Raw genomic sequence first — 57671 nt, forward strand, 5'->3', positions numbered from 1 at the left:
CGATCGACCTCGTGCGCACCCTGAACATCCCCGCCTACATGAACGGCGCCGGCCGCGGCACGCTGCCGCCCGGCGACCCGCACCACTTCCAGCTCTCCCGCCGTTACGCGTTCTCCAACGCCGACGTCATCGTCATCGTCGGCACGCCCTTCGACTTCCGCATGGGCTACGGCAAGCGGCTGTCGCCGGACGCGACCGTCGTGCAGATCGACCTCGACTACCGGACCGTCGGCAAGAACCGCGACATCGACCTGGGCGTCGTCGGCGACGCCGGACTGATCCTGAAGTCGGTGGCCGAGGCGGCCTCCGGCCGCATCAACGGCGGGGCGTCCAAGCGCAAGGAGTGGCTGGACGAACTGCGCGCCGCCGAGCAGACCGCGATCGAGAAGCGGCTGCCCAGCCTGAAGTCCGACGCCTCACCCATCCACCCGTACCGGCTGGTGAGCGAGATCAACGACTTCCTCACCGAGGACTCGATCTACATCGGCGACGGCGGCGACATCGTCACCTTCTCCGGGCAGGTCGTACAGCCCAAGTCGCCGGGCCACTGGATGGACCCGGGACCGCTCGGCACGCTCGGCGTCGGCATCCCCTTCGTGCTCGCGGCCAAGAAGGCCCGGCCCGACAAGGAGGTCGTCGCCCTCTTCGGCGACGGCGCCTTCTCCCTGACCGGCTGGGACTTCGAGACCCTCGTCCGCTACGACCTCCCCTTCGTCGGCATCGTCGGCAACAACTCGTCGATGAACCAGATCCGCTACGGCCAGGCCCAGAAGTACGGCCCGGAGCGCGAACGGATCGGCAACACCCTCGGCGACGTCCACTACGACAAGTTCGCCCAGATGCTGGGCGGTCACGGCGAGGAGGTCCGCGACCCCGCCGAGATCGGCCCCGCCCTGCGGCGCGCCCGCGAGTCGGGCAAGCCGTCGCTGATCAACATCTGGGTCGACCCGGACGCGTACGCCCCCGGAACCATGAACCAGACGATGTACAAGTGAGGTGACCCGGCCATGACCAAGGCTCTCGAAGGCATCCGAGTCCTCGACATGACGCACGTCCAGTCCGGGCCCTCCGCGACCCAGCTGCTGGCCTGGCTGGGCGCGGACGTCGTCAAGCTGGAGGCGCCGAGCGGCGACATCACGCGCAAACAGCTGCGCGACCTCCCGGACGTCGACTCCCTCTACTTCACGATGCTCAACTGCAACAAGCGGAGCATCACCCTGAACACCAAGACCGAGCGCGGCAAGGAGATCCTCACCGAACTGATCCGGCGCTCCGACGTCATGGTCGAGAACTTCGGCCCCGGCGCGGTCGACCGCATGGGCTTCACCTGGGACCGCATCCAGGAGATCAATCCCCGTATCGTCTACGCCTCCATCAAGGGGTTCGGGGACGGTCCGTACACCAACTTCAAGGCGTACGAGGTCGTCGCACAGGCCATGGGCGGGTCGATGTCGACCACCGGTTTCGAGGACGGACCGCCGCTGGCGACGGGGGCCCAGATCGGTGACTCGGGCACGGGCGTCCACGCCGTGGCGGGGATTCTCGCGGCGCTGTTCCAGCGGGAGAACACCGGGCGTGGCCAGCGGGTCAACGTCGCCATGCAGCATGCCGTGCTCAACCTCTGCCGGGTGAAGCTGCGCGATCAGCAGCGCCTGACGCACGGCCCGCTCGCCGAATATCCCAACGAGGACTTCGGCGACGAGGTTCCCCGGTCCGGGAACGCGTCGGGTGGCGGGCAGCCGGGCTGGGCCGTCAAGTGCGCGCCGGGCGGGCCCAACGACTACGTGTACGTCATCGTGCAGCCCGTCGGCTGGAAGCCGATCAGCGAACTCATCGGACGCCCCGAGCTGGCGGACGACCCCGAGTGGGCCACTCCGGAGGCCCGGCTGCCCCAGCTCAACAAGATGTTCCAGCTCATCGAGGAGTGGTCGTCCACCCTCCCCAAGTGGGAGGTGCTGGAGAAACTGAACACCCACAACATCCCCTGCGGTCCGATCCTGTCGACCAGGGAGATCATCGAGGACGAGTCGCTGGTCGCCAACGAGATGGTCGTGACGGTGCCGCACCCGGAGCGCGGCGAGTTCACCACGGTGGGCAGCCCGCTGAAGCTCTCCGACTCCCCCGTGAACGTGACCAGTTCGCCGCTGCTCGGCGAGCACAACGAAGAGGTCTACATCGGCGAGCTCGGCCTCGGCGACGAGGAGCTGCGCCTGCTCAAGTCGAACGGAGTGATCTGATTGATGGCCGAAGACCGGGTGCTGAGGGTGCGCACGCTCCTCGACGCCGTGCGGGCCGAGGGCCGGACCGCGCTCACCGCGCCCGAGGGAAAGGTGATCGCCGACGCGTACGCGATCGCCGTCCCCGGCGAGGAGCTCGCGCCGGACGTCGACGAGGCGGTGGCCTGCGCGGCGCGCTTCGTCGGGCCCGTCGTGATGAAGATCGTCTCCCCCGACATCCTGCACAAGACCGACGCCGGCGGCGTGATCGTCGGCGTGCAGGGCGCGGCGGACGTACGGGCGGCCTTCCACACGATCGTCGAGAACGCGCGGGCCTACGACCCACAGGCCCGTATCGACGGCGTCCAGGTGCAGGAACTGCTCCCGAAGGGCCAGGAGGTCATCGTCGGCGCGGTCACCGACCCGACGTTCGGGAAGGTCGTAGCCTTCGGGCTGGGCGGAGTGCTGGTCGAGGTCCTCAAGGACGTCACCTTCCGACTCGCCCCCGTGGACGCCGACGAGGCGCTGTCGATGCTCGACTCCATCCGCTCGGCGGAGATCCTGCGCGGGGTGCGCGGCGCCCCCGCGGTGGACCGGTGGGCGATAGCGGAGCAGATCCGCCGGGTCTCCGAACTCGTGGCGGACTTCCCGGAGATAGCCGAGGTGGACCTCAACCCGGTGATCGCCACCCCGGAGGGTGCCGTCGCCGCGGACATCCGCGTGATCCTCGCGGACGGGGCCCCCAAGGAGCGCCGCAAGTACGGCCGCGAGGAGATCCTCACCTCGATGCGCCGGCTGATGCAGCCGTCGTCCGTCGCCGTGATCGGCGCCTCCAACGAACAAGGCAAGATCGGCAATTCGGTCATGCGCAACCTCGTCGACGGCGGCTTCTCCGGGGAGATCCATCCGGTGAACCCCAAGGCCGATGACATTCTGGGCCGCAAGGCGTACAAGAGTGTCACGGACGTTCCCGGTGAGGTGGATGTGGCGGTCTTCGCGATCCCCGCCAAGTTCGTGGCCTCGGCCCTGGAGGAGGTGGGACGCAAGGGGATCCCCAATGCCGTACTGATCCCCTCGGGCTTCGCGGAGACCGGCGAGCAGGAGCTCCAGGACGAGATCGTGGCCATCGCCGAACGGCACGGCATCCGGCTCCTCGGCCCCAACATCTACGGCTACTACTCGACGTGGCAGGACCTGTGCGCCACGTTCTGCACCCCGTACGACGTGAAGGGCGGCGTCGCGCTCACCTCGCAGTCCGGCGGCATCGGCATGGCGATCCTCGGCTTCGCCCGCACGACGAAGACCGGCGTCTCCGCGATCGTGGGGCTCGGCAACAAGTCGGACCTGGACGAGGACGACCTGCTCACCTGGTTCGGCGAGGATCCGCACACCGAGTGCATCGCGATGCATCTGGAGGACCTCAAGGACGGACGTGCCTTCGTGGAGGCAGCCCGCGCGACGGTCCCGAAGAAGCCGGTCGTGGTGCTCAAGGCGGGCCGTACCGCGGCCGGGGCGAGGGCGGCGGGCTCGCACACCGGGGCGCTCGCCGGCGACGACGCCGTGTACGACGACATCCTGCGGCAGGCCGGCGTCATCCGGGCGCCCGGCCTGAACGACATGCTGGAGTACGCGCGCGCGTTGCCGGTGCTGCCCGCCCCCAAGGGCGACAACGTCGTGATCATCACCGGCGCGGGCGGCAGCGGTGTGCTGCTCTCGGACGCCGTCACCGACAACGGCCTGTCCCTGATGGAGATCCCGCCGGACCTCGACGCGGCGTTCCGGAAGTTCATCCCGCCGTTCGGCGCCGCGGGCAACCCCGTCGACATCACGGGCGGCGAGCCGCCGTCGACGTACGAGGCGACGATCCGCCTGGGCCTGGAGGACCCGCGCATCCACGCGCTCGTCCTCGGCTACTGGCACACCATCGTGACCCCGCCCATGGTGTTCGCCGAGCTCACCGCGCGCGTGGTGGCCGAATTCCGCGCGCGGGGCATCGAGAAGCCCGTCGTCGCGTCGCTCGCGGGCGACGTCGAGGTGGAGGAGGCCTGCCAGTACCTGTACGAGCGCGGGGTGGTGGCCTACCCGTACACGACCGAGAGGCCGGTGGCCGTGCTCGGCGCGAAGTACCGCTGGGCGCGCTCGGCGGGGCTGTTGGGGGGCGGCTCATGAGGTGACCGAGCGCGGGGGCGGTCGACGGTGCGCGTCGGCCGCCCCCAGGACCCGTGCGCACACGAAAGGCATTTGGACAGGGGGCGCTGGCCAGATCTTTCGACGCAAGGGGTGCTGATCCGACATGACCACCACCGACCTTTCCACGTCCGTCCCCTACAGGGAGGTGACGGATCGCAACGGCCGCCTCTACCGCATCGGTGAGACCGACCGCGACATCATGGGGCGACCACGCTGGACCATGGTGCTCTTCCCCTGGATGGGGATGCTGGGCATCAGTTCCTCGGAGTACGCGTTCACATCCGCCGAGGACACCCTGCACGACGCCCATCTGTGGAGCAGTGGGCACATCTTCTGGCTGATGGGCGTCTGGGTCTTCTTCCAGGCCGCCGTCGCCTTCCCCGCCGGGCAACTGCGCGAGAGCGGGCGGCTGCCCGCGCGGTACGCCATGTTCCTCGGCGCGTTCGGCACGATCCTGGGATATCTCTCGCTCGCGTTCGCACCGCATGTCACCGTCGCCTACCTCGGCTTCGGCATGTTCAGCGGCATCGGCGCCGGCTTCGTCTACGCGACCTGCGTGAACATGGTCGGCAAGTGGTACCCGGAGCGCAAGGGCGGCAAGACCGGCCTGGTCAACGGGGGTTTCGCCTACGGCTCGGTGCCGTTCGTCTTCCTGTTCACCTCCTACATGGACCTCAGCAACTACCAGGGCGTCCTCGTCTCGGTCGGCCTGATCTGCTGCGCCGTGGTCGCCTTCGCGGGCTGGTTCTTCAAGGATCCGCCCAAGGGATGGTGGCCGCCGCACGTGGACCCGCTCAAGGCGTCCGACGACCCGAAGATCCGGCGGGCACTGGAGAAGAACCCGCCGGCCGTCAAGCAGTACACCCCGAGGGAGGCCGCCCGTACCCCCGTTCTGTGGATGATGTGGTTCTGTCTGCTGTGCACCGCGGGGATCAACATCTTCGGCATCGCCTTCCAGGTGCCGTTCGGGAAGGACATGGGTTTCGCCGGAGGGATCGTCGCCACGGCGATGTCCCTGAAGGCCATCGTCAACGGAACCGGCCGCGGCGTGATCGGCTGGATCTCCGACCGCTTCGGGCGCCGCAACACACTGATCATCGTGTGTCTGGTCCTCGGCTCCGCGCAGTTCGGTGTGCTCGTCTCCGGCCAGATGGGCAGCATGCCGTTCTTCCTGTTCTGCTCCATGGTCTCCGGCTTCGGCGGCGGGGCGATCTTCCCGCTGTTCGCGGCCATGACGGCGGACTACTTCGGCGAGAACAACAACGCCTCCAACTACGGCATGGTCTACAGCTCGAAGCTGATCTCGGGCCTCGTCGGCTCGGGCATGGGCGCGGTCGTCGTGGGCGCCTGGGACTACCACGGCGCGTTCGTGCTCGCGGGCTCCATCGGCCTGGCCTCCGCCGTGCTGGCGCTCTTCCTGAAGGCCCCAGGCCGGCCCAGGGCCCGCGGCATCGTCCCCAACCCGCAACCGCTCGGCGAGGAGATGGCGTGACATGACGACGGAACGCATCGCCGCACAGGGCTCACCGGCCGGCGCCGGCGCCTCGAACCGCTCCTACCGCGAGGTCACCGACGCCCGGGGCCGCGTCTACCGGATCGGCGAGACGGACCGGGACATCCTCGGACACTCTCGCAAGTTCATGGTGTATCTCCCGTGGGTCGCCATGATGGCCATCAGCGTCTTCGAGTACGCGTACGGCTCCGCCGAGGACACCCTGTCCCACGCGCACGGCTGGACGCAGAGCAACACCTTCTGGATCCTCAGCGTCTGGGTCTTCTTCCAGGCGGGCGTGGCCTTCCCGGCGGGCTGGATGCGGGAGAAGGGGATCCTCACCGCCCGCAAGGCGATGTACCTCGGCGCGGGCATGTGCGTGATCGGCTTCCTCGCCCTCTCGCACCTGAGCAACGTCCTCCTGGCGATCCTCGGCTTCGGTGTCATCGGTGGCATCGGCTCCGGCCTCGTCTACGCGACCTGCATCAACATGGTCGGCAAGTGGTTCCCGGAGCGCCGGGGCGCCAGGACAGGGTTCGTCAACGGCGGATTCGCCTACGGCTCCCTGCCCTTCATCTTCATCTTCAACTACGCGTTCGACACGGGGAACTACCACCGCGTCCTGGACCTCATCGGGTGCTACGTGATGATCGTCGTGCTGTCCTGCGCGTTCTTCTTCAAGGACCCGCCGAAGAACTGGTGGCCCGCCGACATCGACCCGCTGACCCACGGCGGCGACGCCAAATCGGCCGCCGGCCTGGCCAAGAACCCTCCCGCGGTGAAGCAGTACACACCCAAGGAGGCCATCAGGTCGGGAGTGCTCCCCTTGATGTGGATCACCCTCGTCATGACCGCCGGCGTGTCGATCTTCGGGATCTCCTTCCAGGTCGACTTCGCCAAGGAGGTCGGCTTCGGTCCGCTGGTGGCGGCGTCCTCCATGGGCATCATGGCCGTCATCAACGGCATCGGGCGGGCCGTCGTGGGCTGGTTGTCCGACACCTGGGGCCGCAAGATGACCCTGGTGTTCGTCATCGTGGTCCTGGGGCTCGCGCAGTTCGGAGTGATCTGGGCGGGCGACATCAAGAGCGAGTGGCTGTTCCTGTTCTTCGCCTTCCTCTCCGGTTTCGGCGGCGGCGCCTTCTACCCGATGTTCGCGGCGCTGACTCCGGACTACTTCGGCGAGAACTACAACGCCACCAACTACGGGCTGGTGTACAGCGGCAAGCTGATCAGCGGCCTGTTCGGCGGCGGGCTCGGCTCGATGGTGGTCGCCGCCTGGGGCTACAACGGCGCGTACGCGCTGGCCGGCGGCGTCTCCATGGTGGCGGCGGCGATCGCGCTGCTGCTGAGGCAGCCAGGACGCGACAGCGACGTCCTGACGCCGGCACCGCAGCCGGCGGGCTGACGGACCGTCTCCCGGCCGGCCTCGCCGGCGGGCGGGGGACGAGCACGGCGTTGAGTACCGATCAGGCGGCCCTCCCCACATGGTGCGTAGTGGGGAGGGCCGCCTGATGCACTGCTCCTGGCTCAGTGGCGCCCGTCGCCTGGACGCCGGTGCGTCAGCGGCACTTGCGCAGGGCCGCGATGTTGTCGTATCCGATCTTCGCGTGGTTCAGCGACTGGGCCGGGTCGGTGCCGCTCGGGGCGTTGTCCTGCTCGACCATCGGGTTGTGGTAGTTGCGGGCCCCGACGCGCGAGAAGAACGTGGTGTAGTCGATGACGCCGGTGCCGAAGGGCACCATGTCGTATCCCATGCCGTTCGTGGTGTTGACCGTGCCGTCCTTCGCGTGGAAGAGCGGGTAGCGCTTGTTGTTGCGCACGACGAGTCCCGCCGGGTCGAAGACCTGCTCCCGGGCGGAGCCGTCGTGGGCGGTGTACGTGTGGAACTTGTACTGGGCCACGTGCGCCCAGAAGATGTCCATCTCCAGCCAGACCACCTTCGGGTCGGTGACCTTCAGGAAGTACTCCAGCTTGCGGATGCCGGAACTGCGGGTCGGGCGGCCCTGGGCGTCCAGCGGGCCCCCGTCGAGCAGGAAGCCGTAGGCCGCGTCGTGGTTGTGGGTGTACAGCTTGATGCCGGCGCGACGGGCGATCTCGCCGAGCGCGTTCCACTTGTCCGCGGCCACGTCCCAGTCGGCGCGGTAGGCGCTGCCGGTGGGGTCGCCGCCGGTGCCCATGTGGTCCATGCCGAGGATGTTGGCGATTTCCAGATGCTTCTTGAAGGTGTCCAGGTCGGGCGTGGTGAAGGGCCAGGACGACGGTATGAAGCCGTGGTTGCCCTGGGCCCGCAGCCCGTACTCGTCGAGCCAGGAGCGCAGCAGCTTCGCGCCCTCCACGGATTCGAGGTTGGCTCCGCCGGGGGCGTTGGCGTGCTGGCCGTATCCGGCGAACTCCACCTGCCGGTAGCCGAAGCGTGAGAGCTGCGCGAAGACCTCGCGGAAGCCCGAGGGCAGGTCGGTGGAGAGCGGGTCACGGCCCGTCGCGTCACGGACGGTGTAGAGGATGATGCCCCGCTTGTTCGCGGGCACGAGGACGTCGCCGCCGTGGTCTCCGCCTCTGCTCCGCTCCTGGGCGAGGGCGGGCGAGGCGCCGAGGACGGGGGCGGCGATCGCCGCGGTCGCGGCGGCGGTGCAGGTGCTGAGGAAGCGGCGACGGCTGACGCCGAGGGTGCGGCGCAGGGCCTCGCCGGTTCCGGATTCGTCGTTGAACGCGGTCACGGTGTCTCTCTTTCGGGTCGGTGTTCAGCTGGGTCGGGTGCCGGAGCTCTGCTGCTCGTGCGCGTGAGCGCCGCGTTCCGCGGGCAGGACGTCCCTGACGCACGGCGGTCGTGCGTCAAGGGCTGTGCGGGACACGTTGTCAGTGGCGCGTGGTTCACTTTCCGTAGTTGCTCGTCACGGCTCGTGAGGCCTCGTCAGGTGAGGCCGGCCAGGTCGAGCAGCAGGGATTTCACTTCGGTGGCCGCGACGCGGCCGGTGACTGCGCGGGGGGTGGAGCAGAGGATGAGCGGACCTTCGTCGTCGCTCGGGGGAAGGCGGCCGTGGCTGCCGCGAATAGGTGAGGGGTCCAGCGGCACGACCGCCATGCGGTAGCGCATGCCGAGCTTCTTGCGTGCCAGCGCCGTGGCCGCCTTCACCTTGACGTAGGGGTCGAGTGGATCCATGAAGAGCTCGACCGGGTCGTAACCGGGTTTGCGGTGGATCTCGACGAGCTGCGCGAAGTCGGGCGCGCGGGCGTCGTCGAGCCAGTAGTAGTACGTGAACCAGGCGTCCGGCTCCGCGACGGCGACGAGTTCCCCGGAGCGCGGATGGTCGAGGTGGTGGGCCTTCTTGCCCTCGTCGTCGAGGAGTCGCTCGATGCCCGGCAGACCGTCCAGGGCCGCCTTCGTGGCCTCCAGGTCCTCGGGGCGCCGCACATAGACATGGGCGATCTGGTGGTCGGCGACCGCGAAGGCACGGGAGGCCATCGGGTCGAGGTACTCCATGCCGTCCTGGGTGTGCACTTCGAGGAGCCCTGCCCGGCGCAGGGCGCGGTTGATGTCGACGGGGCGGTCCGCGCGTGTGATCCCGTACTCGGAGAGCGCGACGACGGTGCGGCCCTCGGCCCTCGCGTCGTCGAGCAGGGGTGCCACGGCCGCGTCGAGGTCGGCGGCCGCCTTCAGGGAGCGCGGGTCGTCGGGTCCGAAGCGTTGCAGGTCGTAGTCGAGATGAGGGAGGTAGCACAAGGTCAGGTCCGGCCGCCGGGTGCGGTTGACGTGGCGGGTCGCGTCGATGATCCAGCGACTGGAGACGAGGTCGGCGCCGGGTCCCCAGAAGTGGAAGAGGGGGAACGTGCCCAGTCGTTCGGTGAGTTCGTCGTGCAGGGCGGGCGGCCGGGTGTAGCAGTCGGGTTCCTTGCGGCCGTCGGCGTAGTAGACGGGTCGGGGGGTGATGGTGATGTCGGTGTCGGCGCCCATGGCGTACCACCAGCAGATGTTGGCGACGGTGTAGCCGGGGTGTGCGCGCCGGGCGGCGTCCCACAGCTTGTCCCCGGAGACCAGGCCGTTGTGCTGGCGCCACAGGAGTACGTCGCCGAGTTCGCGGAAGTACCAGCCGTTGCCGACGATGCCGTGCTCGCTGGGATGGGCGCCGGTGAGGAAGGTGGACTGGGCCGCGCAGGTCACGGCGGGCAGCACGGTGCCCAGGTGGGCGCGGGAGCCGGACCGGCCGAGGGCCTTGAGGTGCGGCATGTGGTCGAGAAGTCGGGGGGTGAGGCCCACGACGTCGAGGACGAGCAGGGGGGTGGGACGGGGCTGCTCGGCCACGTGCTCGGGCTGCGGTGTCGGTACCGGCGGCTGGGTCACGGCAGCTCCTTGAGGCCGAGGTCCGTCAACAGGTCCCGGGCGAGGGTGAGTTCGGCGGCGATGCCGTCGGCGAGCTGGGCGCGGGCACGGGGCCGCAGCTCGGGCGGGAGAGCCTGCCAGGTGTAGGTCTCGACCTCCAGGTGGTGGGTGAGCGGGTGCGGGCCGCCGACGAGGCGGGTCAGCGCGGCCCGGAGCACGGGGAGGGTGGAGGTGAGGGGTGCGGCGGGGTCCGCGTGCAGCGGGACGTGGAAGTGGGCGCGCCAGGGGGCGGCGTCGGGCAGGGCCTCGCCCGTCAGGGCTTCTCCGAGGTCGTCGGTGCCGCGCAGGCCGGCCGCGGTCCGGGTGCGGGTCTGGTGCAGGAAGCGGGGTTCGTCGAAGGCGGCGAGGGCCTTGCGGACTTCGGGGAGGTGGGGATGTTCGGCGTGCAGGGCGGCCGAGAGCTGGGACTTGACGACGCGGACGCCGGCTCGGGCGAGCGTGTCCAGAGCGGTGTCCGGGTCTTCGAAGGAGGTGGCGAGGTGGCAGGTGTCGACGCAGATGCCGATGCGGTCGTGGCCGATCGCGCTGAGCGGAGCCACGGCGTCGGCGGTGGTCTCGACGGTGCAGCCCGGCTCGGGCTCCAGGCCGACGCGGATGGACCGGCCGGTGAGTTCGTGCAGCGCGTCGAGGCGTTCGGCGAGCGTGGTGAGCGCGGTGCGGGCGGCCTGCGCGCGGTCGTCGTCGTACACGGTGCGCCAGGCGAGCGGCAGGGTGGAGACGCTGCCCTCGGTGACGTCGTCGGGCAGCAGCTGGGCGAGGACGCGGGCCAGGTCGGTGGTGTGGACGAGGCGTTCGGGGTCGGCCCAGTCCGGCCGGTAGACGCGGTACTTGACCTCTTCGGCGCCGAAGCCCTCGTACGGGAAGCCGTTGAGGGTGACGACCTCGAGGCCTCGGCGGTCGAGTTCGGTGCGCAGGCCGCGCAGTGCGGACGGGTCGGTGACCAGGGTGCGGGCGGCGTCCCTGGCCAGCCACAGGCCGATGCCGAGTCGGTCCCGGCCCAGGCGGCGGCGCACCGGTTCGCAGTGGTCGCGCAGCTGCGTGAGGACGCCGTCGAGGGTTTCGGCGGGGTGGACGTTGGTGCAGTAGGCGAGGTGGACGGTGGAGCCGTCCGGGTGGCGGAAGCGCATCGGTCACTCCCCGCCGCGGAGGATGGAGTTGCCTTCGTGGGTGGCTTCCGCGGCGGTCACGTCGAGGGACAGCCGCCGGCTGAGCCCGTAGAAGGCGACCGGGTTGCGCCACAGCACGCGATCCACGTCGTCGTCGTCGAATCCGGCCCGCAGCAGGGCCTCGCCGACCCGGCGGGTCTTGAGGGGGTCGCTTCTCCCCCAGTCCGCGGCCGAGTTGACGAGCACCTTCTCCGGGCCGTAGGCGCGCAGGACGGCGACCATCCGTTCCTCGTCCATCTTGGTGTCGGGATAGACGGAGAAGCCCAGCCAGCAGCCGCTGTCCTTGGCCTCCTTGACGGTGGTCTCGTTGAGGTGGTCGACGAGGACCCGGTCCACCGGCAGGGCGGACTCGCGGACGGCGTCCAGGGTGCGGCGCAGGCCGGCCAGCTTGTCGCGGTGCGGGGTGTGGACGAGTGCGGGCAGCTCGTGGTCGGCGGCGAGCTGGAGCTGTGCCGCGAGCGCGGTGTCCTCCGCCGGGGTCATCGAGTCGTAGCCGATCTCGCCCACGGCCACGACCTGGTCCTTGACGAGATACCGGGGCAGTTCGTCGAGGACGGGGACGCAGCGGGGGTCGTTCGCCTCTTTGGGGTTGAGGGCGATGGTGCAGTGATGGGCGATGCCGTACTGCGCAGCGCGGAAGGGCTCCCAGCCGAGGAGCGAGTCGAAGTAGTCGAGGAAGGAGGCCGGTGAGGTGCGGGGCTGGCCGAGCCAGAAGGCGGGCTCGACCACGGCGCGGACACCCGCCGCGTGCATCGCCTCGTAGTCGTCGGTGGTCCGTGACGTCATGTGGATATGGGGGTCGAAGATGCGCATCAGGACTCCTTGCCGGACGTGTCGGCCGCACCGGAGGCGCCGGGGCCTCGGGACGTGCCGGTGGGGGTTGCCGTGGGCTCGGTCAGGGCCAGGACGCGGTACAGGTCTTCGGGCACGGGACGGCCCGCGGCGGTGCGTTCGTCGGCGTAGTCGCCGAGCATGCGGGCCAGTTCGGCGTCGGCGCGGGCACGCCGGGGCAGGTCCGCGACCTCGTCGACGGGTACGCCGGTGAACAGGCACTTGAGGACGGCGTGGCGCCAGTGGTGTGCGGGCAGGTGCCGGGCGGCGTACGGACCGACGGCCGCCGCGAGCAGCCGGGTGTCGTTGGTACGCAGGGCGTCCTCGACGAGCGGCAGCGCGTCGGGGCCGTCCACCAGATGGGGCAGCACGTGCAGGACGGCGAGGCGTTCGGCGGCGGTGCCCTGCCGGTAGACGCGCGTGAGGGCGTCCGGGTCGGCGCGGGCCGCGTACAGCAGGAGCACGCGGGCGTCGTCCGAGTGCTCGGGCCCGCACCGGCGTCCGGCCTCCGCTATCCGCAGCTCCCAGGTGGAGATGGGGCCGTGGGTGCCGGGGTGGTCCGCGGCTTCGGCGAGGGCGCGGTCGAACCAGGCGCGGGCGTCCGGGCGCAGGCGGCTGTCGAGGCGGGCGTGCAGGGCCGTCAGAGCGGCGGGGGCACCTCGCCCCGGGCGGGCGTCCTGGGCGTGCGGGCCGGGCCGGCCGTCCTGGTTGCGGTTCGGGTGGTTCACGGGGTTCTCCCTTCGGGGCTCTCGGGGATCGCCCGGGCCGCGCGGTGGAGGAACGGGAGGGACTGTGCGGCGAAGTGCGGGCCCGCGTGGGAGTGGCGGGGCAGTTCGACGACGGTCAGGGCCCGGTAGCCGGTGGCGGCCAGTGCTTCGAGCACGGGCGGGAAGTCGATCTCCCCGTCGCCGAAGGGGAGGTGTTCATGGATGCCGCGGCGCATGTCCTCGATCTGGACGTGGCGCAGCCACGGGGCGGCGGCGCGCACGCAGTCGGCGGGTGGGAGGGGTTCGAGGCACTGGCAGTGGCCGATGTCGAGGGTGAGTCCGAGGGCGGCCGGGTCGCCGAGCGCCTCACGCAGCCGGTGGAAGTCGGCGAGGGAGGAGAGCAGATGGCCGGGTTCGGGTTCGACGGCGAGCGGAACGCCCGCGCGGGTGGCCGTCTCGACGACGGGTGCGAGCGCCTCGGCGAGACGCTTCCAGGCGGTCTCCTCGTCCGTGCCGGACGGGGTGATGCCGCTGAAGCAGTGCACGGCGTGGGCGCCGAGGTCCGCGGCGACGCGCACCGCCCGGAGGAGCAGGTCGACCCGGCGCGCCCGGTCGCCCGGGTCCGGGTCGAGGAGCGAGGGTCCGTGTTTGCGCCGTGGGTCGAGGACGTAGCGCGCGCCGGTCTCCACGGTGACGGACAGACCGCGCGCCGCGAGGGTGCGGGCCACGCGCGCCGTGCGGGCGGCCAGGTCCGGGGCGAGCGGGTCGAGGTGCATGTGGTCGAGGGTCAGGCCCACGCCGTCGTAGCCCAGGTCGGCGAGGAGTGCGAGGGCGTCGTCGAGACGGAGGTCGGCGAGGCCGTTGGTGCCGTAGCCGAAGCGGAGGGCAGGGGCGGCGGGGGTGTCGGCCGGGCCGGGGCTCGATGTCATGTGACGCTCACCTTCCTCGCGAACCTGCGGGCCGCCGGTGCGAGGGCGGCGGTCAGCAGAGCGGTGACGGGCGCGCCCGCGCGGGCGGCGAGGGTGGCCTGAAGCGGGATCATGGCGCGGATGCCCCCGCCGACGGCTCGTTGGACGAGCGGGGGTGAAGGGTTCAGGGCGGCGTGGAAGAGGGGACGGGCCGACGTCGCCGCGTAGGCGAGGGCGAGGGCCGTGCGCAGGGTGTCCGTCGGGGCGGACACAGCTCCTGGGGGCGAAGGCGTCGACCCCGCCGGATCCTGGCCACTGCCTGCCCGTCCCGCACCGGGAGCCGGGCGGCTCGTCAGGCTCCAGGCCAGCGCGCCCGTCGTGGCCAGCGCGGCCAGCGGTGCCACCGGCGAGCCGCCTTGTGTCTCCCCGCGGGACACCGTCGTCACGGCGAGCGTGTGCGTGGCCAGGGCGAGGGCGGAGGGGACGGCGCGCCGGGCCGCGGTGGCGTGGCGGTCGCCGGCGCCGTGCGTGACGCGGGCCGTCCGGCCGGGCGGGGGGCCTCCACGGCCCCCGCGGTCGGCTGGGCCGACGGGACCGGACGGTCCGGTTCGTCCGGCTGGCCCGGCTGATCCGGCTGACCCGGCTGACCCGGCTGACCCGGCTAGCCCGGCTGATCCGGCCAGTTGCCTCAGTCCAGCCAGCACGGTCAGTCCGGTTCGTCCAGCGGGCCCGGTCAGTCCGGTTCGTCCAGCGGGCCCGGTCAGTCCGGTTCGTCCAGCGGGGCCGGTCAGTCCGGCGGGTCCGGTCGGTCCGGCGGTGGCCGACGCCCCGAGGAGGACGTCCAGTCCGCGGGCGGCGGCCATCGCGGCAGGCCCGGCGGGGGTGTGTTTGAGGAAGAGGTCGTAGGCCCAGACGGTGGCCGCGAGCGGAGCGGCGACCGCGAGGGAGGGACGGCCCGCGCGGGACGCCAGGGCGAGGCCCGCGGCCGTCAGGGCTCCCGCCGCCGCGAGTGCCGCGGCCGGGCGTACGCGGCCGGAGGGCAGCGGGCGGTGCGGGCGTTCCACGGCGTCCTCGGCACGGTCGGCCCAGTCGTTGAGGGCCATGCCCGCCTCGTACAGGCAGACCGAGGAGCCGATGGCGAGCAGGGTGCGGGAGTTCGGGCGGGCGCCGATGGCAGCGGCGCCCGCGAGGGCGTCACCGGGGACCGTGAACAGGGCGGGCAGGCGCAGCAGTTCGGCCCAGGCACGCACTCGCGCGCGCCTGCTCGGCCGCACCTTGGCGGGCCCTCTCGACCGGGTTCCGCCGGGCCACGTGCCCGCACCTGCCTCTCGGCCGACTCCTGCGCCTCGGCCGTCTCCTGCCCGTCGGCCGACTCCTGCCCCTCGGTCGTCCCCAGCCGAGCGGCTGCGCCCGGCCGACCGGGACCCGCCCGCCGACCGGGACGCCTCTCCCGACCGGGACCCGCCAGCCGACCGGGACGCCTCTCCCGTCCCGGACTCACCTGCCGACGGCGACTCGCCTGCCGACCGGGACCCCTGTTCCGGTGGGCCGTCGCCTGCCGCCCGGCTGTACTCGGCCGGCCGGGCTCCTTCGCCCCGCTGAGCCTCCTCGCCCGACCGAGGACCCTCGCTCCCGGCCGACGGATGGCGTCGGGGCGAGCGTCGTGTTCCGAGTGCGCGGAGGTTCACCGGGTCTCCTCGGAGAGCGGACGGAGGCGGGTTGCGAGGCCGGCAAGGGCCGCGTACTGCTCGCCCAGGGACGAAGGGCCGTCACCGACCGGGTCCTTGAAGTAGAAGCCGAGTTCGCTCAGCGGACCGGAGAGGCCGGCCTCGTGCGCGCGGGCCGTGATACGGGCCAGGTCGAGGACCAGGGGCGCCGCGAGCGCCGAGTCGCAGCCCTGCCAGGTGGTCTGGAGGACCATCCGGGTGCCGAGGAAGCCGTCGAAAGCGATGTGGTCCCAGGCTGTCTTCCAGTCACCGAGGACGGGGACGTCGTCGATGTGGGTCTCGCCGGCGGGGGCCGCGCCGAGGGTGTCCGCGAGCACCCGCTCCTTGCCGGCGTTCTTCGCGGCGGCGGCGGCCGGGTCGGCGAGGGCCGCTCCGTCGCCTCCGCCCAGGAGGTTCGTGCCGGACCAGGCGCGGACCGACAGCGCGCGCTGGGCGAACATCGGGCCGAGCACCGAGCGCAGCAGCGTCTGGCCGGTCTTGCCGTCACGGCCCGCGTACGGCAGTCCGCTGGACTCGGCCGGCGCCGTCAGCGCCGGGTGGTGCAGGCCGGTGGAGGGGGTGAAGTTCACATACGGGCAGCCGGCCCGCAGGGCTGCCGCCGCGTACAGCGAGCTCGGCGGCATGGCACCCGGCCGGGCGGGCTCCGTGGAGGCCACGTTCACCACGACCGCCCGGTCCAGGCCGCGGCGGCGGACGAAGTCCCGCATGTCCGTGGCGAAGGCGTCGATGAGCTCGTCCGGTGCGCGGGTGTCACCGGGGGTGGGGCCGCCCGGGCGGATCTCCCGGTCGGCGGCCTCCAGTTCGGCGGCGATCGCCGCGGGCAGGCCGTGCGGGAGCACACCTCCGGCGGCGAGGACCTCCGCCCGCTTCGGGAGCGGACAGTCCACCGTGTCGTGGCCGCCGAAGACCAGGGACGACAGGGCGGCCAGGCCGCTGCCGGTGAAGACGTCGGTCTCGGTGACCATGCCCGTGGGGGCGTGCAGGCCGGCGGTCACGGCGGCGCAGCCCGCGATGACGGTGGTGGCGACGGAGCCGCGAGCTCCGACCAGCCACACCCCCACCCGTGGGGCGGAAAGGGACACGGACATGGGCAGCCTCCTTGTCGTACGTCAGCCGGAAGAAGCCGGAGATCCCGGGGACGGACAGGGCCGGGAGGACCGGTAGGTGCGGATGGGGGACGGCGGGCGGGAGTACGGCGTCTCCCGCCCGCCGCCGCTCAGTCGCCCGGTGAAGCCCCTTGTGCGGGGGACTTCGTGGGCAGTTCCTTGATCCGTACGTCACGGAAGGACACCTGGTCGTCGGCTCCGTGGTTCTGGATGCCGACGTGTCCGTCTCGCAGGCTCCGTACGGGATCGGTGTTGGTGAAATCGTTGATCTTGACGCCGTTGAGCCAGACCCGGAGCCGTTCGCCCTCGACGCGGATCTCGTACGTGTTCCACTCCCCCGGCGGGTTCAGCGCACGGTCGCGCTTGCCGAGATCGGCGGACTGGAAGCTGTACACAGCCCCGGTGGTGCGGTCGGGAGCGTCGGTCGCGTCGATCTGGACCTCGTAGCCGTTGTCGACGGCAGACCACGGGTCGTCGGAGGCGGGGAAGCCCACGAAGACACCGGAGTTGTCGTCCCCGGCCACCTTCCAGTCCAGCTTCAGCGAGTAGGACCGGAACGCGGACCCGGCGTACCAGAGCATCCCCAGCCCACCGGACGACGTGAGCGTGCCGTCGTCCGAGAGGGAGAAGGAGCCCGGTCCCGCCTGTCTCCACGACGACAGGGAGTCGGCCGTGCCGTCGAAGAGCGGCCGGTAGCCGTTCTCCGGACGGCAGTCGGCCTGCGCGGCGCCGATGGCGTAGCGGATTCCGCCCAGCAGGTGGTGGCGGAAGGCGGGTTCGGCGTACGACTCCTTGGTGTGACCGCCGCCGGTGTAGAAGGCGCGGCCGCCCTGGTACTCCTGGCACCAGGCGATCGGATGGTCGCCGTTCATCGTGCCGCCGGTGTACGACGACTCGTCGAGCGAGGCCAGGACGTGCGCCCGATCGCGCGGATCCGAGCGGTAGTTGTACCACTCGTCGGTGCGGTCCCAGGCCCGCGGCAGCTCCGAGGTGGCCGGGTGTGCCCGGTCCTCGACGTTCACCGTCGCCGGCTGGATCGCCGGGTGCGACTGGAAGTAGGCGCCGGCGAGGCCGCCGTAGAAGGCCCAGTCGTACTCGGTGTCGGCGGCCGCGTGGATGCCCACGTAGCCGCCACCCTTCTTGATGTACTTCTCGAAGGCGCTCTGCTGGGGGCCGTCGAGGACGTCACCCGTGGTGGACAGGAACACCACGGCGTCGTACCGGGCGAGGTTGCGGGTAGTGAAGGCTCCCGCGTCCTCGGTGGCGTCGACGGCGAAGCCGCCCTCCGTGCCCAGTTCGCGTACGGCCGCGATCCCCTCGGGGATCGAGTCGTGCCGGAAGCCCGCCGTCTTGGAGAAGACGAGGACTCGTTTCCCGTCCGCGCCCTTGGACGCGGCGGGTCCCGACACACAGCCGATCAGCAGGGCTGCGGCGGCGCCCGCGGTCAGCATCCGTGCGGATGCGCGCATGAACGTCACCCCTTCCGTCAGCTCGTCGTGAAGGTGAAGTCGTCCACGTCGTAGAGCGCGCCGGTGCCGCTCCCCTTGAAGACGAGGTACAGCGTGGTCGTGCCGCGCGGTGCGCCCGCGAGGTTCGCGGTGACGTCCTGGAAGGTGTCCCAGCTGCCGGTCACGGGCACGGTCGCGCTGCCCAGGAGCCGGCCGGTCGGGGAGCCCGCGCGGACCTGCAGGGTGCCGCCGGATCCGGCGGACGAGACACGTGCCGTGATCTTGGCGGCGTTGTCGAGGACGTACGGGGTGAAGGAGATCCAGTCGCCGTTGTTTATGTCGCCGACCGTGCGGCCGCCGTGGGCGCTGGTCTTCGACTGGAGGGTGACACCGGAGAAGTCGTTGTAGTGCTCGGCCTGACGGTGCCTGGGCTGGAGCACGTTGCGGTCGTGGGTGGTCAGCGGGGCCTGGCCGCCGCCTCCGCCGTCGGTGTACTCGGCGTCGAGGACTCCGAAGATGTTGGCGTCGTCGTCATGGCCGCCGTCGGCGCTGGTCTGGAGGGTGCCGGAGCAGCCGTTCGCCGAGGTGAGCGGGTGGCCGTGGCTGTCGTGGCCGAGGATGAAGGTGACCTTCACCTTCGAGCAGTCGATCGTGGTGCCGTCCTCGGGGTCGGTGACCTTCACCTTGAACGGCACGGGGTCGCCGAAGCTGAACAGCTGGCCGTCGCGGGGCAGTTCCACCGTCACCTTGGGCGCGGTGTTGCCGACGACGATCTGCACGCTCGCGCTTCCGGTACGTCCGCCCGGGTCCTTGGCGGTCACGGTCGCCGTGTAGGTGCCGTTCTTCGTGTACTTGTGCGTCGGGTTCGCGGCGGTGGACTTGCCGCCGTCGCCGAAGTCCCAGCTGTAGGTCAGGGCGTCGCCGTCGGCGTCGGTCGAACCGGCCGAGGAGAAGCTCACCTTGAGCTTGGCCTGGCCGGAGGTGCGGTCGGCCGCGGCCTGCGCCACGGGTGAGTGTCCGTCGGTGGCGTTCTCTATTCGGTAGAGGCCCGAGTTCTCGTCGCCGCCGAACCAGGCGGTGCCGTAGTCCAGGACGTACAGGGCGCCGTCGGGTCCGAACGCCATGTCCATCACCTGGGTGCCGGTCCACGGGACGGAGTTGATGGACTGCACGGTGCCGCTGCCGTCCTCGACGATCCGCTTGATCCAGCGGCGGCCGAACTCTCCGGCGAAGAAGTTGCCGTCGTAGGCCTCGGGGAACTTCACGGGCGAGTCGAGCGAGGCGTCGTAGTGGTAGACCGGGCCGCCCATCGGGGACTCCGAGCCGCTGCCGAACTCCGGGACGGACGCGCCGTCGTACGGGATCCAGGCGGGCTGCGCCGGGGGCAGGTCGGTGAGGCCGGTGTTGTGGGGCGAGTTGTTCTTCGGTGCGGCGCAGTCGAACGTCGCGCCGGAGGCCTTGGTCCCGAAGTCGTAGTCGACGTAGGCGTCGTTCTTGCCGGTGCAGTAGGGCCAGCCGAAGTTGCCGGCCTCGGTGACCCTCGCGAACTCGACCTGTCCGCCGGGGCCGCGCGCCGGGTCGGCCGCGCCGGCGTCCGGGCCGTAGTCGCCGACGTAGACGATGCCCGTCTTCTTGTCGACGCTGAAGCGGAACGGGTTGCGGAAGCCCATCGCGTAGATCTCGGGGCGCGTCCTGTCCGTGCCCGGGGCGAAGAGATTGCCCTCGGGGATGGAGTAGGAGCCGTCGGCGTTCACCTTGATGCGCAGGATCTTGCCGCGCAGGTCATTGGTGTTGCCGGCCGAGCGCTGGGCGTCGAACGCCGGGTTGCGGTCGGCACGCTCGTCGATGGGCGTGAAGCCGTCCGACTGGAAGGGGTTGGAATCGTCGCCGGTCGACAGATAGAGGTTGCCGGCCGCGTCGAAGTCGATGTCGCCGCCGACGTGACAGCAGATGCCGCGGGAGGTCTGGACGTCGAGGATCTTCTTCTCGCTGGCCGCGTCGAGGGTTCCGTCGGTCTTGAGGACGAAGCGCGAGAGGCGGTTGACGCCGTCGAAGGGGGCGAAGTCCGCGGCCGTGCCGTTCTCCGGGGCGTCGCCCGCGGGAGTGTCCAGCGGCGGGGCGTAGTAGAGGTAGATGAAGCGGTTGTCGCTGAAGCCGGGGTCGATACCGACGCCCTGGAGGCCTTCCTCGTCGTGGGTGTACACGTCGAGCTTGCCCGCGATCTTCGTGTTGCCCGCCGCGTCGGTGAGGCGGAGTTCGCCGTCGCGCGAGGTGTGCAGGACGGAGCGGTCCGGGAGGACGGCGAGGGACATCGGTTCGCCGACCTCGGGCTCGCCCTTGGCGAGGGTGACTTGCTGGAAGTCCTCGGCGGCGGTCCCCGCGTCGGCGACGGCTGCGCCGGCCGGGGGTGTCGTGAGTGTGAGGGAGGCGGCGGCGAGGAGCGCGCCGCTCAGCAGGGCGAGCGTCCCGCGCAGTCTGGGACGCCTTGAGTGGCTCTCGTTCGCTCTGGTGCGTGTGTTCTTCCTGTTTCGGACGTTCGGGTGCACGAAATGCCTCCATGAAGGGGCCGGTCGTACGGGTGTGTGCGGGACGCCGGGGTGCGCCGTCACCCCGGAACTCTCTGGGCGGCCCCGTGCGGGGCCGGTCGGCCGGTCGCCGGTCCGTCGGGGTCCGGGTCGGGCCTGGCGTTCCGGTCCCTCGCGGGGCCAGAACGGTCTGCTCTTCTCCGGTCCGCGCGGGGCCGGTGCGGCCGTTCGCTCCGGCCCGTTCGGGCCGGAAGTCCTGGTCGTCCCCGGCCGGTCCGGCCCCGGGGACGAGCCTGCTCTTCCCGGTCCGCGCGGGCCGGTGCGATCGGCCGGGCCTGCCCGTGGTGGGCCGGTGCGGCCTGGTCACACCTCCCACCGTGGGCCGGTGCGGCCTGGTCACACCTTCCGTCGTGGGCCGGTGCGGCCTGGTCGCTCACAGCGGTCCGCCGCGGGCCGGTGCGAACCGGTCACGTCTGCCCGTGGCGGGCGGACGCGGCCTGGTCGTAGCGGCCCCGCGCGGGCCGGCGCGGCTAGTCGTTGCCGCCGAACGCCGCGTCGAACGAGGCCGACGGCGGCTCGAAGTCGTACGCCTTGAGGCGGGCCAGGGCTTCGGGTGCGCCCTGGAGCCGGTCCATTCCGGCGTCCTCCCACTCGACCGAGACGGGGCCGGTGTAGTCGATGGAGCGCAGCATCCGGAAGACGTCCTCCCAGGGGACGTCCCCGTGCCCGGCGGAGACGAAGTCCCAGCCGCGCCTCGGGTCTCCCCACGGCAGGTGCGAGCCGAGCCGGCCGTTGCGTCCGTCGAGCCGTTTGCGGGCCTCCTTGCAGTCGACGTGGTAGATCCGGTCGCGGAAGTCGTAGAGGAAGCCGACCGGGTCGAGGTCCTGCCACACGAAGTGGGACGGGTCGAAGTTCAGGCCGAAGGCCGGCCGGTTGCCGACGGCGGCCAGGGCCTTGTGGGTGGTCCAGTAGTCGTAGGCGATCTCGCTGGGGTGGACCTCGTGCGCGAAGCGCACGCCCTGTGCGTCGAACACGTCGAGGATGGGGTTCCAGCGGGCCGCGAAGTCCTCGTAGCCGCGCTCGATCATCGACTCGGGTGCGGGCGGGAACATGGCGACGAGGTGCCAGATCGCGGAGCCGGTGAAGCCGATCACGGTGTCGACGCCGAAGGCGGAGGCCGCCCGGGCGGTGTCGGCCATCTCGGCCGCGGCCCGCTGCCGCACGCCCTCGGGTTCACCGTCGCCCCAGATCCGGGCGGGCAGGATGGCCTGGTGGCGTTCGTCGATGATGGCGTCGCAGACGGCCTGGCCGACGAGGTGGTTGGAGACCGCCCAGCACTTCAGGCCGTACTTGTCGAGGAGCGCGTGCCGGGAGTCGATGTACGCCGGGTCCGTGAGGGCCTTGTCCACCTCGAAGTGATCTCCCCAGCAGGCGAGTTCGAGACCGTCGTAGCCGAAGTCGCGGGCGAGTCGGCAGACTTCTTCGAGCGGCAGGTCCGCCCACTGACCGGTGAAGAGCGTGAACGTGCGCGGCATGACCGGGGGCCTCCTCAGACCGCGATGGATGTGTAGACGGAGTTCTTCTCGGCGCTCTCCTCCACCGCCGCGAGCACGCGCTGCACCTGCAGCCCGTCGGCGAAGGACGGGACCGGGGGACGGCCCGCGGCGATGGCGTGCACGAGGTCGCGGGCCTGGTGCACGAACGTGTGCTCGTAGCCGAGACCGTGACCGGGCGGCCACCAGGCGTCCAGGTAGGGGTGTTCGGGTTCGGTGACGAGGATGCGGCGGAAGCCCGCGTGGGTGCCGGGTTCGGTGTGGTCGTGGTACGAGAGTTCGTTGAGCCGTTCCAGATCGAAGGCCAAGGAGCCGTGCTCCCCGTTGAGTTCGATGCGCAGGGAGTTCTTGCGCCCGGTGGCGAAGCGGGACGCCTCGAAGGAGGCGAGGGCGCCGGAGGCGAAGCGCGCGGTGAACAGGGCGGCGTCGTCGACGGTGACGGTGCCCACGCCGCCCGTCTCCGTCACGGCGGCCAGTCCGCTCGACGCCGCGACCGGCAGCGGCCGCTGCCGTACGAAGGTCTCGGTGAGCGCGGAGACCCCGACGAGCGGCTCCCCCGCGAGGTACTGGGCGAGGTCCACGATGTGCGCGCCCAGGTCGCCGAGCGCCCCCGAACCGGCGTACTCCTTGCGCAGTCGCCAGGTGAGCGGGAACTCCGGGTCCACGAGCCAGTCCTGAAGGTACGTCACCCGGACGTGCCGCAGGGCGCCGAGCCGTCCCTCGGCGACCATGGAGCGGGCCAGCGAAGTGGCTGGCACCCGGCGGTAGTTGAAGCCGACCATGGACATCTGGCCGCGCTCGCGGGCCTCGGCCGCGGCGGCGGCCATCGTCTCGGCCTCCTCGACGGTGTTGGCGAGGGGCTTCTCGCAGAGCACGTGCTTGCCGGCGGCGAGTGCGGCGACGGCGATCTCGGCGTGGCTGTCGCCGGGGGTGCAGATGTCGACGAGGTCTACGTCGTCACGGGCGATCAGGGCGCGCCAGTCGGTCTCGGCCGCCGCCCAGCCGTGCCGGTCCGCCATGGCCCGCACGGCCTGCCCGTCACGGCCGCACACGGCGGCGAGGACCGGGCGGCGCGGCAGGTCGAAGACACGGCCCACGGTGCGCCAGCCCTGTGAGTGGGCTGCGCCCATGAACGCGTATCCGACCATGCCGACGCCCAGGGCCGGTTTTCCGGACCCGGTGCCTGCCTCGTCGGGCTCGTGCGGCTGTCCCATGCGGATGTCCTCCTCGTCGTCGTGGCGCGGTGGGGGGTGGGGGCCCGGCCCGGGGGCCGGGCCCGTGGTGCGGGGCGCCTCACTTGAAGCCGGTGGCCATGTACTGCTCGACGTTGTCCTTGTCGACGACGGCCGAGTAGAGCGTGAGCGAGGCGGGGATCTCGAACTCGGCGAGGCCGCCGATGCCCTTGGCCTGGCCGAGCGCGCGGGCGAGGTCGATCGCGGAGGCGGCCATGGTCGGCGGGTACAGGACGGTGGCCTTCAGCACGCTGTTGTCCGCGTCGATGGCCTGGAAGGCGGAGAGCGCCCCGGCTCCGCCGACCATGAGGAAGTCGTCGCGTCCGGCCTGCTTGATGGCGCGCAGTGCGCCCACGCCCTGGTCGTCGTCGTGGTTCCACAGGGCGTCGAACTTGGACTGGGCCTGGAGGAGCTGGGCCATCTTGGCCTGCCCGGACTCGACGGTGAACTCGGCGGCCTGCCGGGCGACCTTCTTGATGTTCGGGTAGTTCTTGAGGGCGGCGTCGAAGCCCTGGGTGCGCTGCTTGGTCAGTTCCAGGTTGTCGAGCCCGGCGAGCTCGATGACGCGGGCGTCCTTCTTGTCCTTGAGCTTCTCGCCGATGTAGTGGCCGGCGTTGAGGCCCATGCCGTAGTTGTCGCCGCCGATCCAGCAGCGGTACGCCTGCGGGGAGTTGAAGATCCGGTCGAGGTTGATGACGGGGATGCCCGCCCGCATCGCCTTGAGGCCGACCTGGGTGAGGGCCTTGCCGTCGGCGGGCAGGACGACCAGGACGTCGACCTTTTTGTTGATCAGTGTCTCGATCTGCCCGATCTGCGCGGCGGTGTCGTTGGAGCCCTCGGTGATCTCCAGGGTGACGTCCGAGTACTTCTTCGCCCGGCTCTTGGCGTTGTCGTTGATGGCGTTGAGCCAGCCGTGGTCGGCCTGCGGGCCGGCGAAGCCGATGGTGACGTGCTTGCCGGGCTTGTCGTCGGCGGCCGGCTGGCTGTTCGCGGCGGGCTTCTCGTCCTTGGTGTCGTTGCTGGTGCAACCGACGAGGAGGGCACCGGCCGAGGCGGCGGCGGTCCCGAAGAGAAGTCCTCTGCGGCTGGTGTGCCGGGTGGGTTCTGGCATGGCGGTGGACCCTTCTCGTGTCAGGTCGTGCTGGCTGTGCGCCGCTGGACCAGGACCGCGGCGACGATGATCGCGCCCTTGGCGATCTGCTGGACGTCGCTCTGGAGGTTGTTCAGCGCGAAGATGTTGGTGATCGTCGTGAAGATCAGCACGCCGAGCACGGAGCCGGTGATGGTGCCTCGGCCTCCGCTCAGCAGCGTGCCGCCGATGATCGCGGCCGCGATGGCGTCGAGTTCGTAGAGGTTGCCGTTGGTGTTCTGGCCGGATCCGGACAGGATGATCAGCAGGAACGCGGCGATGCCGCAGCACAGTCCGGACAGCAGGTAGAGGTACAGGCGCTGGCGTCGTACGTCGATGCCGGCGAGCCGTGCCGCCTCCGCGTTGCCGCCGACGGCGACCGTGCGGCGCCCGAAGGTGGTGCGGTTGAGGATCAGCCAGCCGATGACGGTGACCACGGCGAAGACCAGCACCAGCGGAGGTATGCCGAGCACGTACGAGTCGCGCTCGCCGAGTTTCAGGATCCCGTCGATGGTGACGATCTGCGTCTTGCCGTCCGTGATCTGGAGGGCCAGACCGCGTGCCGAGGCGAGCATGGCGAGCGTCGCGATGAAGGGAACCATCGCGCCGTAGGCGATGAGCAGTCCGTTGACCAGACCGCAGCCGACGCCGACGAGCACCGCGGTGAACAGGACGCCGGCGAAACCGTACTCCTGGGTGGCGACGGTCGTCGCCCAGACCGAGGAGAGCGCGACGATCGCGCCGACCGACAGGTCGATGCCGCCGGAGGTGATCACGAAGGTCATGCCGACGGTGACGACGCCGATCACGGAGGCCTGGGTGAGGACGAGCTGGAGATTGCGGGTGTCGAGGAACTCGTCGGGCTTCGTGATGCCGCCGATGACGATCAGGGCGGCGAGCACGCCGAGGAGCGAGAGGGTGCGGACGTCGGCGCGGGCCGCGAGGGTCCGCCATGATGCGATGCCGTCCGGCGGCGATGTCTTCAGGGTTTCACCGGGCCGGGGCGGTGACGCGGGCTGCGTCATGATGTCCCTTCCATGACGAGGTCGAGTACGCGGTGTTCGTCGAGCTCCTGGGCGGGCGCCGTGTGCACGACGCGTCCCTCGCGGAGCACCAGCACACGGTCGGCGAGTCCCAGGACCTCGGGTACTTCGCTGGAGACCAGCAGGACGGCGAGGCCTTCGTCGGCGAGCCGGCGGATGACGGCGTACAGCTCGGCGCGGGCTCCGACGTCGACTCCCCGGGTGGGTTCGTCCAGCAGCAGCACTCGGCAGCCGCGCAGCAGCCAGCGCGCCAGGACCGCCTTCTGCTGGTTGCCGCCCGAGAGGGTCCGTACCGGCACCGAGGGGTTGTCGGGGCGCAGCGACAGTTCACGGGTCGCCGCCCGGGCCGCGCCGCGCTCGGCACGCCGGTCGATCCAGCCGCCGTGTGCGAAGCGGGACATCGAGGAGACCGAGACGTTGCGGGTGACGGACTCCAGCATCAGCAGGGCCTGTGCCTTGCGCTCCTCGGGGGCGAGACCGAGTCCGGCCCGGACGGCCGCGCGCACGCTGCCGGGGCGCAGGGGCCGTCCGTCGACGCTGATCCGGCCGGCCGTCGGCTTGCGGGCGCCGTAGATCGTCTCCAGGATCTCGGAGCGTCCGGAGCCGACGAGGCCGGCCAGGCCGACGATCTCGCCGGGGCGCAGATCGAGGTCGAGTGACTCGAACTCCCCTTCGCGGGCCAGCCCTTGGACCGCGAGGACGGGGTCGCCCGGGGGCCGCGTGGAGGGCCGGTCGGGGAAGACGTACTCGACGTTGCGGCCCGTCATCAGGGCCACGACCTCACTGGTCGGGGTCGACTTGGCGGGCAGTCCGCCGGCCACGGCACGCCCGTCCTTCAGGACGGTCACGCGGTCGCCGATGCGGCGGATCTCCTCCAGGCGGTGCGAGATGTAGACGACGGCGACGCCTTCCGCGGTCAGGTCGCCGACGATGCGGAAGAGGTTGTCGACCTCGTCGGGGTCGAGCGCGGCGGACGGTTCGTCCATGACGATGAGCCGTACGTCGTGGGACAGGGCCCGCGCCATGGAGACGATCTGCTGCTGTGCCGCCGACAACTCGCCGACCAGCCGCCCCGGATCGATCTCCGGGTGGCCGAGTCGCCTGAGCAGTGCGGCCGTCGACGTCCGCGCCGCCTTTCCCCGTACGACGAAGCCGGCGCTGGTGGGTTCGTGTCCGAGGTGGACGTTCTCGGCCACCGACAGGCCTTCCACCAGGTCGAGTTCCTGGTAGATGGTGGCGATGCCGAGGCGCATGGCCGCGATCGGGGACTTGAGGGTGACGGGTGCGCCGCGCCAGCCGATGGTGCCGTCGTCGGGCTGGTGGGCGCCTGCCAGCACCTTGATGAGCGTGGACTTCCCGGCACCGTTCTGGCCGAGCAGGCAGTGCACTTCGCCGGCCTGGACGTCGAGGTCGACTCCGTCGAGGGCCCGGACTCCGGGGAACGACTTGGTGATGCCGGACATGGTGAGCAGCGGTGGTTCTGGTGCCATGACGGTTCCCCTCGGCGGGCGTGCGGACCGGTTTCAGGGCGTGACGTGCGCGGGCAAGCGCTTTCAGGCAGGGCAGAGCGAAGCAGGGCGCTGTACTGGTGACACGTGCCGATGGTGCGGCGGGTGATGCGTGCTGGTGTGGTGGGCTACGCGGGTGAGAACAGGTGGTCGCTGATGAGCCGGGCCGCGCCGATGACTCCGGCGGTGGGCCCCAACTCCCCGAGAACGATGGGGAGGTTGCCGGTCGCGAGGGGCAGCGACTGGCGGTAGACCTGGGTGCGGATCGCGGCGAGCAGGGTGTGGCCGAGGCCCGTCACCCCGCCGCCGATCACCACCAGGCCCGGGTTGAAGAAGCTGACCAGGCCGGCGATGACCTGGCCGGTGCGGTTGCCGCCCTCGCGGATCAGGTCGAGCGCGGTGGCGTCGCCCGCGGCGGCCGCGGCGGCGACGTCGACGGCGCTCAGGGCGCCGTTCGCCTCCAGTCGTGCGGCGAGCTCCGCCGAGAGACCCTGTTGGGCCGCCTCGACGGCGTCGCGGGCGAGCGCGGCGCCGCTGAAGTGTGCCTCCAGACAACCGCGGTTGCCGCAGGCGCACGGACGGCCGTCGGGTACGGCCTGGATGTGGCCGATGTCGCCGGCGCTGCCCGTCGCACCGCGGTGGACCTCGCCGCCGACGACGATGCCGCAGCCGATGCCGGTACCGATCTTGACGCAGAGGAAGTCGCCCACGGAGCGTGCGACGCCCGCGTGCTGCTCTCCCATGGCCATCAGGTTCACGTCGTTGTCGACCATGACCGGGCAGCCGAGTTCCTGACTGAGCGCCTCGCGGACCGGGAAGCCGTCCCAGCCGGGCATGATCGGCGGGGCGACCGGGACACCCTCGGGGAAACGGACCGGTCCGGGGACGCCGATGCCGGCGCCGTCGAACCCTTCCGCGAGCCCCGACGCGCGCAACTTGGCCGCCATGGACAGGACCTGCTCGAAGACCGCGACCGGGCCCTCGCGGACGTCCATGGGCTGGTTGATGTGGCCCAGGACCTCCAGCTCGGCATTGGTGACGGCCACGTCGATCGAGGTGGCGCCGATGTCGACGCCGAGGAAGCGCAGTGCCGGTGCGAGCCGGATGTTGTGGGAGCGGCGGCCACCGCGGGATGCGGCGAGTCCGTCGGCCACCACGAGCCCGGTCTCCAGGAGCCGTTCCACCTCGACGGCCAGCTTCGACCGGGAGAGGTCGATCTGATCCCCCAGCTGGGCACGGGAGTTGGGCCCTCCGTCACGCAGCAGGCGCAACAGGCGGGCCTGGTGCGCATTGGCAGGTCGTGCCGTCATACGTCTCACGAGCCCCTCCCCGCCTCAATCGGCCTGCGTCCGTCGCGTTCCGGCCAACTTCGCCGGTCTCGCTTTCGAGGGGAACGTAGCAGTGGCTGCCGGGAGTGGGAAGAAGTCGCGCACGAATTGCTCTCAACTTTCTCCACTGACAGGACAAAGCGAGGGCTGCCGACGGCGCAAGCGCGCCCCCTGGCCGGCACCGGGGGGTGCCTGACAGGGGGTGTTCAAGATAAATCTGCCTGCTGGCTGGGGTGTTGAGGGCGACCTGGACGTCACGGCCGGGACGAGGGCGACGCAGCGCGGAACGTCTTCGAGGTGGCGGCACCGGACCGCACGGGCGGGAGCCGGGGCGCGCCGGCGGTCTTCAACGGGGCGGCCGCGTACAGATGTCGGGGCGGCCGGACGGATCGGAGCCGGATGCCGCGGGGACGGGAGCCCGGTGTCGCGCCGATGAGCGCTGGGCGCGGGAGCGAGCCGCCTTCCGGGCGGCGGGCCATCACCGCCCGCACCGTGCGGACCACGGCCGTCCGCCGCGCAAGCCATCACCTCGCCGGTGGCGTAGGGCCGTCGGAGCCGGACAGGCGGGAGCCGGCCGCCACACGAGCCCCACCTCGACAGCGACGTACGGCCGTCGCAGCCGGACGGACGGGAGCCGGCCGCCACACGAGCCCCACCTCGACAGCGACGTACGGCCGTCGGGGCCGCGTGGGCCGCAGGCGCGGCCGGGCGGCGCGGCCGTCCCGAGGGCGCGGACCTCGCCCCGGCGGCGCCGAGCGGCTGGCCAGGGGCTTCCGGGCGGGCGGAGCTACTTCTCCCGCTCGTGGTACGTCTTGCGCGTGTGCTCCGTGTGCGCGCGCATGACCTGAGTGGCGCGCGGCTCGTCGCGGTCCGCGATCGCCGCGATGAGGTCACGGTGCTCGATCCAGGACTGGCGGCCGCGCTGCCGGGCGACCGGCGTGTAGTACCAGCGGACGCGCCGGTCGACCTGCGCGGCCAGCTCGGCGAGGACGGTGTTGCCGGCGAGCTCCATCACCTTCGCGTGGAAACGGGCGTTCATCGCGACCGCGCCGTCCACGTCGTCCGCGGAGACCGCACGCTCGCCCTCGGCGCACAGCTCCTCCAGGGCGGCGATACCGGCGCTGCCGGCGTTGGCGGCGGCGAGGCGGGCCGCCTCGGCCTCCAGCAGCGTACGCACGGTGAGGAGTTGGTCGGCCTCCTCCTCCGTCGGCTCGTGCACGAACGCGCCCTGGGCGGGGCGCAGGTCGACCCACCCCTCGGTGTTCAGCCGCTGCAGCGCCTCGCGCACCGGCTGGCGGGAGACCCCGAGGTGCCCCGCGAGTTCGCTCTCGACCAGGTGCTGGCCCGGCTGGAGGGCACGGGTGGTGATGAGTTCGAGCAGCGCCTCGTAGACGCGGTCGCGCAACGGGCCGGGCCGTTCCAGCTTGGGCACGGACCCTTGCGGCAGTCCCGTCGACAACATCGCGGTCCCCCTCCTGAGGCAGCGGCGGGTGCGGCAGCCGAAAGCCGGTGTCACCGGTCGGCCGGAGCGGCTCGGGAGCCGACGCCACCGGAAAGCCAGTATGAATTGTCTTTCGTCTACAGTCTACGGCGCACAATGGCCAGGGAGAACGGGAGTCGGACTCGTCACACCGGGGTGTACATGCACGTCAGGGGCAGCGCACGACCTGCCCGGCGTACGAAAGGTTTCCGCCGAACCCGAAGAGCAGAACCGGATCCCCGCTGCGGATCTCGCCGCGTTCGACGAGCTTGGAGAAGGCGAGCGGGATGCTCGCGGCGGATGTGTTGCCGGATTCGGTGACGTCGCGTGCCACGACCGCGTTGACGGCGCCGATCTTCTCGGCGAGGGGCTCGATGATGCGCAGGTTCGCCTGGTGCAGGACGACTCCGGCGAGGTCCTGCGGGGCGAGACCGGCCCGCTCGCACGCCTTCCGGGCGATCGGCGGCAGCTGGGTGGTGGCCCAGCGGTAGACGCTCTGTCCCTCCTGGGCGAACCGGGCGGGCGTGCCCTCGATGCGTACCGCGTGCCCCATCTCGGGCACCGATCCCCACAGTACGGGCCCGATGCCGCCCTCGTCGGAGGCCTCGACGACCGCGGCACCGGCACCGTCCCCGACCAGCACGCACGTCGTACGGTCGGTCCAGTCCGTCACGTCGGTCATCTTGTCGGCGCCGATGACCAGCGCCCGGGTCGCGGCACCGGCGCGCACGGCGTGGTCGGCGGTGGCGAGGGCATGCGTGAAGCCGGCGCAGACGACGTTCACGTCCATGGCGGCCGGGGACGGCACGCCGAGGCGCGCGGCGACGCGGGCCGCCATGTTCGGGGAGCGGTCGACGGCCGTGGACGTGGCCACGAGGACCAGGTCGATGTCGCCGGGGGTCAGGCCGGCCGACGCGAGCGCCTTGGCCGCGGCGTGCGCCGCCAGCTCGTCGACCGGTTCGTCGGGGCCCGCGACATGGCGGGTGCGGATGCCCACCCGGCTCCTGATCCACTCGTCGCTGGTGTCGACCATGCCCGCCAGGTCCTCGTTGGTGAGCACCTTGGCGGGCTGGTAGTGGCCGACGGCGGCGATCCGTGAGCCGTTCATGAGTGGTCCCCCTCGTGCCTTGGGTAGCGGGATCCACCAGTCTGATCAGTGACTCACGGGTACGAGGGCAGGTGATGCCACAGGAATGCGGCGCCAGGCTTGTCGGCTTCTGTCAGCACTCCCCGCACGGCGTCGGTGCCGACAGCCCCGCCCCCGGTGCACCGGGCGGAGCCGACGGCACCGCACCGGGTCGCCGGGCAGAAGGGAGCCCGGCGGTCATCCCGTGAACAGCTGGGTCGCCTTCTGGGTCAGTTCGTACAGTCCGTAGCCGAACGGGATTCCCACCCACAGCCAGGCCAGGGCGATCAGCGCGCGGCGGCTAGGCGGACTGCTGGGGCTGGACGGAGTCGTCATCGGCGGCCTCCCTCGGTGCGGGGATGTGATGGCGGGCGTGTACGGGGCGGACCAGCTCGTTGGCGACGAAGCCGACGGCCAGCAGCCCGATCATGATCAGGAACGAGGTGCCGTAGAGCGAGGAGCCGTGCTTGCCGGCCTCCTCCTGGCGGTCCGCGATCCAGTTGACGATCAGCGGGCCGAGGACGCCCGCCGTGGACCACGCGGTGAGCAGCCGGCCGTGGATCGCGCCGACCTGGTAGGTGCCGAAGAGATCCTTCAGATAGGCCGGGACGGTCGCGAAGCCGCCGCCGTAGAAGGAGAGGATCACCAGGGCGCAGAGGATGAACAGCGGCTTAGACGAGTCCCCGAACCAGGCGATGAGCGCATACATCAACGCGCCCACGCCGAGGTAGACGCGGTAGATGTTCTTGCGCCCGATGAGGTCGGACGTCGAGGACCAGCCGATGCGGCCCGCCATGTTCGCCGCCGAGAGCAGCGCGACGAACCCCGCGGCCGCGGACGCGGACACCGGGGTGGACGTGTCCGCGAAGAAGTCCGTGATCATCGGGGCGGCCTTCTCCAGGATGCCGATGCCGGCGGTCACGTTCATGCACAGCACGAGCCACAGGCACCAGAACTGCGGGGTGCGCACCGCGTTGCGGGCCGAGACCTGCACGCCGTCGAGCGCGCTCGGACCGGACGCGGCGGGCTTCTCACCGGGCGGGACCCGCACCAGCAGCACGCCGAGCGACATGAAGACGGCGTACGTCAGCCCGTGCACGAGGAAGGCGAGCGCGATCCCGGAGGAGTCGGAGCCGAACGACTTGAGCATCTGCGTGGACCACGGCGAGGCGATCAGCGCGCCGCCGCCGAAGCCCATGATGGCGATGCCGGTGGCCATGCCGGGCCTGTCCGGGAACCACTTGATCAGGGTCGAGACGGGCGAGATGTAGCCGATGCCGAGGCCGATCCCGCCGACGAAGCCGTAGCCGAGCACGATCAGCCAGTACTGCTCGGTGGCGGCGCCCAGCGCCGAGATCAGGAACCCGGAGGAGAAGCAGACGAGGGCGACGGTCATGGCCCAGCGCGGCCCGTTGCGCTCGACGAGCGTGCCGCCGAACGCGGCCGACAGGCCGAGCATGACGATGCCGAGCTGGAAGGGCAGCGCGCTCTGGGTGCCGCTGAGGCCGAGCGCGGATTCGAGTGGCGGTTTGAAGACGCTCCAGGCGTACGCCTGGCCGATCGAGAGATGGACCGACAGTGCGGCCGGCGGGACGAGCCAGCGGCTCCAGCCGGGCGGTGCGACAGGGGGACTCATGATCCGGGACGATAGAAAGCGGTACCGGAGTTGGGAACCCGCGCGGCGTGAATCGGTCGACCGTATGCGGTGAGCGGTATGCCACGCGCGACGAGCGGTCGTCCGCGCCGGACGAACGGCTTCCGCCCGGCCGGATCCCGCCCCCTCGCTCCCCGCCAACGGGGGCCTTGTCACCGCCTGCGGAAGGTCACCGGCATGCCTCGCGGCGGACGCCGGCCCACGATGGACGCCGCCTCGCGGTGGACGTCGGTTCCCCGATTCCGGGACGAAGTGCCCTTGAGGGGCGGCCCCGAGCGGGGACGGCCCGCGTCCGGCGCTGCGGGGTGTCCGCTCCGCCCACCGGCGGGATGCCTCGTGACCCGGCGGCGCCGCCCGCGCCGTCGCAGGCGGATGCGCGCGGCAAGGCGGCGGCTCAGCTGGGACGGAAGACCTGGGCCGGCCCCTGAGCGGTGCCGATCACTTCCGGTTGGGTCCTGCTCGTCGGCTCGTAGCGCGTCCCGAGGACGGTGATCCCGTCGCGCACGACCGTGAGGGGCAGCGGTCGCGTACGGCCGTCGGCGGGACCGCCGACGAAGGTGACCAGCACGGTGATCGAAGCGGGGTCCATGGAGGGTTGCGCCTCGGGCGTCTTCACCGGCACGCGGGGGAAGGGGCTCGTGGCGTCGTGGGCCCCCGCGGTCGCGGCGTCGCGCGGCACCGGGCTCGCGACGTCACCATCGGTGGCGCCGACCCGGGCGCCCGCGGCACCGCATCCCGTCACGGCCAGGAGCACCGCGACGCTTCCAAGGGCCCTCAGTGATCGCACCCGCACAGTGTGCCGTCGGCGGCGCCCGGCACCAAGCAATGTGACGATCTTGAGATGTCGGGCGGGTTCCGCACCCCGCGCCGCCCCAGGGCGAAGGCGCCACCGTCCCGGTGAGGGCCCGGAAAGTCCCGATCGGCTCGCCACGGCACCGCGCGCCGCCCGAACCAGGCCCGGCCGCACCGCCCTTGGCCCCTCGGCCAAGTCCTGCCCAGGTGCTGCGCGAAGTCTTGCTGCCCCAACCTCCATACTGTAGACAATATTTCGTCGACAGAGTTCGGCAGTTCCTCGGTACCCTCGACCGAACGGAGCGAGCCACCGTGAAAGTCGCAGTTCTCGGCGCCGGTGCGATCGGCGCCTACGTCGGCGCCGCGCTGCACCGTGCGGGCGCCGACGTGCATCTCATCGCCCGTGGACCGCACCTTGCGGCCATGAGGCAGCGCGGAGTCCAAGTCCTCAGCGCGCGTGGCGACTTCACCGCGCGCGCCCACGCCACCGACGACCCGGCCCGGGTGGGTCCGGTCGACTACGTCCTGCTGGGTCTGAAGGCGAACTCGTACGCGGCGTGCGGGCCGCTGATCGAGCCGCTGCTGCACGACACCACGGCGGTCATCGCCGCCCAGAACGGCATCCCCTGGTGGTACTTCCACCGGCACGGCGGCCCGCACGACGGCCACCGCGTCGAGAGCGTGGACCCCGGCGGCGCGGTCAGTGCGGTGCTCGCGCCCGAACGGGCCGTCGGCTGCGTGGTGTACGCGGCGACCGAACTGGCGGGCCCGGGCGTCGTACGCCACCTCGAAGGAACCCGGTTCTCCATCGGCGAGCCCGACCGGTCGGTCTCCGACCGGTGCACGGCGTTCAGCGAGGCCATGCAGGCGGGCGGTCTCAAGTGCCCCGTCGAGCCGGATCTGCGCAACGACATCTGGCTCAAGCTGCTGGGCAACATCTCCTTCAATCCGATCAGCGCACTGGCCCGCGCCACGATGCGGCAGATGTGCCTGCACGGCGGCACCCGCAAGGTCATCGAGATCATGATGACCGAGACGCTCGCGGTCGCCGAGGCCCTCGGCTGCAAGGTCGGCGTCTCCATCGAACGGCGCCTCGCCGGCGCCGAGCGGGTGGGCGACCACCGCACGTCCACGCTCCAGGACCTGGAGCGCGGCAAGCCGCTCGAACTCGACGTACTCCTCGCGGCCGTCGTCGAGTTGGCGGAGATCACCGACGTCCCGGTACCCACCCTCCGCACCGTCCACGCCATTTCGGACCTGCTCGCATTGAGGACCGCCGCATGAGGAAACGACAGCCGAAGACGTATGCCCGGCTCACGCATCCGCTGGTGCGGGACTCACGCGACGAGCCCTTCCGGCGGGCCACCTGGGACGAGGCGCTGACCCGCGCGGCCGCAGGGCTGGAGGCCGCGCGCGGTGCCTTCGGCATGTTCTCCTGCGCCCGCGCGACCAACGAGATGAACTATGTGGCGCAGAAGTTCGCCCGGGTCGTCATGGGCACGAACAACGTGGACTCCTGCAACCGCACCTGTCACGCCCCGAGCGTCGCAGGACTCTCGGCGGCCTTCGGCTCGGGCGGCGGGACGTCGTCGTACGAGGAGGTCGAGCACACCGACCTCATCGTGATGTGGGGCTCCAACGCACGGTTCGCGCACCCGATCTTCTTCCAGCACGTCCTGAGGGGGATCAGGAACGGCGCCCGCATGTACGCGGTCGACCCGCGCCGCACCTCGACCGCCGAGTGGGCGGAGAGCTGGCTCGGGCTGAACGTGGGCACGGACATCCCGATGGCGCACGCGATCGGCCGGGAGATCATCCACGCTGGCCTCGCCAACCGGGCGTTCGTCGAGCGGGCGACGAGCGGCTTCGAGGAGTACCGGCAGCTCGTCGAGCCCTGGACGCTGTCGCTCGCCGAGAAGGTGACCGGTGTACCGGCGCCGGCCATAAGGGAGTTGGCACACGCCTACGCCCGCGCCGAGCGTGCCCAGCTGTGCTGGACGCTCGGCATCACCGAGCACCACAACGGCACGGACAACGTACGCGCGCTGATCAACCTGTCGCTGCTGACCGGGCACGTGGGCCGGTACGGCTCCGGGCTCCAGCCGCTGCGTGGCCAGAACAACGTGCAGGGCGGCGGCGACATGGGCGCCATCCCCAACCGGCTGCCCGGCTTCCAGGACATCCTCGATCCGCCGACGCGGCTGAAGTTCGAGACCGCCTGGGACACCGTCATCCAGCCGCACTACGGGCTGAACCTGACGGAGATGTTCGAGGCGATGGAGGAGCGCACGCTCAGGGCCGTCTACTGCATCGGCGAGAACCCCGCGCAGTCGGAGGCCGACAGCGAACAGGCGGTGCGCCGGCTGAGCGCCCTCGACTTCCTCGTCGTCCAGGACATCTTCCTCACGAAGACGGCCCAGTTGGCGGACGTGGTGCTGCCCGCGACCGCCGGATGGGCGGAGACGGACGGCACGACCACCAACAGCGAGCGGCGGGTCCAGCGGGTCCGCGCGGCGGTCACCCCGCCCGGCGAGGCCCACGAGGACATCGACATCATCTGCGACCTCGCCGCCCGCCTCGGGCACGACTGGAAGTACGCCGACGCGGAGGCCGTCTGGAACGAGCTGCGGTCGGTGTCGCCGGACCACTACGGGATGACGTACGAGCGGCTGGCGGAGCACCAGGGAATCCAGTGGCCCTGCCCTGACGTCGCGCGGCTCGAACCGACGTATCTGCACGGACGGTTGTGGGAGTCCGACCCGGCCGACCGCGGGCGCCCGGCGCCGTTCGGGCTGGTGCAGCACGACCCGCCGGTGGACCTGACGGACGAGGAGTACCCGATCCGGCTCACCACCGGGCGCCGGCTCGACTCGTACAACACCGGTGTGCAGAGCGGTGGTTTCGCCTCGCCGCTGCGGCGCGGCGAGTACGTGGAGCTGTGCCCGGAGGACGCCGAGCGCTACGGCGTCGTGGTGGGCGAGGAGGTCCGGGTCTCCTCGCGCCGCGGGGCGGTGCTGGCACCGGTGTGGATCGACACCGCGCTGCGGCCCGGCCTCGCCTTCATGACCATGCATTTCCCCGACGAGGTGGACACCAACCAGCTGACGATCGAGGCGAACTGCCCGATCGCCGGCACCGCGGAGTTCAAGGCCTCGGCGATCCGGATCGAGAAGCTGCCGGCCCCGATTCAAGTGAGGTGACGTGGTGGACCTGCACTTCGGCGACAGCAAGCCGACGGACGAGGAACGGGCGGCGGTCGACGCGCTGCTCGGCCCTCCGCAGTCCTCGTGGGAGGGCGCCGACCGCAGCGACGCCGATCTGAGGTGGGCGCGCGGCGGCCGGGAGGCCAGGGAGCGCCGCGACCTGCTGTTGCCGGGGCTGCACGCGCTGAACGACCGGATCGGCTGGATCAGCGAGGGCGCGCTCGACTACCTGTGCCGCCGGTTGACCGTGCCGCCCGCGGAGGCGTACGGGGTCGCGACGTTCTACGCGATGTTCTCGGTGCGTCCGCGGCCCGCGACCGTGCTGCACGTGTGCACGGACCTCGCGTGCGCGGCGGCCGGCGCCGCGGACCTGTGCGCCGGGGTCGAGGCGCGGCTCGGTGCCGGCAGCGGTGTCGCAGTGGAGCGCAGTCCCTGCCTCGGCCTGTGCGAGCGCGCTCCGGCCGCGCTGGCGATCAGGGCCGGGGACCCGGTCCGCACGGCGGTGTCGGCGCCGGCGACCGTCGACCGAGCGGTGGCCGCCGGCGGTGCGCCCGGCTCGGCGGACGACGAGCCGCCCGCGGTCATGGCCGTCCCGCAGGCGGGCGACCCGTCACTGGTGCTCCTGAGCCGGGTCGGTGTGGTGGATCCGGCCGACCTCGACGACTACCGGGCGCACGGCGGGTACACCGCGCTGCGCCGGGCGTTCGCGATCGGCCCCGCCGCGGTGATCCGCGAGGTGACCGACGCGGGCCTGGTCGGGCGCGGCGGCGCCGCCTTCCCCACCGGCCGAAAGTGGCAGGCCACGGCGTCCCAGCCCGACCGTCCGCACTACCTGGTGTGCAACGCGGACGAGTCCGAGCCCGGCACCTTCAAGGACCGGGTGCTCATGGAGGGCGACCCGTACGCGCTCGTGGAGGCGATGACCGTCGCGGCGTACGCGGTCGGCGCGCACCAGGGCTATCTCTACCTGCGTGGCGAGTACCCGCGCGCGCTGCGCCGGATGGAGCACGCCATCGGGCAGGCACGTGCCCGGGGTCTGCTCGGCAACGACGTCCTCGGGCAGGGCTACGCCTTCGACATCGAGATCCGGCGGGGCGCGGGCGCGTACATCTGCGGTGAGGAGACCGCCCTGTTCAACTCGATCGAGGGCTACCGGGGAGAGCCCCGGTCGAAGCCGCCGTTCCCGGTGGAGAAAGGGCTGTTCGGCAAGCCGACGGTGGAGAACAACGTCGAGACGCTGGTGAACGTGCTGCCCGTCCTCACGATGGGGGCTCCCGCGTACGCGGCGATCGGCACGGCCGGCTCCACCGGCCCGAAGCTGTACTGCGTGTCGGGCAGCGTGGACCGGCCCGGCGTCTACGAACTGCCGTTCGGTGCCACGCTGGGCGAGCTGCTCGAACGGGCGGGGGTGCGCGAGCGGCTGCGGGCGGTCCTGCTGGGCGGCGCGGCGGGCGGCTTCGTACGGCCGGACGAGCTGGACATCCCGCTCACCTTCGAAGGCACCCGGGAGGCGGGCACCACCCTCGGCTCGGGTGTGGTCATGGCGTTCGACGACACGGTCCCGCTGCCCCGGCTGCTGCTGCGGATCGCCGAGTTCTTCCGTGACGAGTCGTGCGGACAGTGCGTGCCCTGCCGGGTGGGAACCGTACGCCAGGAGGAGGCGCTGCACCGGATCGCGGAACGCACCGGAGCGGCCGCCGCCGACGACATCGCCCTGCTGCGCGAGGTGGGCCGCGCCATGCGGGACGCCTCGATCTGCGGTCTGGGACAGACCGCGTGGAACGCCGTGGAATCCGCCATCGACCGTCTGGGGGCGTACGAATGACCGCGATCGACCGGGCGGAGGTCCGCGCATGATGACCGCAGTCGACCGGACGGAGGCCGCCGCATGACCGTGGTACCGCTGGGAGTGCCCCGCCGGCTGATCGAGTTCACCCTGGACGGGCAAAAGGCCCGGGTGCCGGAGGGCTCGACGATCCTCGACGCCTGCCGGGCCGCGGGCAAGGACGTACCGACGCTGTGCCAGGGCGACACCCTGGCGCCCAAGAACGCGTGCCGGGTGTGCGTCGTCGAGGTGGAGGGCGCACGCACGCTCGTCCCGGCCTGCTCGCGCCGCGCGGAGGCGGGGATGGAGGTGCGCACGGACACCGAGCGCGCCCGGCAAAGCCGCAAGGTGGTCCTGGAGCTGCTCGCCTCCTCGGTCGACCTGTCGACGACTCCGCGGGCCGCCGAATGGATCAAGGAGTACGAGGCGAAGCCGGACCGCTTCGGCCCCGACGCCGCCCGGGTGAACGAGGAACCGAAGGTCGACAACGACCTGTACGTCCGGGACTACGGCAAGTGCATCCTCTGCTACAAGTGCGTGGACGCCTGCGGCGACCAGTGGCAGAACACCTTCGCCATCTCCGTCGCCGGTCGCGGCTTCGAGGCCCGGATCGCCGTGGAGCACGACGCGCCGCTCACGGATTCGGCCTGCGTGTACTGCGGCAACTGCATCGAGGTGTGTCCCACGGGGGCGCTGTCCTTCAAGTCGGAGTTCGACATGCGCGCGGCGGGTACGTGGGACGAGTCGGCGCAGACCGAGACGACCACGGTGTGCGCCTACTGCGGAGTGGGCTGCAACCTGACCCTGCACGTACAGGACAATGAGATCGTGAAGGTCACCTCCCCGCACGACAACCCGGTGACCCACGGCAACCTCTGCATCAAGGGCCGCTTCGGCTACCAGCACGTACAGAACCGGGACTGATCAGGACATGGGACGAGTCACGGAACGACGCAAGGTGATCCGCATCCGGGACGGGGCCGTGAGCACCCGCCCGGACACCCTCGTGGCGGAGGAACCCCTGGAGATCCGCCTCAACGGCAAACCGCTCGCCATCACCATGCGCACCCCGGGCGACGACTTCGCCCTGGCGGCGGGCTTCCTCGTCAGCGAGGGGGTGCTGGGCAGCGCGGACGAGCTCCAGAACATCGTGTACTGCGCGGGCGCGACGGTGGACGGCTCCAACAGCTACAACGTGGTCGACGTGCGGACGGCGCCCGGCGTCGTCCTCCCGGACATCACGCTCGAACGGAACGTGTACACGACGTCCTCCTGCGGCCTGTGCGGCAAGGCCAGCCTGGACGCGGTCCGCACGACGGCCCGCTGGACGATCGACGACACTCCCCCGGTGCGGCTGGAGCCCGAGCTGCTCGCGAGCCTCCCCGACCGGCTGCGGGCGGCGCAGCGGGTCTTCGACCGGACCGGGGGCCTGCACGCGGCGGCGCTGTTCTCGCCGGAGGGCGAGCTGCTCGACGTGCGGGAGGACGTCGGCCGGCACAACGCGGTCGACAAGCTGGTGGGGCGCGCCCTGCAGAGCGGCTCGCTGCCGCTGTCCCGGACGCTCCTGCTGGTGTCGGGACGGGCGTCGTTCGAGCTGGCGCAGAAGGCGGTGATGGCGGGCATTCCGGTGCTCGCGGCGGTGTCGGCGCCGTCGTCCCTGGCGGTCGACCTGGCCGCGGAGACGGGCCTGACCCTGGTCGGCTTCCTGCGCGGCCCCTCCATGAACGTGTACGCGGGCGAGCACCGCATCGCCCTGCGGGCCCCGGCCGCCCAGGGCTGACCGGCTCCCCGCGACACGGCGGCGGGGCCCCGAACGGCGGGGAGCGCCCCCTGCGCCGGAGGGGCCCCGTCTTTCCCGCGCCGCCGTGCCGAGGGGCCCGTCACCTTCGCGCCCTGCCCCGGAGGGTGGCCCGGGGCGCCCGCGCCGCAGGGTCCGTGCCGTCCATGCCGGGGTGGCCCCGGGGGGCCGGGCCGGTGCCGAAAGGCTCTTCCCGGCCCACCCCGCCGGGCCTCAGGCCTTCGCGAAGCGGACCTCAGCCGCCGTCACGACCGTACCGAGGCGCGGGAAGTCGAGACGGACGGAGGCGTCGTGCTCGGGGGCGGTGAACGCGGCCATCGCGTCCTCGACGAAGACGAGGTCGTAGCCGAGGTCTCCGGCGGCCCGGGCGGTCGACTCGACACCGAGGTTGGTGGCGATGCCCCCGAACACCAGCGTGGAGACGCCGTGGGCCCGCAGCCGCTCGTCGAGGCCGGTGCCCTGGAAGCCGCCGATGGTCCGCTTCACGATCTCGATGTCGCCCGGTGCCGCGAGGCCCGCCACGAGTCCGCTGCCCGGCGGCTGTTCGGGGACCCCGGGCCGCTCGACGCGGATCAGCACGACGGGTGCCCCCACCGCGCGGAAGGTGGCCGCCATTTCCACGGACGTCGTGAGCACGTCGGTGCCCTTGTGGGGTTCCAGGGGCAGCGCCACGATGCGGTCCATCAGGTCGACGAGGACGAGGGCGGTGCGCGCCGGGTCGAGGGCGAGACGGGGTTCGGCTTCGGGTGCGGTCATGACGGAACGTTAGCCCGCGTCACCCGTCCGTACCGGAAATCCGGATCAACAGGCCCATGAACTGCTCTCGTTCGGACGCGGACAAGGGGGCCATCAGGACGTCGTTCGCCTCCAGGGCCGCCGTCTCGCAGCTGCGGAGCACCCGCTCCCCCTCGGTGGTGAGGGAGACGGCGTTCTTGCGGCGGTCACCGGGGTCGGGTGCGCGGACGACCAGGCCGGCGGTCTGAAGGTCGTTCAGGACACCTACCAGGTCCTTGGGGTCGAGGCCGATCGAGCGGCCGAGCTCGGCCTGGGCGACGGGGCCGAGGTCGGCGACGGCGGACAGCACCACGTGGTGCCACATCTTCATGCCTTCGGCGGCCAGCGCCTCCGCGACGAGGGCGCGACCGCGGGCGGCGGCGCGGCCGAGGAGCCAGCTGGGGAGCGCGCGGATCGCGGGCAGGGGGGCGGACATGCGGCCAGGGTAGCGAAAAAGCCGTTGGACATCCCAACGAATATGGCTATACCGTTGGGACTCCCAACGATTTTCGTGGGTCCCCGCGATGCCCCACGACCACTCCCATCCCTGGAGGTGCGATGCGTCGCGTCCGCTACGAGCACACCGGTGGCCCGCTGTTCCTGGAGGAGGTCCCCGAGCCCGTCGCCGGACCGGGCGAACTGCTGGTGCGCACCGAGGCCATCGGGGTGACCCTGCCGGTGGTGCGCAAGGTGAGCGAGGCGGCCGAGCCGATCCGGCTCGGCGGCGAGGTCGCCGGCGAGGTGGCCGCCGTCGGCGAGGGCGTCACAAGCTTCCGGACGGGCGACCGCGTCACCGGTCTCGGCTTCGGGCACGCCTACGCCGATCTCACCCTTCTGCACGAGTCCATGGCCTCGCCGATACCCGACGGCGCGGACGCCGTCGACGCGGTGGCACTCGTCCGCAGCGGGCTGGTCGCGCTGGGCGCCCTGGAGGCCGCGCGCCCCGTCCCGGGCGAGTCGGCCCTCGTCACGGCGGCGGCCAGTGGGATCGGCCATTTGGCGGTACAGCTGGCCCGGCTGCGCGGGGCCTCGCGAGTTGTCGGAGCGGTTTCCGGGTCCGGCAAGACGGCGTTCGTGCGCGCACTCGGCGCCGACGAGGTCGTCACCTACGACGCCGACGACTGGGGCGCCCCCGTCGACTACGCGCTCGACGCCGTCGGCGGGGATCTGCTGACCCCGGCGATCGGGGCGCTCGCCCCGGGCGGTCGTCTCGTCGCGTACAGCTCGGGCGGCGGAACCGTGCGCGCCTACGACCTGCTGGTGGGCGCCAGGTCGGTGATGGGCTTTCAGATGGCGCGGATCGCCCGCGACTGTCCCGAGCGGTACGAGCGGTGGCGGCGGGAACTGTGGCAACTGTTCACGCAGGGTGCTCTCCGGCCCGCCGTGCACGAGGAGTTCGCGCTGCGGGACGCCGCGCAGGCGCACGCGGCGATCGAGTCCCGCGGCAATCTCGGCAAGGTGGTCCTGCGCCCCTGACCTGCAAAGGGCGGAGCCGTCCCGGTGACCCCGCGTCCGCACCGGCGTGCGCCCGGTGGACCCACCGGGCGCACGGTGGCACGGACGGGTTCGGTGGCGTTCCGTCACCACCCGTCCGTGGCATCGGACTCCGTACGCACATCCTCGTACGCCCGTGCTCGTTACTCCTGGCGAATTCCATCGGGCCCCGTCCGCGCGGCCCGTCGTCCAGGTAGGAGGCGTTTACTTGGATGCCGGCACCACTCTGTTCGGCTCGCTGCTCGCCTGCGCGGGCGCGCTGGGCGCGGCGCTCGTGGCATATCTGGGAAAGCGGGGCGAGAACGCCCTGAGCGGCTACTCCAGCCTGACCGAACGGCTGCAGTCCGAGCGCGACCGCCTGGAGCGCCAGGTCGCCGAGCGTGACTCGCGCATCGACGAACTGGCCACGCTCCGCGCTGCGGACCAGACGGAGATCGCGCGGCTGCGCCTCGACATCCATCGCCTGGGAGGGGCGCCGTGACCCGATTCCAGCAGGTGCTAGCCGTGCGGTGGCGCACCGTCTTCCTCGTCTGTGTCCTGGTCGCGCTGTCCGGCGTCGCGGTGGTCCTCTGGGCGCGCATCGACGCCGGGGACCGCAAGGCGGACGCGCTGCGCTCGGAGGCGGACCGGCGCGGCAAGGCGCTGTCGACCCTGGCGCAGGACGTGCGCGATCTGCGCGCCCAGGTCGAGGCGGGCGGCGGCACACCGGCGGCGCCGGACCCCGCCGAGGCGATCGACGGTCTGATGGACCGGGTACGCGTGCCCGCCGGAGCGCCCGGCGCGCCCGGCGCCAAGGGCGAGCGGGGCACGGGCGGGAAGCCGGGCGCCGACGGGCGGCGCGGCGAGCCCGGCATGCCCGGCGCCGCGGGCGAGGACGGCGGGCCCGGCCCCTCGGGCCCGCCCGGCGCGGAGGGTTCACCGGGCCCGGCGGGACCGCCAGGCCCGCAGGGCGATCAGGGTTACCAGGGACCGCCCGGGACCCCCGGGGACGCGGGCACGAAGGGCGACAAGGGCGACAAGGGCGACAAGGGCGACCGGGGCGAGCTGGGGCCGCCCGGCCCCAAGGGCGACCCCGGACCGGTGTGCCCGGACGGATACACGCTCCAGGCGCCGTCCGGCGACCCGGACGCACTCGTCTGCCGCAGGAGCGCTCCGGAGCCGACTCCGCAGTCGGCGGCCGTACTTCCGCTCGTCCCCCTGCCACGGCGGCGGCGCAATGGGACATGAACATGACCGGTGCACGCTTCTTGTGGGGTGCCTGAGGGCCCAAGTAGCGTCTGTGCCGCGAACGTTGGACGTGGGATGTCCAGAGAATCCTGATTGCCCGGACGGATGAAGGGCAGGTCGCACCATGCCGTCACATCTCCGCGCACGCCTCAGATCCACCGTCGGAGCCACCCTCACGGCCGCACTCACCGCAGCCGCGCTCCTCGCACTGCCGGCCCCCGCCGGCGCCGAACAGACCTCCACGAAAGGCGAGTTCGGACAGCAGGTGCTGTTCAAGGCCTCCCAGGACCCGGGTTACGCCTGCTTCCGCATCCCCGCCGTCGTACGGACGACCGAGGGGACCCTGCTGGCGTTCGCCGAGGGCCGCGTCCTCAACTGCGGTGACGCCGCCGACATAGACATCGTCGTCAAGCGCTCCACCGACGGCGGGCGCACCTGGGGTCCCCTCCAGGTGGTCAACGACGGCGGCGGCGACACCCACGGCAACCCGGCGCCCGTCGTGGACCGGGAGACGGGCCGCATCCTCCTCGCCGAGACGTACAACACGGGCCGCGCGGACAGCGCGGGCTGCTCCGTGCCCTGCGACCGCACACCGCACCTCCAGTACAGCGACGACGACGGCCGGACCTGGTCGCCGCCGCGCGACCTGAGCGACGAGATCCTCCCGCCGGAGTGGAACTCCTGGTACGCCACCGGCCCGGTGCACGGCATCCAGCTGACGCGCGGAAAGCACGCGGGACGGCTCGTCCTCGGCGTCAACACCGAGACGTGGAACGGCAGCCGGGTCACCGCCAACCACGCGGCCCTCATCACCAGCGACGACGGCGGTGACAGCTGGGACGTCGGGGCGACGGACTCGTGGCCGATCGCCGGCGACGGCACCTTCCGGCAGAAGCCGTCCGAGATGACCCTCGCCGAACGCGCCGACGGCTCGGTCCTGGTGAGCGGCCGGGAACAGGACGGCACCGACCTCGGGCACCGCACCCAGGCGGTCAGCCGCGACGGCGGCGACAGCTTCGTGGCCCCCTTCCGCGACCTCCCGGACCTCTACGCCCCGCAGGTGCAGTGCTCGTCCCTGCCCCTCGGCAAGCGGCTGCTGCTGGCCTGCCCCGGCGACCCGGACCGCCGTCGCACCATGATGATCCGCTCCTCGTACGACGGCGGACGCACCTGGGACAGCGTGGACCGCGGCACGGTCGTCACCACCGACTGGTCCGGCTACTCGGACCTGGTGCGCGCCGACACCGGGACCGTGGGACTGCTGTACGAGGGCGGCGCGGTCGACGCCCGCGACGAGATCCGCTTCGCCCGCTTCACCGAGGACTGGCTCACCCCGCGGCGCGGCCCGGACCCGACGACGGCCGACCTCGCCCCGCACGCCCGGCGCGCCGCGGTCCTCGGCGGAGCCCGGGAGACCGACGGCGTGCTCGGCGGAGCCCTCGCCTTCGACGGCAGGGACGACGCCGTCCGGCTGCCGTACCAGGACCGGCTGCCGCTCGGGACGAAGGACTTCACCGCCACGCTGTGGTTCCGCTACACCGCCACCACCGGCGAGCAACCGCTGCTGTGGATGGGCGGCATCGGCACGACGCAGCCGCAGGTGTGGCTGCGCGGCGAACCCGCCTCCGATCGGATCACCGGGCTGGTCACCACCCGCAACGGCGCGTCGGCCCCCACCACGGCGTCCGTCCGCACGACGGGCGCCTACAACGACGGCCAGTGGCACCTGCTGGCACTGCGCCGCGGGCAGGGACAGCTGACCCTGTTCGTCGACGGGACCGCCGTCAGCACGGCGGACGTTCCCGGATCGGTCAGCCGCAACTCGCCCTTCGGTGTGCACATCGGCCAACGGATGGACAGCCGTGCGTACTTCACCGGCGCCATCGACGACGTCCGCGTCCACGACCGGGCGTTGAGCGACGCCGAGCTGGCCGGGCTGCGCACGCGCCAGGACGCCGTGACCCGGGACACCGTCCTGTGGCTGCCCATGGACCATGTGAGCGGAGCCCACTAACGTCCCGTCCGTGCCCGACGACGCACGAGCACGACGGCGGAACGCGACCGGGGCCGGCCTCCTGCTGGCCCTCGTCTGCACCGCCGTGCTGCTCACCGCCCTCCCGGACCGCGACCGGGAGGGCGGCGGCACGTGCGCGCCCCGCACGCCGCGGTCCTGGAGCGCGGACGCCGCGCTCACGGGCGAGTTCGCCCGGTACGGGGACGACCCGACGCGCACCGACGACTGGACCGGCGGCGACGGCACCCATTCGGTGCGGCTGCCCGACGGGCGGGTGCTGTGGCTCTTCTCGGACACCTACCTCGGTCAGGTGCACGGCCCGCCGAACCCCGTCGGCGAGTCCTACGCGTGGCGCGACACGAACACTCCGCTCGTACGCAACTCCGCCGTCGTGATGTCCCGCGGGGGACGGCTGCGGACGACCCTGCCGGCCCCGGTCTTCCCCGACCCGGCGCCGCAGCAGTGGCGCTGGCCGGTCGCCGCCCGCGTCGAGCCCCGCTCCCACGGCTCCGCGGACCAGGTCGTCCGCGTCCTGCTGTGGACCCGCGCGGCCGGCCAGGCGCCCTGGATCTACGGCGTACCGACCGCCACCGAGGTCGCCACGCTCTCGCTGCCGGACCTGCGCCTCGAAGGCATCACCACCGTCCTGGACCAGCGTGCCGTCGCCGACGCCTCCCGGCGGGTGCTGTTCGGCACCTCGGCGGTCGACGCGGGCGAGTGGACGTACGTCTTCGGCGGCGACGACGGGCAGGCCGCCGCACGGCCGGTGTCGCGGGCCTACGTCGCGCGGGTGCCGCACGGCCGGCTCGCGGAGCCGGGCGCCTGGGAGTACTGGGACGGCTCGGCCTGGACGGTGCGGGGGCGCCCGGCGCCGGTCCTCGGGGACGGGCGGCGCACGGGGGTGGGCAGCGCGTTCACGGTGCTGCGCGACGGCGGCACGTACGTCCTGTTCACCATGGCGGCCGGCACCGCGGGGCTGACGACGATCACGTCGTACTGGGCGTGTTCACCGACCGGCCCCTGGCACGGGCCCGTCCGGGGTTTCAGCCCCGCGCTCCCCGGCGGCGACGTGGCCGCGTACAACCCGCAGGTCCATCCGGAACTGGGCGACGGCGACCGGATCGTGCTCAGCTACGACGTGAACTGGCTGACCTCGGCGGGCGCAACCGCGCAGGCGAACATCAGCCGGAACGTGTCCCTGTACCGACCGCGATTCGTGACGCTCCGGCTGATCGGCGCGGGGGCCCAGCGGCCTCGGGGTCGCGGGCCCGGCGTTTGGCGATCACCGCGCACACCATGAGCTGCATCTGGTGGAAGAGCATCAGCGGCAGCACGGCCAGCGAGGCGTGCGTGCCGAACAGCACGCCGGCCATGGGGAGTCCCGAGGCGAGCGACTTCTTCGACCCGGCGAACTGGATCGCGATCCGGTCCTCCCGGCCGAAGCGGAGCGCCTTCGTGCCGTACCAGGTGAGCGTGAGCATCACGGCGAGCAGCACGGCCTCGACGAGCAGCAGTCCCGCCAGCCGCACGGGGCTCACCTGGTGCCAGATGCCCTGCACCATGCCCTCGCTGAACGCGGTGTACACGACGAGCAGGATCGAGCCGCGGTCCACGTATCCGAGCACCTTCTTGTGCCGGGTGATGAACCCACCGATCCAGCGGCGCAGCACTTGACCCGCGAGGAACGGCACCAGCAGTTGCAGCACGATCTTGACGAGCGAGTCGGTGGAGAAACCGCCGCCGCTGTTGCCGAGCAGGGCCGCCGCGAGCAGCGGGGTGATGACGATGCCCGCCAGCGAGGAGAAGGATCCCGCGCAGATCGCGGCGGGCACGTTGCCTCGCGCGATGGAGGTGAAGGCGATCGACGACTGGATGGTCGACGGCACCAGGGTGAGGAAGAGCAGTCCGGTGTAGAGGTCGTGCGTCAGGAACACCGGTTCCAGCCCCCGGGCGGCCAGGCCGAGCAGCGGGAAGACGACGAAGGTGCAGGCCAGGACGGTGCCGTGGAGCCGCCAGTGCTTGAGCCCCTCCAGCGCCTCACGGGTCGACAGACGCGCCCCGTAGAGGAAGAAGAGGAAGGCGATGGCGGCCGTGGACGCGCCCGACGCGACGTCGGCGGCCGTACCCCGCGCGGGGAAGAGGGCCGCGAGGCCCACCGTCCCCAGCAACAGCAGGATGTACGGGTCGATCGGCAGCCGGCTCGGCCACTTCAGGCGTTTCACGGTGCTCCACTGCTCGGTTCTGTACGTAGGTCGTGTCGGTCGCACGAGGTCGGATCGTGCCCTCTCCATCGTCCTCTCCCGGACCGCGATCGGGAATCCGTCATACCGTTCTGACTGCCATCACGATTCGCGATAACGTGTCGCCGTGTACGACCCCTCCCAGCTGCGTACGTTCCTGGCGGTGGCCCAGACGCTCAGCTTCACGCAGGCCGCCCGCCGACTCGGGCTGCGGCAGTCCACGGTCAGCCAGCACGTGCGCCGCCTGGAGGACGCCGCCGGACGCCAGCTGTTCTCCCGCGACACGCACTCCGTGGAGCTCACGGAGGACGGCGAGGCGATGCTCGGCTTCGCCCGCCGGATCCTGGCCGTGCACGAGCAAGCCACGGCGTTCTTCACCGGGACTCGCCTGCGCGGCAGATTGCGGTTCGGCGCCTCCGAGGACTTCGTCCTCACCCGGCTCCCGGAGATCCTGGAGGGCTTCCGGTACGACCATCCCGAGGTGGACCTGGAGCTGACGGTCGAACTGTCGGGCACACTCCACGAGCAGCTCGCCGCGGGCAAGCTCGACCTGGTGCTGGCGAAGCGGCGGCCCGAGGACCCGCGCGGCGAACTCGTCTGGCACGACGGACTGGTGTGGATCGGTGCCGAGCGGCTGCGCCTCGACCCCGACCGGCCCGTCCCTCTGATCGTCTACCCGCCGCCGGGCATCACCCGCGCGCTCGCTCTGGAGGCCCTGGAGCGCCAGGGCCGCCCCTGGCGCATCGCCTGCACCAGCGGCAGCCTCAACGGCCTGATCGCGGCGGCCCGCGCGGGCCTCGGCGTGATGGCGCACTCCCGGGGGCTGATCCCGCCCGGCCTGGTCCGCGTACCGGAACGGGCGGGGCTGCCGGAGCTCGGCGAGGTCGACTTCGTGCTGGTCCACGGGCGGCGGCGCACGTCCGCGCAGGGCGCCGCGGACGCGCTGGCCGCGGCGATCCTGGCCGGCGGCGACCGGCTGCACCGCGGGCGGCGCGTGTGACACGGCCGCCCGGCCGCTGCCAGGGCGCCATCGCACGGTGTCGCCCGGCCGGGACCGGCGGTCGACGGCCGCCCCTCCCCCACACGCGCACAGCTTCCGCCGACCACCGGCCCGCTGCCCGCTGCCCGCTGCCCGCTGCCCGCTGCCCGCTGCCCGCTGCCCGCTGCCCGCTGCCCGCTGCCCGCTGCCCGCTGCCCGCACGGCAACGACCGGGCCCGCCCGGACGCACGCCTCACGAACCGGCGGGGCCGCCCCGGACGCACGGCCGCACGACCCGGCCGGCTCCGCACGAACGCGCGCCGGCCCGAACAGCCGGTCCCCGGCCACGCTGAAGCAGAGGGGCAGGTCGCACGGGGTGGAGGCGCGGGTTACGGCTCTTTGGGCAGAGGATCCGTCAGGACCTCACTCTGCGGAATCGGATGCTCCACATCCGGTTTACAAGATGCCGTCCACCGTAATCGGGTCGTACAGATTCCGTGGAGATTGCGGGCCGGAAACTTACGGAACAGTAAGAAATTCTGTCCGGCCCTTCCCCTTGTGAGGGCATTTCCACGGCTGACCTGTGCATTCGCCAGGACGCCCGGTGGTTCGAGCCCCCTCCCGCCCGGCGGCCGGGTGGGGTAGCTTTCACGGCGCTGTGCGGAGCGCCACAAGGAGCGGGATTGCGCGAGTTCACCAACCCCCCATTGGCGTCGGCGCCGCCGGTGGGCGGCCTGGCTGACGTTGTCTTCGACCATGCCCAGGAAGACCCTCTCCACGTCGCACTCGGACGCAAGGACGACCAGGGCCAGTGGCGCGACGTCACGTCCGCCGAGTTCCGTGACGAGGTGCTCGCGCTCGCCAAGGGTCTGCTGGCCCAGGGCATCCGCTTCGGCGACCGGGTCGCGATCATGTGCCGCACCCGGTACGAGTGGACGCTCTTCGACTTCGCGCTGTGGACGATCGGCGCCCAGGTCGTGCCCGTCTACCCCACCTCCTCCGCCGAGCAGGTCTTCTGGATGCTGCACGACGCCCAGGTGTCGGCGATCATGGTGGAGCACGAGGACCACGCGATGACCATCGCCACGGTCGTGGACCGGCTCCCGCAGCTGCACCAGCTCTGGCAGCTCGACGTGGGTGCGGTCCAGGAGCTGTACGAGGCGGGCGCGCACATCGACGACGAGGTGGTCCACCGGCACCGCCGGGCGGTCACGCCGGAGTCGATCGCGACGATCATCTACACCTCGGGCACCACCGGGCGCCCCAAGGGCTGCGTCCTGTCCCACTCGAACTTCATGTTCGAGGCGGACACGGTCATCGAACGCTGGGAGCCCGTCTTCCACTCCAAGCGCGGCGACCAGGCGGCCACCCTGCTGTTCCTGCCGCTCGCGCACGTCTTCGGGCGCATGGTGCAGGTCGCCGCGTTCCGCGGGAAGGTCAAGTTCGGCCACCAGCCGCAGCTGAACGCGGCCGCTCTGCTGCCCGACCTGGCCGCCTTCCGGCCGACGTTCTTCCTCGCCGTCCCGTACATCTTCGAGAAGGTCTTCAACGCCGCCCGCCGCAAGGCCGAGAAGGAAGGCAAGTCGGGGCCGTTCGAGAAGGCCGTCGAGGTCGCCGTGCGCTACGCCGACGCGATGGAGGCGAAGGCGTGGGGCATCGGCCCCGGGCCGTCCGCGAGCCTGCGGATGCAGCACCAGCTCTTCGACAAGCTCGTCTACTCCAAGGTGCGGGCCGCGATGGGCGGGCGGGTCAAGCACGCCATGTCGGGCGGCTCGGCGATGGACCGGCGGCTCGGACTGTTCTTCGCGGGCGCCGGCGTGTTCATCTACGAGGGGTACGGGCTCACCGAGTCCACGGCCGCCGCGACGGCCAACCCCCCCGAACGCACCAGGTTCGGCACCGTCGGGCAGGCGATCCCCGGCACGACGGTGCACATCGCCGACGACGGCGAGATCTGGCTGCGCGGCGGCAACGTCTTCCAGGGATACCTGAACGACCCCAAGGCCACCGACGCCACCCTGCACGACGGCTGGCTCGCCACCGGCGACCTGGGCTCGCTCGACGAGGACGGCTACCTCACCATCACCGGGCGCAAGAAGGAGATCCTGGTGACCTCCGGCGGCAAGAGCGTCTCGCCGGGGATCCTGGAGGAGCGGGTGCGCGACCACCCGCTGGTCGCGCAGTGCATCGTCGTCGGCAACGACAAGCCCTACATCGCCGCGCTGGTCACCCTCGACTCGGAGGCCGTCGAGCACTGGCTCGGGATGCGCGGAAAGCCGCAGTTGTCGCCCGCCGAGCTGGTCCGCGATCCCGACCTGGAGACCGAAGTGCGGCGCGCGGTGGTCGCCGCGAACACGCTGGTCTCCCAGGCGGAGTCGATCCGGACGTTCCGGATACTGGCCCACCAGTTCACCGAGGAGCACGGGCTGCTGACGCCGTCGCTGAAGCTGAAGCGGAAGGCGATCGAGAAGGCGTACTCGACCGAGGTCGAGGCCCTGTACCAGGCGTAGACCGTGCACCCCGGATGTGCGGCCGGCCTCCCGGGGGTGAGTCGGCGCGGTCGCGGTGTCGAAGGCGCCCAGGCCGTCCGCGCTCGCCGACGCGGACCATTTCAGCTGCCCGGAGGCGGTGTGGGCCGTGTCGGCGGACAGGCCCGCCGGCACCGCCGCCGTGGTGTCCCAGCGCCGCGCCCGGCAGCGCTCTTCCGGATGTGCCCAATGACCGACTCCCCTCGCCCCGGTGGAGGGGCGTATCCCCTTCCGGCCGACTTCCGCCGACGCGCGGCACCGGTGCCCGGCCCCCACCATGAATCCATAGGGAATCCACCGGTCAGGAATGCATCACGGCGCGTGATCGTTGACCATGGGAGTACCACCCGACGACTGAAGGATCGAGAGCTCGTGAGCAAGGTCCCCCCGATCATCCTGAACAACGGCGTCGAGATACCGCAGCTGGGCTTCGGTGTCTGGCAGGTGCCGGACGACGAGGCGGAGCGGGCTGTCGCCACCGCGCTGGAGGCCGGGTACCGCAGCGTCGACACCGCCGCGATCTACGGCAACGAAGAGGGCACCGGCAAGGCCATCGCCGCCTCCGGCATCCCCCGCAAGGACCTCTTCGTCACCACCAAGCTCTGGAACGCTGATCAGGGGTACGACTCGACGCTGCGCGCCTTCGACACGTCGCTGGAGAAGCTCGGCCTGGAGTACGTGGACCTGTATCTGATCCACTGGCCGCTGCCGTCCCGAGGCACGTACGTCGACACGTACCGGGCCTTCGAGAAGATTCACGCGGACGGCCGCGCGAAGGCCATCGGTGTCTCCAACTTCCTTCCGGAGCACCTGGACAAGCTGATCGAGGCGACGTCCGTCATCCCGGCGGTCAACCAGATCGAGCTGCACCCGCACCTCCAGCAGCACGCGGCCCGCGAGTACCACGCCGAGCAGGGCATCGCCACCGAGGCCTGGTCCCCGCTCGGCCAGGGCAAGGGCCTCCTGGAGGTCCCGGCGATCGTCGCCATCTCCCAGAAGCACGGCCGCACTCCCGCTCAGATCGTCCTGCGGTGGCACCTCCAGCTGGGCAACATCGTGATCCCGAAGTCCGTGACCCCGGCCCGGATCGAGGAGAACATCGACGTGTTCGACTTCTCCCTGGACGCCGAGGACATCGCCGCGATCAGCGCGCTCAACGAAGACCGCCGCCTGGGTCCCAACCCGGCGACGTTCGACATGGGCTGAGCCGTCCCGGAACACCTGCCGGCCCGGACGCGCACCGTGCGTCCGGGCCGACGCTCTTTCCAACTCCCCCGTTCCCCGGGCTTCTTGAGCCTCGACGGCTTGGACCGGACCAAGTCCCCCGCAGGGGTTGACGCGGTCATGCAAGCGGGTCCACCTTGTACGGCAACCCGGTAAGGAAAGTTTCCTAACAGAAGGGTCCCCCACAGTGCGTTCTCGAACACTGACCCTCGCCGCGGCCGCGGGCGCCGCGCTCCTGGCCGCCGCGGCACTCCCGGCCAGCGCCTCCGGCACCACCACCCCCCGATCGGCGCAGGAGGGTTCGGTCAGCGCGGCCGACCTGCTCGCCAAGGTGACGTCCTGCTCGCAGATCTCGAACGGCAAGTACCGGACCGACGAGGAGACCTCGGCCACCGTGCCCGTCTGCGGCAAGAACGGCGCGGTGTTCTGGAAGGCCGACATGGACATCGACTGCGACGGCCAGGTCACCACCAAGTGCAACGGCGACACCGATCCCTGGTTCCAGGACGACACCGCCTTCCACCAGTCCGACGGAAAGCCGCTGCGCGCGGACTCGCTGCCCTACGTGGTGGTGCCCAGCTCCAGCAGCATCTGGAAGTACACGAGCGCGGGCATCAAGGGCGGCGGCGTGGTCGCAGTCATCTACAACAACAAGGTCGAGTACGCGGTCGTCGGTGACACCGGCCCCACGCAGATCATCGGTGAGGCCTCGTACGCCACCGCGAACGCGCTCGGCATCGACCCGGACCCGGAGACCGGGGGCACCGACTCCGGCGTGACCTACATCCTCTTCAAGAACTCCCAGGTGTCGCCCATAGAGAGTCACAGTGCGGCCGTGTCGCTGGGTGACTCGCTGGCGAAGAAGTTCCTGCAGGACAACTGATCTGCCCTGCCGGTGCGGTGGGGGAATCGCGTGCCGCGCGCGGCCGGTCACGCGGTTCCCCCTCGCGCTCGCGCAACGGGTCAGACGGGCTGGCCGACCGGTCGTACGACCACGGTGTTCACGTCGACACCGCTCGGCTGCCCCATCGCCCAGACGATCGACTCGGCGAGCTGGTCCGCGGTGAGCAGGTGGCCCGGCGGCAGGCTGCCGTAGGCGTCCCAGAACGGGGTCTCCACGCGGCCGGGCGAGATCAGGGTCACGCCGACGCCGTGTTCGGTGACCTGCCGCCTGGTGTTCTCGGCGAGTCCGGTCACCGCCCACTTGGTCGCGCCGTAGATGTTGCCGGGCGTGAAGACGTGTCCGGCGACGCTGCCGATCAGCACGATCCGGCCCTTGCTCTCCTTCAGCGCCTCGATGGAGGCCCGGATGAGGAGCGCCGGACCCAGCACATTGGTCAGCACCATCTCGGGCCACCCCGCCGGGTCGCCCTCCGCGACGGTGTCGTGCGTGGCGAAGCCGGCGTTGGCGACGACGGTGTCGAGCCGCCCGAATCGCTTCAGCGTCGCCTCGACCGCCGCCGCCACGTGCTCGTAGTCGGCCGCGTCACCGGGAATCGTCAACAGGGCTTCGGGGCGACCGAGTTCCTCGGCGAAGGCGTGCAGCCGCTCCTCGCCGCGGCCGGTGACGGTCACCCGCTGACCGGCGTCGAGCAGCCGCCGCGCGACCGCGGCGCCGATACCGCTCCCGCCCCCGGTGATGAGCGTGACAGGAGAGTCGGTCATGGTTACCCCCATATGAGTTCGGTGAACGCCGCGAGTTCATCATTTGGAGCACTCTCGAAGTCAAGGCCCCGGAGCCCCGGCCCGGCACCGGCGCAGGACGACGGGCCCGGCGTCCACGCTCTGCGGCGGCCCTGACGCAGGGCGTCCCGCCGTAACACCGCGCACCTCAACACGTCCGCCGGAACGGCACGTCGGGCAGATGGGCGCGCCACTGGTCCCGGGTCGGTCCGCCGCCCGCCCGCGCGCACACCGCCGACGCGGCCCGCCGCGCGCCGGGTGTGGTCCCTGCCCGATCCCGGTTCGGTGCACGGACTGCGCGACCTGGCCCTGGACCGGGGTCCGGCCGCCTCGCACACCTTGTACGGCACGGAGGTGCCCGCGGCGGTGATCCGGGCGCGCATACTGGCGACGCCCCGCATCGTGGCCGTCCGCGACCCCGCGGGTCAGCCGCTCGACGCGACGCCGGGCGAGGCCGTCAAGCGGCGGATCCTCGCGGCGCACTTCGTGGAGTGCGGCACACGGCGGGTACGGGGCGCGCGGATCACGGTGTTCGCCCGGCCCGGCCGGTGCCGAGTCCCACGCTCACGCGGGCTTCACGCCGACGTGGACGGTCATCGCCGTCAGCAGGAACGCGTCGGGGCGGTGGTGCACGCCCGCCTTGTCGTCCGGGTCGATCAGCCGGTCGAGGGTGGCGACGTCGTCGGCGTCCAGGGCATCGGCGAGGCCGTCGCGGCGCCGGGTGAGGGAGCTGACGACGAAGGCGCGGGCCTCGTCGGAGAGCGGGGCGGGCAGGTCGAGGAGGAACGTGCGGGTCGCCGTGTGGCGCAGCCCGGCGGCGGTCAGCAGCGCGGGCCAGTCCTCCGGCTCGGCCACCGCGCCGGGAAGGTCGGCCCGCATCCTCGCGAACCACTCCTCCTGCGCCGCGTCGACCCGGGCCTGGAGACCGGGTCGGCCGATGCCGAAGTCGCGCGGCAGGAACCGGCTGGGCAGGCCGCCTTCGAGGAGGGCGAGCACGCCGCCGGGCGCGAGACCTTCCGCGAACCCGGCTAGAGCGGCGCGCTGGTCGCCCACGTGGTGCAGCGACCTGCTGGCCCACACCAGGTCGGCCGGGTAGTCCAGGAAGCCGAGCCCGTCGGCGAGTTCGGCCTCGACCGTGCTGAACCGGTCGGCGACACCGAGCCGGCCGGCGCGGGCGCGGGCCTCCGCCAGCAGGGGTTCGGCGACGTCCACGGCGACGACGCGCGCCGCCGGGAAGACGTCGGCGAGGAGGCAGGAGATGACGCCGGGGCCGCTGCCCGCGTCCACGACCAGTTCCGCTCCGGGGTGCACCTCCCGCAGCCAGGCCGCGGCCTCGACGTAGGCCGGGGTGTACAGCTCGGCCTCCTGCACCAGCAGCGGCAGCATGTCGGCGAAGTCCACATGGGTGTGGTCGTGCGGGGCGCGCCCGTGCTCGGCGTGCCCGTGCGAGGTGTGGTCGTGCGAGGTGTGGTCGTGGTGCTGTGGCATGGTCGCAGGCCTCTCGTTCGGCATGCCGACAGCGTGCGCCACCGCTCCCGGAAACGGCCAGCCGTGTTGCTCGAACGGCAAAATCCCGGTCCGCCCGTCCGCCGGGGCGGCCCCGTGGGTGGCAGCGCGGTGCGGCGCCACGTCACGGAGGACCACCGCGGTGGGTGCGCGATCCACCGGGGCCCGGCCGTTGCGGCCCGGCCCCGGCGGATCATCCGTTCGCCCGGGACTACAGCGCCGGGTAGGCGTTCGCCATCAGTTGCTGGAACTGCGCGGAGAACCAGTGCCCGGACAGCGGGGCGTTCGGCAGGGCGCCGGACAGGTTGTTCCCGTTCCGGGCGTTGCCCGTGTACGTCGGGTCGCACATGCGGTCGAAGCCCTTGCCCTCGTCGTTCGAGATCGCCGAGCTGGAGCCGTCGGACTCACCCGGGGGCTTCATCCACACGTAGGCGTCGATGCCCGTCGCCGGGGCGGCCTGCGGACGCTCGCCGAGGCCGGCACCGGACTGGTTGCACCAGTTGCCGATGTGGATGCGGCGGTCGTAGCGTCCGCCGTCGACATAGGTGTCCACGCTGGTCGTCGCGCCGGGACCGGTGGGCCGTGCGCTGCCGCCCCAGCCGTTCCTGGAGGTGTCGATCAGCATGCCGATGCCGGAGTTGAAGCCGACCGAGACGAGCTGGTCGCGGAAGGCCTGCGCGTAGGACAGCTCGTCGACGTACCGGTTCCAGTCGACCCACTTGGACTGGCGCACCGTGGTGCCGTTCACCGAGTCGCCGACGGTGAAGTTGTTCTCCTTGAGCGCGCTGTAGTTGGCGGTGTTGGTGATGAAGCCGTGCACGTCGTCGACGGTCGCGCCCTCACTGGTCGCCGCCTGCTTGAACAGGGTCGCGGACGGGCCGAAGTTGTCGTCCCAGCCGAGCCAGCCGTGGTGTCCGGCGTCGATGTAGTTGTAGACGTTGGGGATCGCGCCGAGCTTGGCCAGGGCGTAGCCGACGCCCTTCACGTAGTTGCCGTTGGCCTGCATGGTGTCGCACTGCGGGGTGGCGGTGGCGCGGCTGCCGGTGTTGGTGACGAGGTTGGGCAGCGAGTCGATCTCGATGGTGGTGACGATGCGCAGCGAGGCGTACTTGCTGTCGGAGAGGATCGCCGCGATCGGGTCGATGAACTGCGTCTTGTACTTGTCGATCTCCGTCGGGCCGAGTTCGCCGTTGGACGCGAGGGCCGCGCAGTCACGTCCGGGCAGGTCGTAGACGACGAGCTGGACGACCTCTTCGTTGCTGCCCTTCTGGGCGAGTGCCGCGTCGAGGTGGGCACGCAGGCCCATGCTGCCGCCCGCGCCGTTGATGGCGGCGATCCGGTCGAGCCAGACACCCGTGGGCTGGTTGGAGATCCGGCTGCCGCCGGGTTCGGCCGCGGCCTTCGCGGACCACTCGGGGTTCACGTACACCTTGGCGCCGGCGTACGGGTTGTCGACCCTGCCGGAGGGGTCCGGACCGGGGTCGGGGTCGCCGCCGCCTCCGTCGTCGACGTTGCAGGTCACGCCGTCGAGCGTGAAGCTGGTCGGCAGGGCGTTGGTGCCGCTGTAGGAGGCGTTGAATCCGAAGCTGACCGAACCGCCGCTCGCCAGGGTGCCGTTGTAGCTCTCGTTGGCGGCG

General features: G+C 71.6%; 46 protein-coding genes (2 of these 46 cut by a window edge). 19 read left to right on the forward strand and 27 right to left on the reverse strand.

Features of this window, described 5'->3' with window-relative positions; genetic code table 11:
• From H305_RS0118970 to H305_RS0118990, 5 genes are all read left to right on the forward strand, one after another.
• On the forward strand, positions 1-995 hold the 3' portion of the coding sequence (locus H305_RS0118970; RefSeq protein ID WP_028801766.1) for a thiamine pyrophosphate-binding protein. Its footprint begins 700 nt before the window's first position; the window shows 995 of its 1695 coding nt (coding positions 701-1695); the start codon falls outside the window, past its left edge; the stop codon is at positions 993-995.
• Positions 996-1007: 12 nt separating this feature from the next.
• Complete coding sequence (gene frc, locus H305_RS0118975; protein WP_028801767.1) at positions 1008-2237, forward strand: formyl-CoA transferase; 1230 nt, start codon at positions 1008-1010, stop codon at positions 2235-2237.
• Between the two features lie 3 nt (positions 2238-2240).
• A complete protein-coding gene (locus tag H305_RS0118980) occupies positions 2241-4385 on the forward strand; it encodes an acetate--CoA ligase family protein (protein WP_028801768.1) in 2145 nt (714 codons plus the stop codon).
• A 124-nt stretch (positions 4386-4509) separates the two neighbouring features.
• On the forward strand, positions 4510-5898 hold the full coding sequence (locus H305_RS0118985) for an OFA family MFS transporter (protein WP_028801769.1): 1389 nt from the start codon (positions 4510-4512) through the stop codon (positions 5896-5898).
• A gap of 1 nt (position 5899) precedes the next feature.
• Positions 5900-7303 (forward strand): OFA family MFS transporter, encoded by a 1404-nt coding sequence (locus tag H305_RS0118990; protein ID WP_028801770.1) that lies wholly within the window; start codon positions 5900-5902, stop codon positions 7301-7303.
• 154 nt (positions 7304-7457) lie between these two features.
• Here the strand turns inward: H305_RS0118990 and H305_RS0118995 are convergent, their stop codons facing one another.
• The 21 genes from H305_RS0118995 to H305_RS54880 form a co-directional block, all read right to left on the reverse strand.
• Positions 7458-8615 (reverse strand): sugar phosphate isomerase/epimerase family protein, encoded by a 1158-nt coding sequence (locus tag H305_RS0118995; RefSeq protein ID WP_028801771.1) that lies wholly within the window; start codon positions 8613-8615, stop codon positions 7458-7460.
• Positions 8616-8809: 194 nt separating this feature from the next.
• Positions 8810-10237 carry a nucleotide pyrophosphatase/phosphodiesterase family protein gene (locus H305_RS0119000; RefSeq protein WP_234020959.1) on the reverse strand — a complete coding sequence of 476 codons (1428 nt, stop codon included), beginning with the start codon at positions 10235-10237 and terminating at the stop codon, positions 8810-8812.
• Positions 10234-11403 (reverse strand): metabolite traffic protein EboE, encoded by a 1170-nt coding sequence (eboE, locus tag H305_RS0119005; RefSeq protein WP_028801773.1) that lies wholly within the window; start codon positions 11401-11403, stop codon positions 10234-10236. Before eboE ends, H305_RS0119000 begins: the two co-directional genes overlap by 4 nt.
• A 3-nt stretch (positions 11404-11406) precedes the next feature.
• The gene (locus H305_RS0119010; protein ID WP_028801774.1) at positions 11407-12255 is read right to left on the reverse strand and encodes a TatD family hydrolase; all 849 of its coding nucleotides are present in this window, start codon (positions 12253-12255) and stop codon (positions 11407-11409) included.
• Positions 12255-13001 carry an EboA domain-containing protein gene (locus H305_RS46425; protein ID WP_051370733.1) on the reverse strand — a complete coding sequence of 249 codons (747 nt, stop codon included), beginning with the start codon at positions 12999-13001 and terminating at the stop codon, positions 12255-12257. The genes H305_RS0119010 and H305_RS46425 overlap by 1 nt, the downstream gene beginning before the upstream one ends.
• Positions 12998-13909 (reverse strand): sugar phosphate isomerase/epimerase family protein, encoded by a 912-nt coding sequence (locus H305_RS0119020; RefSeq protein ID WP_028801775.1) that lies wholly within the window; start codon positions 13907-13909, stop codon positions 12998-13000. Before H305_RS0119020 ends, H305_RS46425 begins: the two co-directional genes overlap by 4 nt.
• Complete coding sequence (locus tag H305_RS0119025) at positions 13906-15138, reverse strand: UbiA family prenyltransferase (protein WP_037764522.1); 1233 nt, start codon at positions 15136-15138, stop codon at positions 13906-13908. Before H305_RS0119025 ends, H305_RS0119020 begins: the two co-directional genes overlap by 4 nt.
• A 434-nt stretch (positions 15139-15572) precedes the next feature.
• Complete coding sequence (locus tag H305_RS46430; RefSeq protein ID WP_051370735.1) at positions 15573-16703, reverse strand: inositol-3-phosphate synthase; 1131 nt, start codon at positions 16701-16703, stop codon at positions 15573-15575.
• Between the two features lie 128 nt (positions 16704-16831).
• A complete protein-coding gene (locus tag H305_RS0119035; RefSeq protein ID WP_028801777.1) occupies positions 16832-18190 on the reverse strand; it encodes a ThuA domain-containing protein in 1359 nt (452 codons plus the stop codon).
• 17 nt (positions 18191-18207) lie between these two features.
• The gene (locus H305_RS0119040; RefSeq protein ID WP_028801778.1) at positions 18208-20715 is read right to left on the reverse strand and encodes a PQQ-dependent sugar dehydrogenase; all 2508 of its coding nucleotides are present in this window, start codon (positions 20713-20715) and stop codon (positions 18208-18210) included.
• A 509-nt stretch (positions 20716-21224) separates the two neighbouring features.
• Positions 21225-22229, reverse strand: a complete 1005-nt coding sequence (locus H305_RS0119045) for a sugar phosphate isomerase/epimerase family protein (protein WP_028801779.1) — start codon at positions 22227-22229, stop codon at positions 21225-21227.
• 14 nt (positions 22230-22243) lie between these two features.
• A complete protein-coding gene (locus H305_RS0119050; RefSeq protein ID WP_028801780.1) occupies positions 22244-23461 on the reverse strand; it encodes a Gfo/Idh/MocA family protein in 1218 nt (405 codons plus the stop codon).
• A gap of 79 nt (positions 23462-23540) precedes the next feature.
• Entirely contained in the window at positions 23541-24590 is a 1050-nt protein-coding gene (locus tag H305_RS0119055; protein ID WP_028801781.1) for a substrate-binding domain-containing protein, read from the reverse strand.
• 20 nt (positions 24591-24610) lie between these two features.
• A complete protein-coding gene (locus tag H305_RS0119060) occupies positions 24611-25633 on the reverse strand; it encodes an ABC transporter permease (RefSeq protein WP_028801782.1) in 1023 nt (340 codons plus the stop codon).
• Positions 25630-27141 carry a sugar ABC transporter ATP-binding protein gene (locus tag H305_RS0119065; protein WP_028801783.1) on the reverse strand — a complete coding sequence of 504 codons (1512 nt, stop codon included), beginning with the start codon at positions 27139-27141 and terminating at the stop codon, positions 25630-25632. Before H305_RS0119065 ends, H305_RS0119060 begins: the two co-directional genes overlap by 4 nt.
• A gap of 146 nt (positions 27142-27287) precedes the next feature.
• The gene (locus H305_RS0119070; protein WP_028801784.1) at positions 27288-28469 is read right to left on the reverse strand and encodes an ROK family transcriptional regulator; all 1182 of its coding nucleotides are present in this window, start codon (positions 28467-28469) and stop codon (positions 27288-27290) included.
• An 805-nt stretch (positions 28470-29274) separates the two neighbouring features.
• Entirely contained in the window at positions 29275-29949 is a 675-nt protein-coding gene (locus H305_RS0119075; RefSeq protein WP_028801785.1) for a GntR family transcriptional regulator, read from the reverse strand.
• A 187-nt stretch (positions 29950-30136) separates the two neighbouring features.
• A complete protein-coding gene (locus H305_RS0119080) occupies positions 30137-31075 on the reverse strand; it encodes a beta-ketoacyl-ACP synthase III (RefSeq protein ID WP_028801786.1) in 939 nt (312 codons plus the stop codon).
• A 216-nt stretch (positions 31076-31291) separates the two neighbouring features.
• Entirely contained in the window at positions 31292-31429 is a 138-nt protein-coding gene (locus tag H305_RS54045) for an MFS transporter small subunit (protein ID WP_199791429.1), read from the reverse strand.
• The gene (locus H305_RS0119090; protein WP_028801787.1) at positions 31395-32729 is read right to left on the reverse strand and encodes an OFA family MFS transporter; all 1335 of its coding nucleotides are present in this window, start codon (positions 32727-32729) and stop codon (positions 31395-31397) included. The genes H305_RS54045 and H305_RS0119090 overlap by 35 nt, the downstream gene beginning before the upstream one ends.
• Positions 32730-33141: 412 nt before the next feature.
• Complete coding sequence (locus H305_RS54880; protein WP_234020960.1) at positions 33142-33534, reverse strand: hypothetical protein; 393 nt, start codon at positions 33532-33534, stop codon at positions 33142-33144.
• 317 nt (positions 33535-33851) lie between these two features.
• Between H305_RS54880 and H305_RS0119100 the strand changes: the two genes are divergently transcribed.
• From H305_RS0119100 to fdhD, 5 genes are all read left to right on the forward strand, one after another.
• Positions 33852-34823 carry a 2-dehydropantoate 2-reductase gene (locus H305_RS0119100; RefSeq protein WP_028801789.1) on the forward strand — a complete coding sequence of 324 codons (972 nt, stop codon included), beginning with the start codon at positions 33852-33854 and terminating at the stop codon, positions 34821-34823.
• Positions 34820-36739 carry a molybdopterin oxidoreductase family protein gene (locus tag H305_RS0119105; protein ID WP_028801790.1) on the forward strand — a complete coding sequence of 640 codons (1920 nt, stop codon included), beginning with the start codon at positions 34820-34822 and terminating at the stop codon, positions 36737-36739. The genes H305_RS0119100 and H305_RS0119105 overlap by 4 nt, the downstream gene beginning before the upstream one ends.
• A gap of 4 nt (positions 36740-36743) precedes the next feature.
• Complete coding sequence (locus tag H305_RS0119110; protein WP_028801791.1) at positions 36744-38567, forward strand: NADH-ubiquinone oxidoreductase-F iron-sulfur binding region domain-containing protein; 1824 nt, start codon at positions 36744-36746, stop codon at positions 38565-38567.
• A gap of 63 nt (positions 38568-38630) precedes the next feature.
• The gene (locus tag H305_RS0119115) at positions 38631-39491 is read left to right on the forward strand and encodes a 2Fe-2S iron-sulfur cluster-binding protein (RefSeq protein WP_028801792.1); all 861 of its coding nucleotides are present in this window, start codon (positions 38631-38633) and stop codon (positions 39489-39491) included.
• A 7-nt stretch (positions 39492-39498) separates the two neighbouring features.
• The gene (gene fdhD, locus H305_RS0119120) at positions 39499-40347 is read left to right on the forward strand and encodes a formate dehydrogenase accessory sulfurtransferase FdhD (RefSeq protein WP_028801793.1); all 849 of its coding nucleotides are present in this window, start codon (positions 39499-39501) and stop codon (positions 40345-40347) included.
• 231 nt (positions 40348-40578) lie between these two features.
• On the opposite strand, the gene H305_RS0119125 is transcribed toward fdhD, so the two are convergent.
• Both H305_RS0119125 and H305_RS0119130 read right to left on the reverse strand, forming a co-directional pair.
• A complete protein-coding gene (locus tag H305_RS0119125) occupies positions 40579-41121 on the reverse strand; it encodes an isochorismatase family protein (RefSeq protein ID WP_028801794.1) in 543 nt (180 codons plus the stop codon).
• Positions 41122-41140: 19 nt separating this feature from the next.
• On the reverse strand, positions 41141-41575 hold the full coding sequence (locus tag H305_RS0119130; protein ID WP_028801795.1) for a MarR family winged helix-turn-helix transcriptional regulator: 435 nt from the start codon (positions 41573-41575) through the stop codon (positions 41141-41143).
• A gap of 122 nt (positions 41576-41697) precedes the next feature.
• Between H305_RS0119130 and H305_RS0119135 the strand changes: the two genes are divergently transcribed.
• From H305_RS0119135 to H305_RS46440, 5 genes are all read left to right on the forward strand, one after another.
• Positions 41698-42615 (forward strand): quinone oxidoreductase family protein, encoded by a 918-nt coding sequence (locus H305_RS0119135; RefSeq protein WP_028801796.1) that lies wholly within the window; start codon positions 41698-41700, stop codon positions 42613-42615.
• A gap of 226 nt (positions 42616-42841) precedes the next feature.
• Positions 42842-43114, forward strand: a complete 273-nt coding sequence (locus tag H305_RS0119140) for a hypothetical protein (RefSeq protein WP_028801797.1) — start codon at positions 42842-42844, stop codon at positions 43112-43114.
• The gene (locus tag H305_RS54050; RefSeq protein ID WP_028801798.1) at positions 43111-43860 is read left to right on the forward strand and encodes a hypothetical protein; all 750 of its coding nucleotides are present in this window, start codon (positions 43111-43113) and stop codon (positions 43858-43860) included. The genes H305_RS0119140 and H305_RS54050 overlap by 4 nt, the downstream gene beginning before the upstream one ends.
• 124 nt (positions 43861-43984) lie before the next feature.
• Entirely contained in the window at positions 43985-45874 is a 1890-nt protein-coding gene (locus H305_RS0119150; protein ID WP_028801799.1) for a sialidase family protein, read from the forward strand.
• A gap of 10 nt (positions 45875-45884) precedes the next feature.
• Positions 45885-47174 carry a DUF4185 domain-containing protein gene (locus H305_RS46440; RefSeq protein ID WP_158690550.1) on the forward strand — a complete coding sequence of 430 codons (1290 nt, stop codon included), beginning with the start codon at positions 45885-45887 and terminating at the stop codon, positions 47172-47174.
• Here H305_RS46440 and H305_RS50760 read toward each other — a convergent pair.
• Positions 47056-48096 (reverse strand): bile acid:sodium symporter family protein, encoded by a 1041-nt coding sequence (locus H305_RS50760; protein ID WP_078629123.1) that lies wholly within the window; start codon positions 48094-48096, stop codon positions 47056-47058. The two genes, H305_RS46440 and H305_RS50760, sit on opposite strands and share 119 nt — an antisense overlap.
• 145 nt (positions 48097-48241) lie before the next feature.
• On the opposite strand from H305_RS50760, the gene H305_RS0119175 reads away from it, so the two are divergent.
• From H305_RS0119175 to H305_RS0119190, 4 genes are all read left to right on the forward strand, one after another.
• The gene (locus H305_RS0119175; protein WP_028801803.1) at positions 48242-49114 is read left to right on the forward strand and encodes a LysR substrate-binding domain-containing protein; all 873 of its coding nucleotides are present in this window, start codon (positions 48242-48244) and stop codon (positions 49112-49114) included.
• Positions 49115-49776: 662 nt separating this feature from the next.
• Positions 49777-51603, forward strand: coding sequence for an AMP-dependent synthetase/ligase (locus H305_RS0119180; RefSeq protein ID WP_028801804.1), 1827 nt, complete (start codon positions 49777-49779; stop codon positions 51601-51603).
• A gap of 390 nt (positions 51604-51993) precedes the next feature.
• Positions 51994-52827, forward strand: a complete 834-nt coding sequence (locus H305_RS0119185) for an aldo/keto reductase (RefSeq protein ID WP_028801805.1) — start codon at positions 51994-51996, stop codon at positions 52825-52827.
• A gap of 205 nt (positions 52828-53032) precedes the next feature.
• Positions 53033-53728, forward strand: a complete 696-nt coding sequence (locus tag H305_RS0119190) for a glycoside hydrolase family 75 protein (protein ID WP_028801806.1) — start codon at positions 53033-53035, stop codon at positions 53726-53728.
• A gap of 80 nt (positions 53729-53808) precedes the next feature.
• On the opposite strand, the gene H305_RS0119195 is transcribed toward H305_RS0119190, so the two are convergent.
• The 3 genes from H305_RS0119195 to H305_RS0119205 form a co-directional block, all read right to left on the reverse strand.
• Entirely contained in the window at positions 53809-54510 is a 702-nt protein-coding gene (locus H305_RS0119195) for an SDR family oxidoreductase (protein ID WP_028801807.1), read from the reverse strand.
• Between the two features lie 582 nt (positions 54511-55092).
• Entirely contained in the window at positions 55093-56016 is a 924-nt protein-coding gene (locus tag H305_RS0119200; RefSeq protein ID WP_028801808.1) for a class I SAM-dependent methyltransferase, read from the reverse strand.
• Between the two features lie 229 nt (positions 56017-56245).
• Positions 56246-57671 carry the 3' portion of a glycoside hydrolase family 6 protein gene (locus H305_RS0119205; RefSeq protein WP_028801809.1) on the reverse strand. It continues 290 nt past the right edge of the window, so the window shows 1426 of its 1716 coding nt (coding positions 291-1716); its start codon lies beyond the right edge, outside the window; the stop codon is at positions 56246-56248.

The sequence above is a fragment of the Streptomyces sp. 142MFCol3.1 genome (assembly GCF_000424945.1).
Classification (GTDB): domain Bacteria; phylum Actinomycetota; class Actinomycetes; order Streptomycetales; family Streptomycetaceae; genus Streptomyces; species Streptomyces siamensis.

What these genes read in the sequence shown, in the direction of transcription:
- H305_RS0119010 (WP_028801774.1), bottom strand. Translation starts at nt 12,255, where the DNA reads ATGCGCATCTTCGACCCCCATATCCACATGACGTCACGGACCACCGAC.
- eboE (WP_028801773.1), bottom strand. Translation starts at nt 11,403, where the DNA reads ATGCGCTTCCGCCACCCGGACGGCTCCACCGTCCACCTCGCCTACTGC.
- H305_RS0119130 (WP_028801795.1), bottom strand. Translation starts at nt 41,575, where the DNA reads ATGTCCGCCCCCCTGCCCGCGATCCGCGCGCTCCCCAGCTGGCTCCTC.
- H305_RS0118990 (WP_028801770.1), top strand. Translation starts at nt 5,900, where the DNA reads ATGACGACGGAACGCATCGCCGCACAGGGCTCACCGGCCGGCGCCGGC.
- frc (WP_028801767.1), top strand. Translation starts at nt 1,008, where the DNA reads ATGACCAAGGCTCTCGAAGGCATCCGAGTCCTCGACATGACGCACGTC.
- H305_RS0119080 (WP_028801786.1), bottom strand. Translation starts at nt 31,075, where the DNA reads ATGAACGGCTCACGGATCGCCGCCGTCGGCCACTACCAGCCCGCCAAG.
- H305_RS0119195 (WP_028801807.1), bottom strand. Translation starts at nt 54,510, where the DNA reads ATGACCGACTCTCCTGTCACGCTCATCACCGGGGGCGGGAGCGGTATC.
- H305_RS0119200 (WP_028801808.1), bottom strand. Translation starts at nt 56,016, where the DNA reads ATGCCACAGCACCACGACCACACCTCGCACGACCACACCTCGCACGGG.
- H305_RS0119125 (WP_028801794.1), bottom strand. Translation starts at nt 41,121, where the DNA reads ATGACCGCACCCGAAGCCGAACCCCGTCTCGCCCTCGACCCGGCGCGC.
- H305_RS0119115 (WP_028801792.1), top strand. Translation starts at nt 38,631, where the DNA reads ATGACCGTGGTACCGCTGGGAGTGCCCCGCCGGCTGATCGAGTTCACC.
- H305_RS0119150 (WP_028801799.1), top strand. Translation starts at nt 43,985, where the DNA reads ATGCCGTCACATCTCCGCGCACGCCTCAGATCCACCGTCGGAGCCACC.
- H305_RS0119090 (WP_028801787.1), bottom strand. Translation starts at nt 32,729, where the DNA reads ATGAGTCCCCCTGTCGCACCGCCCGGCTGGAGCCGCTGGCTCGTCCCG.
- fdhD (WP_028801793.1), top strand. Translation starts at nt 39,499, where the DNA reads ATGGGACGAGTCACGGAACGACGCAAGGTGATCCGCATCCGGGACGGG.
- H305_RS0119045 (WP_028801779.1), bottom strand. Translation starts at nt 22,229, where the DNA reads ATGCCGCGCACGTTCACGCTCTTCACCGGTCAGTGGGCGGACCTGCCG.
- H305_RS0119070 (WP_028801784.1), bottom strand. Translation starts at nt 28,469, where the DNA reads ATGACGGCACGACCTGCCAATGCGCACCAGGCCCGCCTGTTGCGCCTG.
- H305_RS0118980 (WP_028801768.1), top strand. Translation starts at nt 2,241, where the DNA reads ATGGCCGAAGACCGGGTGCTGAGGGTGCGCACGCTCCTCGACGCCGTG.
- H305_RS0118985 (WP_028801769.1), top strand. Translation starts at nt 4,510, where the DNA reads ATGACCACCACCGACCTTTCCACGTCCGTCCCCTACAGGGAGGTGACG.
- H305_RS0119060 (WP_028801782.1), bottom strand. Translation starts at nt 25,633, where the DNA reads ATGACGCAGCCCGCGTCACCGCCCCGGCCCGGTGAAACCCTGAAGACA.
- H305_RS0119135 (WP_028801796.1), top strand. Translation starts at nt 41,698, where the DNA reads ATGCGTCGCGTCCGCTACGAGCACACCGGTGGCCCGCTGTTCCTGGAG.
- H305_RS46430 (WP_051370735.1), bottom strand. Translation starts at nt 16,703, where the DNA reads ATGTCCGTGTCCCTTTCCGCCCCACGGGTGGGGGTGTGGCTGGTCGGA.
- H305_RS0119035 (WP_028801777.1), bottom strand. Translation starts at nt 18,190, where the DNA reads ATGCGCGCATCCGCACGGATGCTGACCGCGGGCGCCGCCGCAGCCCTG.
- H305_RS0119065 (WP_028801783.1), bottom strand. Translation starts at nt 27,141, where the DNA reads ATGGCACCAGAACCACCGCTGCTCACCATGTCCGGCATCACCAAGTCG.
- H305_RS54045 (WP_199791429.1), bottom strand. Translation starts at nt 31,429, where the DNA reads ATGACGACTCCGTCCAGCCCCAGCAGTCCGCCTAGCCGCCGCGCGCTG.
- H305_RS0119020 (WP_028801775.1), bottom strand. Translation starts at nt 13,909, where the DNA reads ATGACATCGAGCCCCGGCCCGGCCGACACCCCCGCCGCCCCTGCCCTC.
- H305_RS0119075 (WP_028801785.1), bottom strand. Translation starts at nt 29,949, where the DNA reads ATGTTGTCGACGGGACTGCCGCAAGGGTCCGTGCCCAAGCTGGAACGG.
- H305_RS0119105 (WP_028801790.1), top strand. Translation starts at nt 34,820, where the DNA reads ATGAGGAAACGACAGCCGAAGACGTATGCCCGGCTCACGCATCCGCTG.
- H305_RS0119055 (WP_028801781.1), bottom strand. Translation starts at nt 24,590, where the DNA reads ATGCCAGAACCCACCCGGCACACCAGCCGCAGAGGACTTCTCTTCGGG.
- H305_RS0119050 (WP_028801780.1), bottom strand. Translation starts at nt 23,461, where the DNA reads ATGGGACAGCCGCACGAGCCCGACGAGGCAGGCACCGGGTCCGGAAAA.